Source organism: Mesorhizobium sp. B2-7-3, assembly GCF_006440715.1.
In the GTDB taxonomy this organism is placed as follows: domain Bacteria; phylum Pseudomonadota; class Alphaproteobacteria; order Rhizobiales; family Rhizobiaceae; genus Mesorhizobium; species Mesorhizobium australicum.
Genome location: NZ_VFTY01000001.1, coordinates 220,366 through 276,787, shown reverse-complemented (window position 1 = coordinate 276,787; position 56,422 = coordinate 220,366). Strand labels below are relative to the sequence as shown.

The window sequence follows — 56,422 nt, the reverse complement described above, 5'->3', positions numbered from 1 at the left end:
GACCTTGTCGAACTCGGCCTTCACAGCCTCGTTCTGGTAGGACGCGACCAGCGTCTTCACCCAGGCCTCGTTTTCATTGCCGACCTTGACCGCGATGAAGTTGCGGTACGGATTGTCCGCGATCGGCTCCTGAGCGATGCGGTTCTCCGGCGTCAGGCCGCTCTTCAGCGCCCAGTCGGTGTTGACCACGGCGGCGTCGAGATCCTCGACCGAGCGGCCGACGATGCCGGCATCCAACTCCTTGATCTCGACCTTTTTCGCATTTTCGGCGATGTCGGCGGTGGTGGCGAGAATGCCGGTGCCATCCCTGAGCTTGATCACGCCCTCATTCTGCAGCACGCGCAGCGCCCGGCCTTCGTTGGACGGGTCGTTCGGCACGCCGATCACCGCGCCCTCCGGCAGATCGGCAACCTTGGTGTACTTCTTGGAGTAGAGGCCGATCGGCCACACGCCGGTATAGCCGACACGCACGATGTGGTAGCCCTGCGTCTTGATCTGGTTGTCGAGATAGGGCTGGTGCTGAAAGGCGTTGGCGTCGATCTCGCCGCGCTCCAGCGCCTCGTTGGGCTGGGTGTAGTCGTTGAACACCACGGTCTCGATGCTGAGGCCCTTTTCGGCTGCTTGCGCGACGACGACACGCCAAACATCCTCGTCCTCGCCGCTGATGATGCCGACCTTGATCGCCTTCTTGTCCTCGGCCAAGGACGCATGCGGCGCCATCAGGCTGCCGATCGCGACGGCCGACGCGAACAGCAGAGCGAGGCCGCTGCGGCGGGTGAGGGGTGACCGTGGGGAAGAGGGCAAAGTGTTGTTGGGATCGGACATGATTGATCTCTGCGATTGTGAAGTCATGGCAGCAAGGCGGATTGCCGAGGCTTGTTCACATCGTCAGAAATTCTACTGATTTTATCAAAGAACGTGTTTCGCCGTTCTCGGCAAAGCCGGGAATATTCTCTCAAAAAACTCAGGGATGTGAGCACAGGACGCCGCCAGGTCGACCATGACGGCGCCGCGCCGCCATCCGGAGATGTCGGGAAGGCAGTCAAGTTTTCAACGAGCCCGCCTCTGCCGGCCGGCTGCGCAATATCTCATGCGTTCGATTTGAGCTTCGAGGACGTCGCCCGAAAATGATGGACGGCCCTCGTTGGCTGCCGGGTTCATCCAGGCGAAGTCAAAAAGCTTTGCGGCTTGCTCAGCCACTTTTTCGTGAAGCTGCGCGGGTTGATCCGACCGTCGGCTTGCCTAGGTAGAAAGGGCGGCCGGGCGCCACGCGATCTCAATAATCGGTATGACATTTTCCTGCATTCGAAAGCTTGCCCTTTCTGGCCTCCTCGTCGTCATCCAGTCCTCCTGCGTCGTTCCCGACGACACGTCGCGCATCGCCAAGGTCGATCCAACGGCGGCCGCGGCACGCAAGGAGATGGTCGGCCTCAGCGAAGCCGACGTCCGAATGTGCGCGGGATTTCCGACCGCCACCGCGGAAGTCGGCCAGTCCGGGCAGATCTGGACCTATAAGCGCGTCGTCCAGCGCGGCAATCTCAGCGTCGTCGTTCCTGCCTTGGCCGTGGGGGCGATCCCGACGGTCGGCGGTTCCGTCAATGTCGCTCCCGGCGGTTACTGCGACACGCAGGTTCGCATGGTCGGCGGCCGTGTCGCCGAAGTTGCCTACGCCGGCGACAACAACCTGCCGAACAAGCGCGACGCTCTTTGTGTCAGCACCGTGGATGCCTGCGTGGCCTATGCCCGCCAACACAGGCCGGCGGCCAGATAGCGGCAGCGGATTTCGCGGGAACCAGCGATGGCCGGACACTCGGTGTTTGACGCGGATGGCGTTGAGGGCTTGACTGACCCGCCGGACCGAATACGCTAGGGCAAAATACCGGCTCTGATCGCCGGGCGGCAAATATGCCTCGTATGCCTCGCCCTTGCGGCGCTGGCTGCGGGGCATTGTCATTTTGGGGATCGGTTTGAAACGGCGCATCGAGATCGGCATCCTCTATTCCCGCTCGGGAAGCTATCAGCTCGTCTCCGACGCGTGCCGGATGGGCGCCATGCGCGCCATCGCCGACATCAACGCCGACAGGAGCTCAGGCATCGAACTGGTGCCGGTCGAGCGCGACCCGCAAAGCAATGCCGACCGTTACGCGACGCTGTGCGAAGACATCTTCAGGACCAGCAGTGCACGCCATGTCGTCGGCTGCGTCACTTCCTGGAGCCGCAAGGAGACCATCCCTGTGCTGGAGAAGGCGGGCGGCATGCTCTGGTATGCCTGCCCCTATGAGGGCTTCGAGGCCAACGAGCATGTCGTCTACATGCACGCTTGTCCCAATCAGCATCTGGTGCCGCTTATGGCCCATGTCGTGCCGCGCTTCGGCGCCAACGGTTTCCTGCTCGGGTCGAACTACATCTGGGGCTGGGAGATGAACCGCGTTGCGCGCGACCTCATCGCCGATGCCGGCGGCAAGGTGCTGGGCGAGCGCTATCTGCGCATCGGCGAGACCGACGTGTCGCGGCTGATCGCCGAGATCCGCGCGACGCGGCCGAACTTCATCCTCAACAACCTGATCGGCACCTCGTCCTATGCCTTCCTGGCGGCCTATCGCGATCTGGCGGGCGAGGATGCGGCTTTCAGTCCTGAATCTTGCCCGGTGATCTCCTGCAACCTGACCGAAGGCGAACTGCCGGCGATCGGCGAAACGGGCAAGGGTCATCTGTCGGTCGGACCGTATTTCGCGCCGCGGCCGGCCGCCTTCGCATCGTCCTTCGAAGCCTCCGCCTATGCCTCGGTGCAGGTAATGGCCGACGTGCTGTCGCGCGATCCCGACGCCGGCCCGGCGGAATTTTCCAAGGCCTTCGCCGAGCGGCGCTTCTCCACGCGGCTCGGCCCGATCGCCATCGACGCCCATTCCCAGCACGCCACGCTGCCTGTCATCATCGGCCGGATCGCGGACGGCTATTTCGAAGTTGTCAGCCGGCAGCACGAGGTCGCGCCGGATCCGTATCTGTCGCGCTACGACCCCGCAAAGACATTCGGCCGGCCACGTTTGCGGGTGGTGTCGTGACCAGAACCCCGCGCATCCCCAATCTCGGCGGCGCCAGGGCCTTTGTCCTGCATCGCCCGCACCCGACTGTGCAAGCGATCACCAGGCAGTTGTCGGCCATCGGCCTTGTCACCGTGGGTTGCTGGCCGGAACTGGCACCGGAGGCGCTGGCCGCCGACTTCGTCTTCTTCGACGCCGATCTCGGCTTCGACGAGCAATTCCCCTGGAAGCCGGGCGAGGCGCCAATGCCGCTGGTGGCGCTGATCGGCTCCGAGGCGCCGGGCCGCATCGAATGGGCGCTGTCGCACAAGGCCGACGCCCAGCTCCTGAAGCCGGTCGGCAATGCCGGCGTCTACAGCGCGCTGCTGATTGCGCGCCAGAGTTTCGAGGCGAGAAAACATTTAGCCGGCGAAATTGCCGCATTGCGCCAGCGGGTCGCCGAACGCCAGACCGTCGTGCGGGCTGTCTCGGCTTTGTCGAAAGGCGGCGACGACGACCGCGCCTATGCACAGCTGCGCTCGCTGGCAATGAGCTGGCAGATCAGCGTCGAGGACGCCGCGCGCCGGATCGTGGCGATGATGGAGGAAGCCAAGACCGGGGAAGCCAGGACCGGGGAAGACCACATCGGAGATGAGAGCGGCGATGACCAGCCCCATCGCGCCTGATCTCACAGCAGGGCGCATGCCGGCCAGACCGCGCGCCGGTGTCTGGCGCCGGCTGGTCAAGCGCCGCCTGGCGCTGCTCGGCCTGGTTATCGTCGCCATTGTCGTTGCCGGTGCGATCCTGGCGCCATGGCTGACCGGCTACGATCCCAACGAACAGATGTTCGACGGTCTCACCATCGAGGGCTCGCCTCTGCCGCCGAGCGCGAAATTCTGGCTGGGCACCGACCTGCTCGGGCGTGACCTGTTGACCCGCATTCTCTACGGCGCGCGCACCTCGCTGATCATCGGCATCGTCGCCAACGGCGTGGCGCTCTTCATCGGCACGCTGGTCGGCGTCACCGCCGGCTATTTCCGCGGCTGGATCGGCGGCGCGCTGATGCGCTTCACCGATTTGATGATGGCGTTTCCGGCGCTGCTGCTCGCCATCTGCCTGGCGGCGGTGTTCCAGCCGAGCCTGTGGATCGTCGCCATGGTCATCGCGCTGGTCAACTGGGTGCAGACCGCCCGCGTCGTCTACACCGAGACCTCGTCACTCGCCGAACGCGAGTTCATCGATGCCGAACGCACCATCGGGGCCGGCGCGCCGCGCATCCTGTTTCGCCACATCCTGCCGCATCTCCTGCCGACCATCATCGTCTGGGGCACGCTCGGCATCTCGACCACGGTGCTGCTCGAGGCCACGCTCTCCTTCCTCGGCATCGGCGTGCAGCCGCCGACGGCGTCATGGGGCAATATCATCTTCGAGAACCAGACCTATTTCCAGGCGGCACCCTGGCTGGTGTTCTTCCCCGGCGCCGCGATCCTGGCCCTGGCGCTGGCCTTCAACCTGATCGGCGACGCGCTGCGCGACATTCTCGATCCGACGCAAAGGGGCCGGGCATGATCGCCTATCTCGGCCGCCGGCTGATCCAGTCGCTGCTCATCCTGCTCGGCGTCTCGCTGATCACCTTCGCGCTGCTCTATCTCCTGCCCGCCGATCCGGTGCGCCAGATCGCCGGCCGCAGCGCCACGCCGCAGACGGTCGAGAACATCCGCCAGCAGCTCGGCCTCGACCAGCCCTTCGTCGTCCAGTACTGGCACTATCTGACGAAGCTCGTCAGCGGCGATCTTGGCCGCTCCTACATCCAGCGCTCGGAAGTCACCGAACTCATCGTCTCGCGGCTGCCGGCGAGCCTGCTTCTGATGGTCGGCGCCATCCTGTGCGAGCTGCTGATCGGCCTCTCCATGGGCCTGATCGCCGCCGTCAAGCGCGGCACCGCCACCGACCAGACCCTGATGGTCGCCTCCTTCATCGGCGTCTCGGCGCCGCAATTCGTCGTCGGCCTGCTGCTGCTCTATGTCTTCGCGGTCAGGCTGAGCTGGTTCCCGATCGGCGGCTATGGCACATGGCGCCATCTCGTGCTGCCGTCGCTCACCATGGGCATCCTCGGCGCCGGCTGGTATGCGCGCATGATGCGCTCGTCGATGATCGACGTGCTGCGCCAGGATTACGTCCGCACCGCGCGTGCCAAGGGCCTGGCTCGGGGCGCCATCATCTTCCGCCATGCGCTGCCCAACGCCATCCTGCCGGTCGTCGCCATGATCGGCATCGACATCGGCATCTTCATGGGCGGCATCGTCGTGGTCGAAAGCGTGTTCGGCTGGCCCGGCATCGGCCAGCTCGCCTGGCAAGCCATCCAGCGCGTCGACATCCCCATCATCATGGGCGTCACGCTGGTCTCGGCCTTCGCCATCGTGCTCGGCAATCTCCTGGCCGACATCATCGCGCCCTTCATAGATCCTCGCATCAAGCTCAGATGAACCAGAAAACAAACAGAGAAAGGGAACATGACAATGAAGAAGTTTCTCGCATCGACCGTCGCGGCATCGGCGCTGGCGCTGATGCTCGGCATGATAAGCGCCCGCGCCGAGGACACCGTCGACCCGAACGCCAAGCAGGGCGGCGCCATCACCATCACCTACAAGGACGACGTCGCCACCCTCGACCCGGCCATCGGCTATGACTGGCAGAACTGGTCGATGATCAAGAGCCTGTTCGACGGGCTGATGGATTACGAGCCCGGCACCACCAACCTCAAGCCCGACCTCGCCGAAAGCTACGAGATTTCGCCCGACGGCAAGACCTTCACCTTCAAGCTGCGCCATGGCGTGAAGTTCCACAATGGCCGCGAGATGACCGCCGACGACGTGAAATATTCGCTCGACCGCGTCACCAATCCGAAGACGCAGAGCCCCGGCGCCGGCTTCTTCGGCTCGATCAAGGGCTATGACGATGTCGCCGCCGGTAAGGCCGAGACGCTTTCCGGCGTCACCGTCGTCGACCCCTACACGGTCAAGTTCGAGCTGACCCGCCCGGACGCCACCTTCCTGCATGTCATGGCCATCAACTTTTCCCATGTGGTACCGAAGGAAGAGGTCGAGAAATACGGCGCCGATTTCGGCAAGCATCCGGTCGGCACCGGCGCCTTCAAGCTGGCGGAATGGACGCTTGGCCAGCGCATCGTCTTCGAACGCAACGCGGACTATTGGCACAAGGGCCTGCCGCATCTCGACAAGATCACCTTCGAGATCGGCCAGGAGCCGATCGTGGCGCTTCTGCGCCTGCAGAAGGGCGAGATCGACGTGCCTGGCGACGGCATTCCGCCGGCCAAATTCCAGGAGGTGATGGCCGATCCCGAGCAGAAGGCGCGTGTCGTCGAAGGAGGCCAACTGCACACCGGCTATGTGACCATGAACACAACCATGGCGCCGTTCGACAATGTGAAGGTGCGACAGGCCGTCAACATGGCGCTCAACAAGGCGCGCATCATCCAGATCATCAACGGCCGCGCCGTGCCGGCCAACCAGCCGCTGCCGCCGTCGATGCCCGGCTACGACAAGGCGTACAAGGGCTACCCCTATGACGTCGCCAAGGCCAAGGCGCTGCTGGCCGAGGCCGGTCATCCCGACGGTTTCGACACGCAATTGTTCGCCATGAACACCGACCCCAACCCGCGCATCGCCCAGGCGATCCAGCAGGACCTGGCGGCTATCGGCATCAAGGCCAGCATCCAGTCGCTGGCCCAGGCCAACGTCATCGCCGCCGGCGGCGACAAGGCCGGCGCGCCGATGATCTGGTCGGGCGGCATGGCCTGGATCGCCGACTTCCCGGATCCGTCCAACTTCTACGGCCCGATCCTCGGCTGCGCCGGTGCGGTACCGGGCGGCTGGAACTGGTCGTGGTATTGCAACAAGGATCTCGATGCCAAGGCGGCCGAGGCCGATTCGGTGGTCGACCCGGCCAAGGCCGCCGAGCGCGACAAGATGTGGAGCGCCATCTACGACAAGGTGATGGAGGACGCCCCCTGGGCGCCGGTCTTCAACGAACAGCGCTTCACCATGAAATCGGCGCGCATGGGCGGCGCCGACAACCTCTATGTCGACCCGGTCCATATCCCGATCAACTATGACAATGTGTACGTAAAAGATGTGCAATAACTGCGATTACACCATCCACAGGCGCCATCACCATTTCGGCTGGGACAATTCCTTTGTCCCGGCCGAGCGGGTGGCGCCAGGCTCGACCATCGAGTTCCAGTGCCTCGATTCCTCGGGCGGCCAGTTGCAGCCCGGCAGCACCGTCGCCGACATCGCCAAGCTCGACTTTGGCCAGATCAATCCGGTCACCGGGCCGATCTTCGTCGAAGGCGCCGAGCCGGGTGACGCGCTGAAGGTGAGGATCGAGATGTTCAAACCGTCCGGCTTCGGCTGGACGGCGAACATTCCCGGTTTCGGCCTGCTCGCCGACGATTTCCAGGAGCCGGCGCTCAACATCTGGAAATACGATGCCGCCTCGCTGGAGCCGGCATTGTTCGGCAAAAACGCTCGCGTGCCGCTAAAGCCATTCGCCGGCACCATCGGCAACGCGCCGGCCGAAATGGGCCACCACTCGGTGGTGCCGCCCCGCCGCGTCGGCGGCAATCTCGACATCCGCGATCTCGCCGCCGGCACCACGCTCTATCTGCCGGTGGAGGTGGCGGGCGCGCTGTTCTCGGTTGGCGACACGCATGCCGCGCAAGGCGACGGCGAGGTCTGCGGCACGGCGATCGAAAGCCCGATGAACGTCGTGCTGAAACTCGACCTGGTGAAAGATGCGCGGCTGAAAACGCCGCGCTTCACCACGCCAGGTCCCGTGACACGGCATCTCGACGCCAAGGGCTATGAGGTGACGACGGGGATCGGGCCGGATTTGATGAGTGGCGCAAAAGAGGCCGTGGCGCAGATGATCGACCTGCTCGCCGGCCGCTACCAGATTGACCCGGTCGAAGGCTACATGCTGGCCTCGGTCTGCGGCGACCTGCGCATCAGCGAGATCGTCGACATGCCCAACTGGGTGGTGTCGTTCTACTTCCCGCGCTGCGTGTTTGAATGACAGGTCAGCGTCTAGGCACCCCCCTCTGGCCTGCCGGCCATCTCCCCCGCAAGGGGGGAGATCGGATCGCGCTTGGGCTTTCGCCAATCGTCACCGCTGGAAGAGAGGCGGGGCGTGGGAACTGCCAATCTCCCCCCTTGCGGGGGAGATGCCCGGCAGGGCAGAGGGGGGTGTGCCGGAGTAAATCCCTTTCCGGGCTGCCTCCCCAATGACCTCAACTCCCGAAACCATCCTCACCATCGCCAACCTCTGCGTCTCCGTGCGCGGCGAGGAGGGCTCCCGCGAGGTCGTCTCCAACCTGTCCCTGACGCTCAAGCGTGGCGAGACGCTCTGCATCGCCGGCGAATCCGGCTCCGGCAAATCGATGACCGCGCTGGCCATCATGCAGCTTCTGCCGCAGCCCGCCGCGCGCATCTCCGCCGGCACCATCCACCTTGGCGCCACCGAGCTGACCGCCCTCGACGAACGCCGGATGCGGCATGTCCGCGGCGACCGCATCGCCATGATCTTCCAGGAACCGATGACCTCGCTCAACCCGGTGCTGTCGATCGGCCGGCAGCTCACCGAATCCATCGAGGCGCACACCAGCCTGTCGCGGGACGAGGCCCGCCAGCGCGCCGTCGAGGCGTTGAAGGCGGTGCGCATTTCGGAGGCCGAAAGCCGGCTAAGGCAATTTCCGCACGAGCTCTCCGGCGGCATGCGCCAGCGGGTGATGATCGCCATGGCGCTGGCGCTGGAACCAGACGTGCTGATCGCCGACGAGCCGACCACCGCGCTCGACGTCACCGTGCAGGGCGAGGTGCTGGAACTGCTGCGCGACCTGCAGCAGAAGCACGGCACCAGCGTCATCCTGATCACCCACGACATGGGCGTTGTCGCCGAAATGGCCGATCGCGTCATCATCATGCGGCATGGACGCATGGTCGAGGAAGGCAAGACGTCGGACATTTTCGCCCACCCGCAAGCCGAATACACGCGCGAGCTGCTGGCCGCCGTGCCGCGCATCGGCAGCGGCCGTCAGAAATCTAGGGAAACCGAAGCCGCAACGCCGGCGAAGGTCGCCGAGGTCACCGATCTCCACGTCCGCTTCGACTTGCGCGGCGGCGTCTTCGGCCGGGTCACCCGCCGCGTTCACGCCGTCGAGGGCGTCAGCTTTTCGATCGCGCCCAACGAAACGCTGGCGCTGGTCGGTGAATCCGGCTGCGGCAAGTCGACCACCGCCAAGGCGCTGGCCGGGCTGGTGCCTTATAGCGGCGACATCGTCGTCGGCGGTCGCAATTTGTCCAGCCTCGGCCGCGACGAGCGCAAGGCGGTGCGCCGCGACGTGCAGATGATCTTCCAGGACCCCTACGCCTCGCTCGACCCGCGCATGCGCGTCGGCGACCTTGTCGCCGAGCCGCTGCTGATCCACGGCATCGCCTCGAAGGAAGAGCGCCGCGAGCGCGTCGCCGCGCTGTTCGACCGCGTCGGCCTGTCATCGGACCAGATGGAGCTCTATCCGCACGAATTCTCCGGCGGCCAGCGCCAGCGCGTCTGCATCGCGCGTGCGCTGGCGCTGAGGCCGAAGCTGATCATCGCCGACGAAAGCGTCTCGGCGCTCGACGTCTCGGTGCAGGCGCGCGTGCTCGACCTCCTGAAGGAATTGCAGCGCGAATTCGGCGTCGCCTATCTCTTCATCTCGCACGACATGGCCGTGGTCGAGAATATCTCCGACCGTGTCGCCGTCATGTATCTCGGCCAGATCGTCGAGATGGGCACACGCGACCAGGTCTTTTCCAACCCCCGCCATCCCTACACCAGGCGCCTGATCGAAGCCGTGCCGGTGCCGGATCCGGCGCGGCGCCGAAGCCGTTTCGCCCGCCTCGACCAGGAAATCCCCAGCGCCACCCGCCGGATCGGCGAGGCGCCGCTGAAATTGGCGCTCAGCGATGTCGGCAACGGCCATCTCGTCGCCGCCGAGGGCTGAGGCCATCCGGGCCCAGACAAGCTCGGTCTGCGGCAGGTCGAGCTTCACATAGTCGTGTCGCACGCCATGGGCCGTCTCGCCGTCATGAAATCCGGGGCCGCCCCTTGCCCTTCCGCCTCATTTTCCTAATGTTGCATAGTGCTTGCGGATGACGATCGTAGGGGGCGGGCGGATTCATCCACATTGGGAGGAAGTAAACTCATGAAGCTACGCCATGTCGTTTCCGCCGCGCTTCTCGCGGCCACCACTATCCCCGCCTCGGCCGCCGAGATTTCCGATGGCAAGGTCAAGATCGGCATCCTCAACGATCAATCCGGCGTCTATGCCGATTTCGGCGGCAAATGGTCGGTCGAGGCGGCCAGGATGGCGGTCGAGGATTTCGGCGGCAAGGTGCAGGGAGCGCCGGTCGAGATCATCAGCGCTGACCACCAGAACAAGCCCGATATCGCCTCCAACATCGCCCGCCAGTGGTATGACACCGAGCAGGTCGACGCCATCATGGAGCTGACGACCTCTTCGGTCGCGCTCGCCGTGCAGGGGATTTCCAAGGAAAAGAAGAAGATCGACATCGTCACCGGTGCGGCGACCACCGACCTCACCGGCAAGCAGTGCTCGCCCTACGGCTTCCACTGGGCCTATGACACCCACTCGCAGGCGGTGGGCACCGGCGGCTCGCTGGTGCAGCAGGGCGGCGACAGCTGGTTCTTCGTCACCGTCGACTATGCGTTCGGCTATTCGCTGAAGGAGCAGACCGCCAAGTTCGTCGAGAGCCATGGCGGCAAGGTGCTGGGCGAGGTGCGTTATCCCCTCGGCGCGACCGACTATTCGTCCTTCCTGCTGCAGGCGCAATCTTCGGGCGCCAAGGTCATCGGGCTGGCCAATGCCGGCCTCGACACCTCCAATTCCATCAAGCAGGCGGCCGAATTCGGCATCGTCCAGGGCGGCCAGCGCCTGGCGGCGCTCCTGTTCACGCTGGCCGAGGTGCATGGGCTCGGGCTGCAGGCGGCGCAGGGCGTCGTGCTGACCGAGGGCTATTATTGGGACCGCGACGACAAGAGCCGCGAATTCGGGCAGCGCTTCTTCAAGCGTACCAACCGCATGCCGAACATGATCCAGGCCGCGACCTATTCGGCGGTGACGCAGTATTTGAAGGCGATCGACAAGGCCGGCACGGACGAGACCGAAGCGGTCGCCAAGCAACTCCATTCGCTGCCGGTGGACGACGCCGTCATCACCGGCGGCAAGGTCCAGGCCGATGGCAACATGGTCCACGACATGTATCTCTATCAGGTCAAGGCGCCCAGCGAGAGCAGCAAGGATTGGGACTATTACAAATACCTCGCCACCATCCCCGGCAAGGAGGCGTTCCTGAGCGAGAAGGACAGCGGCTGCGCGACGGCCGCCCAGTGACCGGCGCGGCCACGGTGCCGCCTGATCTGAACGCGGAAGAGCCGCGGGTGGTGCTTTCCGCCCGGGGCCTGCGGCGTGACTTTGCCGGCTTCGTCGCCGTCAGGAATGTCGATCTCGATGTCCGCCATGGCAACATCCATGCGCTGATCGGCCCCAACGGCGCCGGCAAGACGACCGTTTTCAACCTGCTGACCAAATTCCTGGCGCCGACCAGCGGCAGGATCGAGCTGCTCGGCCACGACATCACCCGCACCTCGCCGGCCAAGGTGGCGCGGATGGGGCTGGTGCGCTCGTTCCAGATCTCGGCGATCTTTCCGCATCTCAGCGTGCTCGACAATGTACGCATCGCGCTGCAGCGGCCGGCTGGGCTCGGCATCCAGTTCTGGCGCTCGCTGGCGGCGCTCGACCGGCTGACGCCGCGTGCCATGGAACTGCTGCGGTCCGTCGGCCTCGACGATGCCACGAACAGGCTGGCCGGCGATCTTTCCTATGGCAGGAAACGCGTGCTGGAGATCGCCACGACGCTGGCGTTGGATCCCAAAGTGCTGCTGCTCGACGAGCCGATGGCCGGCATGGGCCATGAGGACGTGGCCACGGTTTCCGCCCTCATCCGCTCGGTGGCGGGCGACCGCGCGGTTCTGATGGTCGAGCACAATCTGACCGTGGTGGCCGATCTCTGCGACTGGATAACCGTCATGCAGCGCGGCGAGGTGCTCGCGGCCGGCGACTACGCCACGGTCAGCCGCGACGAGCGCGTCAAGGTGGCCTATATGGGCACCGCCGATGACTAGCGCTTCGCCCCTGCTCGCGGTCCGCGGCCTCAATGCCTGGTATGGCGAGGGCCATGCGCTGCACGGCGTCGACCTCGAAGTGTTTGCCGGCGAGACGGTCACATTGCTCGGCCGCAACGGCGTCGGCAAGACGACGACGCTGCGCGCCATCATGGGCCTGATCCGCCGACGCACCGGCAAGGTCGTCTTCGACGGCGCCGACCTGATGCGGCTGCCGCTGCACCGCACCGCGCACCAGGGCATCGGCTTCGTGCCGGAGGAACGCGGCATCTTCTCGACGCTGACCGTCGACGAGAACCTGGTGCTGCCGCCGGTCGTCGCCCCGGGCGGCATGAGCGTCGAGGAAATCTTCGATCTGTTCCCCAATCTGAAGGAGCGGCGCAACAGTCCCGGCACGCGGCTGTCGGGCGGCGAACAGCAGATGCTGGCGATCGCGCGCATGCTGCGGACCGGCGTCAAGATGCTGCTCTTGGACGAACCGACCGAGGGCCTCGCGCCTGTCATCGTCCAGCGCATCGGCGAGCTGCTGGCGACGCTGAAGCAGCGCGGCATGACCATCCTGCTGGTCGAGCAGAATTTCCGCTTCGCCAGCCGTGTCGCCGACCGTTTTTACCTGATGGAGCACGGCAAGGTCGTGGCCGAGTTTCCCACCGGCGAACTGGCGGACCGCATGACGCTGCTCCACGAAATCCTGGGTGTATGATGGCGCCATGACGATGATCTTCGGCATCCCCGTCCAGGCATTGCTCGGCCAATTGCTGGTCGGGCTGATCAACGGCTCCTTCTACGCCATGCTGAGCCTTGGTCTGGCCGTGATTTTCGGCCTGCTGCGCGTCATCAACTTCGCCCATGGCGCCCAGTATATGCTGGGCGCCTTCATTGGCTATCTCCTGCTCACCCATCTCGGCATCGGCTATTGGCCGGCGCTGGTCCTGGCGCCGCTGATTGTCGGCATCTTCGGCGTCGTGGTCGAGCGCCTGGCGCTGTCGCGGCTCTACGACACCGATCCGCTCTACGGCCTGCTCTTCACTTTCGGCCTCGCGCTCGTGCTCGAAGGCATCTTCCGCTACTATTACGGCGTGTCGGGAAACCCCTACGCCGTGCCGCCGCTGCTGGCCGGCGGCACCAATCTCGGCTTCATGTTCCTGCCCATTTATCGCGGCTGGGTCGTGGTCGCCTCGCTGATCGTCTGCTTCGGCACCTGGGCGCTGATCGAGAAGACCAGGCTCGGTTCCTATCTGCGCGCCGCGACCGAGAATCCCCGCCTCGTCCAGGCCTTCGGCGTCAACGTGCCGTTGCTTTTGACCCTCACCTACGGCCTCGGCTCGGCGCTGGCCGGGCTCGCCGGCATCCTGGCCGCGCCGATCTACCAGGTCAGCCCGCTGATGGGATCGGATCTCATCATCGTCGTCTTCGCCGTCGTCGTGGTCGGCGGCATGGGCTCGATCCTCGGCGCCATCGTCACCGGCTACATGCTTGGCCTCGCCGACGGCCTGACCAAGGTTTTTTACCCCGAGGCCTCCAACCTGGTGGTCTTCGTCATCATGGCGATCGTGCTTTTGGTCCGGCCGGCCGGCCTGTTCGGAAAGGACGCCTGAGATGGCGGAAGAGACATCCGACATGGCCGGGCTTTCGCTGCGCGAGGCATCGGCCAAACCCTCGCCAAGGCTCGAATGGGTGCTGGTCGGGCTCGGCATAGCGGCGCTGCTGGCGGCCCCGTTCTTCGTCTACCCGATCTTCCTGATGAAGATGCTGTGCTTCGCGCTGTTTGCTTGCGCCTTCAATCTCCTGCTCGGCTACACCGGCCTCTTGTCCTTCGGCCACGCCACCTTCTTCGGCGGCGCCGCCTATTTCACCGCGCACGCCGTCAAGGTCTGGGGCTGGCCGCCGGAAGCCGGCATCCTGCTCGGCATGGCGGGCGCCGCACTGCTCGGCCTCGTCATGGGTTTCTTCGCCATTCGCCGGCAAGGCATCTATTTCGCCATGATCACGCTGGCGCTGTCGCAGATGTTCTTCTTCTTTTGCGTGCAGGCGCCGTTCACGCAAGGCGAGGACGGCATCCAGGGCGTGCCGCGCGGCGTCCTGTTCGGTGTCCTCGACCTCAACGCTCCGATGGACATCTACTATTTCGTGCTTGTCGTGGTCCTGCTCGGCATCTTCGCCATCTGGCGCATCGTCAACTCGCCGTTCGGCATGATCCTGCGCTCGATCCGCGAAAACGAGAACCGCGCCATTTCGCTGGGCTATTCCGTAGCCGGCTACAAGCTCGGCGCCTTCGTCATGTCGGCGGCGCTGGCCGGGCTCGCCGGTTCGCTCAAGGCGATCGTTTTCCAGTTCGCCACACTCACCGACGTCACCTGGCAGATGTCGGGCGAGGTCATCCTGATGACGCTGCTCGGCGGCATCGGCACCATGGTCGGTCCGATCATCGGCGCCAGCCTCGTCGTCGGCCTGGAAAACACGCTCGCCACGTCAGGTTTCCCCGTGACCATCGCCACCGGGCTGATCTTCATGGTCTGCGTGCTGGTGTTTCGGCGCGGGATCGTCGGGGAGGTTTATGCGCGGGTGCTGGGGCGGGCGGGGAAGGGGTGACTTAGGGTTTGCATCGCTACTGGCGATCCTTTACCGCCTGCCTATCACCGAATTGATGATCGCACGATCTCGTCGACATAGGTCTGCAGTGCCTTCTTCACGGTTTCACGCGGGCCGGTCATCGCTGTTTCTACCGGAGTGAGTCTGTTTGATTGGCCGTCTCGTTTGCCTGTTGCCTCACTGCATCCATCAGGTCTCGTGTCGCCTGGGCGACCTTGGCAACGGGTAGTCGATGAACGCAGTACACGCCGCCCGGATTGCCGGGCTTGCACAAATCGGGCGCAATGCACTGGCAAGGCAACGGCGGCTCAACGGTGCGGTGAAGCACCCCAAGAGGTCCCCAGATGTCGGGTGGCGTGAGGCCATAAAGGCCCACAACCGGGGTTCCGACTGACGCAGCCAGGTGCATTGGGCCGCTCTCGTTTCCCAGAAAGATAAATGCATCCGCAAGCAAAGCAGTTAATGTCTCAAGCGAGATCTTACCAACAACGCTCGCCAATGGTGACGCTGCCATGTCCAAGATTGTCTGCGCGGTTGAGCCTTCATTAGGTCCACCAACCAGTAGTGACCGCAGGCCCGTCGCGGCATAAACCTCGTCGATTATTGCAGCGAACCGTTCAGGTTGCCAACACCGCCCTTCGAACCTTGCTCCAGCGTGCACAGCGACGAAAGCTTTTACAGCCAGCTTGCTTTGCGCCAGAACCTGGGTAGACGCGCTTCGCCCAACCGGTGTGGGTTCAAGCCTCGGCGTCACTTCGCGTAATTCTATCCCAAGGGCTTCAAGCGGGGACAAATATCGGTACAAATAGTGCGCGCCTCCATGACCAAAGGGTTTAGCAAATATATTAGCAGGCTGACCTTCCCAAAACTTCAGGGGCTTTTCCGGGGGGTTGTACCCAACGCGCAGCGGAGCGCCGATTGACCTGTGCAATATCCTTGACGTCTTCGAGTCAGTTACATCAATGGTGAGATCGAATTTTCGGCGACGGAGGTCGGCGACCAAGCTTGAATATTCCTTCATCCGCTGAAGCAGACTTCTACCAGCACTTCTACCGTCGAACCCGATGGCCACGTCCGCGATATTCTGGCTGGTTACGAAGTCTCGCAGGCCAGGAGCGCAGAGCATGACTATCGCAGCGTTTGGGTAAGCGAGGCGCAGATTTCGCACGAGCACCGAAGTTAGAATGATGTCCCCGATGTACTTCGTCTGAATAACGAGAATGGACTTGATAGTCTGCCGATCAACCATCGAGATATTCAGCACACCAACCTCCTGAAGGGCGGGTAATGTTGGTCGTTGGTCGGTTCGCAGCTCCGAGAAATGGATAACTCATCGGAGCTAGATCATCTTTGCTATAGCGTTCGGGACAGCCCATGTTGCAAGCTCCCCTAAGAAGCACTCGTCATGGCATCTGTCCCTGCCACAAGGGCAATCCAGTTTCCGCGGCGAAGTCCCTATCCTCTGCGTAGATTGGCTCGCCTCTACTCACTACCAGCCGAAGCAAATCCGCATCTTCGTCGGCATGATATCGAAAGGCATTTCGGGTGTCGTATCCATGCCCAGCCTGGGACAGGGAAAACCCGCTGACTACAACAGGGGCGAAACCCGCGAAACGCGTCAACATGATCGCGAAGGCTCCGGTGGAGATTTTCCGGTGCCAGCCGCGGGACACATGATATTTGCCGCTAAGCCGCCAGACGATGTTGGCAAGTTGCCATTTGGTGAGCGCCTGCAAGGTATCAAAACCATAATTGAAGGTGCGACAACCAGCTTTCAGCTTGCCTTCAACGTCCGGCCAAACCGGTACGATCAGATGTTTCGCCTGCCGTCCCTTTAACAAATCGCGCTTGTAGAAGTCCTGTTCGCTCGCGCCGACCAAAATGCCGCGGCGGATGACTGCGATATCAGGAAGGCGGAGGCCGAACGTTTCCGCCAAAAGCTGGGAAGCATTGACGGTCACAAGTGCCCAATCGACACCATGTCCCTCCGGGAGGCGAAAATTCGGCGCTGACCCCATCACCAAGGCGGGACCCGTGACCCTGGGCAACCGAAGAGTTGGCTTTGAGAAGATTGGCAAGAAATCCAAAAGCGGAGTTTTCATGCGGGAACCTGAACGGCATGTTCCTCAAACGCGCGCAGAATGCTCTCTTCTCGCCTCCACAATTCGTCCCATTGCGTGGTGCCGGACCAACCCGCAAACCAAGGGCCGCCGAGCGTGTAGTGCGCCAGCGAGACATCGGCGGGATCGAGTTCGGAAGCCGAAGCTCCTACGAGGTAGTTCCATGCCAGAGGCAATTCCCCGATCTCGTGGTCCTCAAGCCATTTGAAGGCGTGGAGGTCACGTCCAGGCCACGTATTGAGCATCTCGCTGGTCAGCCGTTTGTTGGAGGGATGATCTAGATTCCACAAAACGACCGACGACCAGTTTTTGCGGCGATAGAATGTCTGCATTTGTCCGTCCATCTTGACCGCTTCGGATTCGCGTTGCTGGTGCTTAACCGCCATAATAGCGTAGGAAGGATCAACTAGATCGAGCAGCTTGGCTGGATCCTTCAGAAACAGGACATCACAATCGCAGAACATGGCCCAGCCGCCTTGCCTTATAAACGGAACGGCAAAGCGCGATATGGCAAACTCTGTCGCCATCGGTGCCTCGGAAATCGGGCACCAGAGCTTACCATCCCGTACCACCATCGGTCGCTTCATAATTCCTTGGGCTTCAAGGTCTTTGAGCACCAATGGTAGTATCTGCAACGGCGTGCTTGTCCGCCGATAAGCGCTCCATCGCGCTACGTCTAGAACGCGGGATTCCCGTGGATCATAGCCGATGTAGATTGGTATCATGCCGCAACCTTATAATTGTGCAAATTTCCTCGAATTAAGCAGGGAAGCACTGCAAGCGGAAGACCGAAGTACAGCGGATCACTTGGTCACGGTGGCGAGCGTGCACGGTGATCGGCACCAAATGCGCTATTGGAAAAGATCTCGGGAGAAGCGGGCCACGGCCTCTTCCCCGTCCTTGGCGTACCAAGGGTAAATCGTAGTCTTCGGCATTGCGCGTTCCTTTCAATCTGAAGTCAGCGTTCGTTCCTACCTTCTGAAGTAGGTCGCCAACTGTTTTTCTCCACCTTGCGGAAAAAAGTCGGCAGAAGCAGCTATCCACTCCGCGTCGGAGCGCAAATATCTTGACAGAACCCGGCCGCGGCTTGGCCGAGCCCGATTGTGTCTACCGGCTGTGGAACCTTGGCCCTGCAACGCTTTACGAGCGGGAACTAAGGACAAGTCGACATCACACATGGGTCACGGCTAGGTACGGTCCTGGCGCACCCGTCACGTCTGATGCGTCGTCACCAACGCCCGCTTTTCGGCGGCGGCACAGCTGACTTCGATAATCGAGATGAGGCGCAAAGCGGCCGTCCAACCGTAGAGTTACGGACGTCTCTCTCCGGTCATTCGGGACGGCAGGCACTAACCGATGTCGGTTTCCTATTCACCCATAACACCCCCGCTCCACCGCCAGCCTCTTCACCAACGCCAGCACCCCATCGATCGCCGGCGTCGGCTTGCCCGTCAGCCGTCCCAGCTCCTGCACCGCGCCCACCAGCGCGTCGATCTCCATCGGGCGGCCGCGTTCCAGGTCCTGCAGCATCGAGGTCTTGTGGTCGCCGACATCGCCGGCGCCCTTGATGCGGCGGTCGACGTCTATGGGGAAGCGCACGCCGAGGCTTTCGCCGATCGCCTGCGCTTCCAGCATCATGGCGCGGGCGAGCATGCGGGTGCCCTCGTCGGCGACGATCGCGGCAAGCGTCGAGCCGGTCAGCGCCGAGATCGGGTTGAAGGAGAGGTTGCCCCACAATTTTATCCATATCTCTGCGCGTATGTCCTCGCGCACCGGCGCCTGCAAGCCGGCCTTGACCATCTCGCCGGCCAGGAGCGTGACCCTTTCGCTCTTCTCGCCCGAGGGTTCGCCGAGCGAGAAGCGTTTTCCTTCGACATGGCGGATCAGGCCGGGCGCATCGACCTCGACGGCGGGGTAGACCACCGAGCCGATGACACGACGCGGGCCGAGCCGGTCCCAGATAGTGCCGCCGGGATCGACCTGCTGCAGCCTCGTGCCTTCGAGCGCGCCGAGGGTTTTATGGAAATACCACCAGGGAACGCCGTTCTGCATGGTGACGACCGCTGTGTGGTCCCCAAGCAGCGGGGCGATCTGGTCGAGCGCGGGCGCGACAGAATGCGCCTTCAGCGCCAGCACGACATAGTCCTGTTCGCCAAGCTCTTCAGCCTTGGCGGCGGCCCTGACCGGGGCGGTCGTTTCCTTGCCGTCCTCGATCAGGCGCAGGCCGCTGGCCTTGATCGCGTCGAGATGCGCGCCGCGGGCGACGATCGACAGCTCGGTGCGGCCGGCAATCGCCAGCTTGGCCGCGAGGTAGCCGCCGATGGCGCCGGCGCCGAAGATGGTGATCTTCATGATCAGAGCCCGAGCTTGGCGGCGAGCCCAATGCGTTGCAGCTTGCCGGTCGCGCCCTTGGGGATCTCGTCCAGGATCAGCACCTTGCGCGGCACCTTGAAGTCGGCGAGCCGCATCGCCGCGTGGGCGCGAATATCGCCCTCGCTGGCGCTCATGCCTTCGCGCAGCACCACGGCCGCTGCCACGTCCTCGCCGAGCTTGTCATGCGGCATGGCGAAGGTGACGACCTGCGCCACCGCCGGGTGGTCCATCAGCACATTGTCGACCTCGAGCGGCGAGATCTTCTCGCCGCCGCGGTTTATGATCTCCTTCAGCCGGCCGGTGACCCTGAGATAGCCGTCATCGTCGAGCACGCCCTGGTCGCCGGTGTGGAACCAGCCATGCGCGAAGGCCGTGGCGTTGGCGTCCGGGTTCTTCTCGTAGCCTGAGGTGACATTGGGGCCGCGAATGACGATCTCGCCCGTTTCGCCGGCCTGCATCAGCCGGCCGTCCGGCGCCATCACCGCAACCTCGGGTCCGCCGGCCGCACCGACGCTGCCCGGCTTGCGCAGGCCGGGCGGCAGCCGGTTCGACGCCATCTGGTGCGCGGCCTCGGTCATCCCGTAGGACTCGATGACTGGGCAGCCGAAGGTCGCCTCGAGCTCGGCCATCACCTGCGCCGGCAGCGAGGCCGAGGACGAGCGGATGAAGCGCAGGCGTGCCGCCGCCAATGCTTCGGCGTTGCGCGCCGCGCGCGCCAGGATCGCCTGGTGCATGGTCGGCACCGCCGTGTACCAGCTCGGCCCGGCGTCGCTCAGCCACTGGAAGAAGCGCAGCGCGTTGAAGCCCGGCGTGCAATAGATGCTGCCGCCGGATGCCAGCGACGACAGCACCGCCGCGATCAGCCCATGGATGTGGAACAGCGGCATGATGTTGAGGCAGCGGTCATCCGCCGTCAGGCCGAGCGTGGCGCCGATATGGCGGGCGGAGGCCGCGACATTGGCATGGCTGAGCGGCACCAGCTTGGGGCGTGACGTCGTGCCGGAGGTGTGCAGCAGAAGCGCGATGTCGCCGTCCCCGGCCTTGGCGGGCGCCGCTTGCGGTCCGATCGCCGCGCCTTCGATGGTGAAGCTGCCGGCCGGCGCGTCTGGCGGCACGACAAGCCGCAGCACGCCAATGCCGAGGCGCTCGGCCACAGTCACGGCAGGGCCAGTCTCGGTCTCGGCGACCAGGATCGCCTTGGCGCCGATGTCGGTCAGGTAGAAATCGAGCTCGTCCGCCCGGTAGGCGGGGTTGAGCGGCGCCGTCGAGGCTGTGGCGGCGACAGCGATGAAAGCCGTCGCCATCTCCGGCCCGTTGGGCAGCACGATCGCCACCCGGTCGCCTCGGCCGATGCCGCGTGCATGGAGCTGCGTGGCGGTGGTGGCGATCAGCGCGCGCAGCCTGCCATGGGTCAGCGTCGGGCTGTCGGGCGCCAGGATCGCCGGCGCGTCGTCGGCGCCGGCGACGAGGCGGTGGGAAAGGTCTGTGTGGATTTGGGTCATGGTCACCAGCTATGTTTCAAGACTATGGCTTGCGAAAGTCCATCTGATGTCAGCGCCGCCCCTAATTGCCCTGCCGGGCATTTCTCCCCGTATAGGGACGGGGAGAAAGGGGCAGTTTCGGTCTCGGCGCCTGTTCAGCGTGGGCGATTGGCGAAACCGTCGATGACAGTGTCCCCTCTCCCCGTCACTATACGGGGAGAGGATGCCGGCAGGCAGGTGAGGGGCAGCGCCAGCGCCCGGTAGTTCCTCAATACCCCAGCGCCATCCCGTCCTTGCGCGGATCGGATGCCCCCGTCAGCGTTCCCTTTTCCCAGTCGATCAGCACCGCCTGGCCGCCGCCGAGCGGATGGTGCGGCTCGGTGATGGCGTGGCCGCGCCGCCGCAGGCCTTCGACGGCCTCGGCGGGCACGTTGCGCTCCGCCTCCACCATACCGTCATTGTAGAACACGCGCGGCGCATCGAGCGCCTGCTGCGGGTCCATGCCGAAATCGATCATGCTGGTCAGAAGATGGACATGGCCGAAGGGCTGGTAGCCGCCGCCCATGACGCCGAACGGCATGACCACGCGGCCGTTTTTCGTCGCCATGCCGGGCATGATCGTGTGCATCGGCCGCTTGCTGGGCGCGATGGCGTTGGGGTGGGCCGGATCGAGGCGGAAGCTCGAGCCGCGGTTCTGCAGCACGACGCCGGTCTTGGGACCGACGACGCCGCTGCCGAACGAATAATAGGTCGAGTTGATGAAGGAGACCGCGTTGCGGTCGCGGTCGACGATCGAGATATAGACCGTGTCGCTGCAAGGCAGCTGCACGTCGGGCAAATGGGTCATGGCGCGCTCGCGGTCGATCTCGGCGCGCAGCCGGTCGGCATAGGCGGCCGAGAGAAGCTGCCTCACCGGCACCGGGACATGGTCCTGGTCGCCGACGAAACGGTCGCGGTCGCGATAGGCCAGCCGCCCGGCCTCGATCTCCAGGTGCAGGCGCTCGGCGCCGTTAGGGTCGAGCCCACCGAGCTTGAAGCCCGACAGCACGTTCAGCATCAAAAGCGCCGTCAGCCCCTGGTTGTTCGGCGGCATCTGGTGGATCTCGTGGCCGCCATAGCTGACGCTCACCGGCGCCACATAGTCGCCCCTGGTCGCGGCGAAATCGTCCGCCGTGTGCAGCCCGCCCAGCTCCTTGAGCCGGCGCACCATGTCGTCGGCGACCGCGCCTTCGTAGAACCCGGCGCGGCCCTGTTTGGCGATCACCCGGAGAGTGGCGGCCAACGCGGGCTGCTTGTGCACGTCGCCGGCCTTCGGCGCCATGCCGCCCGGCAGGAAGATGCGCGCGGCATGCTCGTCGGCGGAAAGATCGGTTTCGGGTTCGGCCCAGTCGAAGGCGACGCGGTCGTGCACGACATAGCCGTTCTCGGCGTAGTGGATCGCCGGCGCCAGCACCTCGGCCAGGCTCTTGCTGCCATGGTCCTCCAGCAGCCGGCACCAGGCGTCGATGGCGCCCGGCACGGTCACCGCATGCGGCCCCTGTTTGGGAAGCTCGCTAAACCCCTTGTCGCGATACCAGTCGACGGTCGCGGCCGCCGGTGCACGCCCCGAGCCGTTGAAAGCCAGCACTTCGCTCCGTCCCTTGGGGCAGTAGAGGACAAAGCAATCGCCTCCTATCCCCGTCGATTGCGGCTCGACCACGCCCTGCACGGCGGCGGCGCAGATGGCGGCATCCATGGCATTGCCGCCGGCGCGCAGCATCTCGATGGCCGCAAGCGTCGAAAGCGGATGCGATGTCGCGGCAATCGCTTCCGTGGCACGAACCGGCGAGCGGCCGGGAAACTGGAAATCACGCATCTGGTCTGGGTATCCCCCGGTGTCTTGAAGCGAATGGGCACTTGAAGCGAATGGGTCCGATGAAATCAATGCCGGCGGCCGAAGATCTGCGCCAGTGACAACAGCGCGACAGACAGCACGATCAGGCAGGTTGAGATGGCGGCGATGGTCGGGTCGATCTGGTCGCGCAGCGCGTTGAACATGCGGCGCGTCAGTGTCGTGGTCTCCCCGCCCGAGATGAACAGCGAGACGACAACTTCGTCGAAGGAGGTGATGAAGGCAAACAGCGCGCCCGAGACGATCGAGAAGCGGATCTGCGGCATCGTCACCTGCCAGAAGGCAGCGACGCGTCCCGCGCCCAGGCTGCGCGCCACCCGCTCCTGGTTCATGTCGTAGGAGCGCAGGCCCGACAGCACCGTCAGCACCACCAGCGGCAGCGCCTGTACCGTATGCGCGATGACCAGGCCGGTCAGCGTGTTGTTGAGGCCGATGCGCGCATAGAGGAAGAAGGTGCCGATGCCGACCAGGATCACCGGGATGATCAGCGACGCCGTGAGCAGCGCGTTGATCGCGCCGTTGAAGCGCAGCGTGCCCCGGTTGATCGCATAGGCGGCGGCAGTGCCGAGCGGCGTCGCCACCAGCGCGGTCATGACCGCGACCTTCACCGACACGATGGTGGCGTCGCGCCATTCCAGCGACTGGAAATAGCTCTGGTACCAACGAAGCGACCATTGCCGCGGCGGAAATTGCAGCAGCGTCGAATCCGAGAACGACATGATGACGATGATGACCGACGGCGCGATCAGGAACAGCAGCACGAGGCCGCCGAAGGCGTAGAGCCACAGCCGTTGCCGATGCGAGATCGGCAATCCGATATCTTCACTCATCGCGAACTCCATACGCCGGTGGCCCGCGCGCCGAGCAGCCACTGGAACAGGCCGAGAAGCGCCAGCGTGACCACCAGCAGCACCACGCCGAGTGCCGCACCGGCGCCCCAGTTGGAATAGAGGCTGGTGGTCTGCTCCATGCGCATCGCCCACATCACCACCTTGCCGCCACCCATCAGCGCCGGCGTCACGAAGAAACCGAGGCACAGCACGAAGACGATGACCACGCCGGAGGCGAGGCCCGGCACCGACAGCGGAAAGAAGATCTGCCGGAAGGTGGCGGCCGGGCCGGCGCCGAGGTTCATGCCGGCGCGCAGGCAGTCGGTGTCGATCGTCTTCATCGAGGCATAGAGCGGCAAAACCAGAAACGGCAGCAATATGTGCGTCATGCCGATGACGACGCCCGAAAAATTGTTGGCCAGCGACAGCGGCTGGCTGATCACGCCGAGATCGATGAGCCAGCTGTTGATCAGGCCCTTGCGCTGCAGGATCACCAGCCAGGCATAGGTGCGCACCAGCACCGACGTCCAGAACGGCAGGATGACGAAGATCAGGCAGATCGATGCGGCCCGGCGCGGCAGCTGCGACAACATGTAGGCCAGGGGATAGCCTGTTAGCACGCAGGCGCCGGTGACGATGAAGGCGACCTCGAAGGTGGTGATGAAGGTCCTGATGTAGGAGGCCTGCTCGAAGAAACGCGCATAGTTGGCGGCGCTCAAGGCGCCGGTCTCGTCGAACAGCGACAGCCAGAACAGCCAGCCGATCGGCACGATGATGATCGCGCAGACAAGGAACAGGCTCGGCGCCAGCAGCGCCAGCAGCCGCAATGACTCGCGCCGCGCATCGGCGCGCAGGGCCTGCGCGTTCAGGTCCTGCCCTGCCGGGCGGGCGGTCTCCGTCACGAAGGCGGACTGCGCGCTCATCCCTCGGCCGCCACCAGGATCGTGTCCTTGGCATCGAGGCCGAGCGTGATCGGCTGGCCCGGCGCCGGCAGCCTTGCCAGCACGTCGCTGCGGCAATAGTCGCGCAGCGTCAGCTGGCGGCCGTCGCGCAGGCTGGCATAGCAGACAAAACTGTCGCCCTGGTAGATGATGTCGCTGACCGTCGCATCGAGCACATTGACGCCGGTCGACGGGTCGGATGCCGTGACCAGCCGCAGCTTCTCCGGTCGCACCACCATCAGATGCGGACCGGCCGGCGGCGTCGGTGCGCCGGTCTGGATCAGCCTGTCCTCATACCAGACCGAGCCATTGCGGCTTTCGACCGGGATGAAGTTCGATTCGCCGATGAAGCCGGCTACGAATTGCGTCTTCGGCGCGGCATAAAGCGTTTCGGGCCTGTCGAGCTGTTCGATGCGGCCACCGTTCATCACCGCGATACGGTCCGACATGGTGATGGCTTCGCGCTGGTCGTGCGTGACATAGACCGTGGTCATGCCGAGACGGCGATGAAGCGCACGCAATTCGATCTGCATATGCTCGCGCAGGCCCTTGTCGAGCGCCGACAGCGGTTCGTCCATCAAGACGATGCGCGGCTCGAAGACGATGGCGCGCGCCAGGGCCACGCGCTGGCGCTGGCCGCCGGAAAGCTGGTCCACCCGGCGCTCGCCCAGGCCATGCAGCTTCACCAGCTCCAGCGCCTTCTCCACCCGCTGCGCTGTCTCTGTCACACCGACGCCGCGCTGCTTCAGCGGAAAGGCGATGTTGTGGAAGACGTTCATATGCGGAAACAGCGCATAGTTCTGGAACACCATGCCGATATTGCGCCGGTGCGGCGGCGTGGTGATGATCTCGTCGCCGCCGACCTTGATCGATCCGCCATTGGCTCGCACGAAACCGGCCAGGATCATCAGCAGCGTCGTCTTCCCCGAGCCCGAAGGCCCAAGCAGCGTCAGGAACTCGCCAGCCTCGACATCGAGGTTCAGGTCGCGCAGCACCGGCACGCTGCCAAATCGTTTCTCGATCGCGCGCATGCCGATCGGCAGCGCGGATGGTGCAATGGACAAGATCGTTATCTCCGAGGCAGAGACTGAAGGAGCGGGGCGGCGCTGCTGCCGTCCCGCAATGTCAGGATTCCGGCCTATTGCTGGATCAGGTTGTTGAACTTTTCCGTCGCCTCGACGAGGTTGTCGCGCCAGAACTCGGCATCCTGCAATACCTGCTTCTTGACGTTTTCGGGCGCCGAATTGATGTCCTTGATCCGCTCCGGCGGGATCTTGCCGGTCTCGAAGGCCTTCTCGTTCACCGGTCCATTGTCGACATAGAGCGGCAGGTTGGCCTGCAATTGCGGGCTGACGAACATGGCCAGCGCCTTCATCGCCGCGTCCTTGTTCTTGGCGCCCTTGGGGATGACCATGCAATCGGCGGTGAGCACGCCCTGGTCGAAGGAGAAGCTGACCGGCGCGCCCTCCTTCTTCAAAGTGCCGGCGCGGCCGTTCCAGATGCTCGCCATGTCGACTTCGCCATCCTTCACCAGTTGCATGGCCTGGGCGCCGGAGGTCCACCAGGCATCGACATGGCCTCGGATTTTGTCGACCGATTTCAGCGCGCCGTCGATATCGACGGGATAGACCTTGTCGATCGGCAGGCCGGAGGCGAGTGCTGCGACGCTCAGCGTCTCCGTCGCCTGGCTGCTGCTCAGCGCGCGCCGTCCCGGAAACTTTTCCACGTTCCAGAAGTCGGCCCATGTCTTCGGGCCCTTGTCGCCGAAGACATCGGTCCGGTAGATCAGCACGACGGACGTGTAGGAAATGCCGACCCAATCGTCATGCACCAGCTTGGGGTTGATGCCGCTCTTGTCGATGATGCCGTAATCCAGCTTTTCGAACAGCCCCTCCTTCGAGCCGCGCGCGCATTCGTCGGCGCCGAGTTCGGTGATGTCCCATTTCACCGCATTGCCGGTCACCTGCAGGCGTACATCATCGAGGCCGTTGGTCGTGTCTTCCTTGATGGTGATGCCGAGCGCATCGGCGGTCGGCTTGAAGAAGGCCTTGGTCTGCGCCTCCTGATAGGTGCCGCCCCATGAGGCGACGGTGATCGTGTCGGCGGCGACGGCGGGCACTGCCACGGAGGCAATGAGCCCGGCTATCGCTAGAGTTCTAAAGCTGGTGGTCCTGTTCATTTCGGTTCTCCGACCGGTGTTCCCATTTGTTTTTTGATTTGGCATGCGATTTTGTATACAATTTAGAATGTAGCCGAGAGATCGGTGTTGTCAACTGCGACGGGCGCGATCGGTTGGACGGCGGGAACGGCGCCGCGGGGCGTGGCAAATTACGCCGACTGCGACTACAAACGAGGCGATGTCCGGCTAAAGCGGCCGGAGAACTGGAAACGGAACTTGGCCAAGGAACCAAAAAACACGCTGCGCGACTCGGTCTATTCCGCGCTCAAGGCGATGATCGTGACCGGCCAGATTCCGCCGGGTTCACGCGTCACCGAAAGCGACATCGCGGCGAAACTCAATGTCAGCCGCACCCCCGTGCGCGAAGCCTTCAATCGCCTTGAGCGCGACGGGCTGGTCACCGGCCGGCCGCGCCAGGGCTATGCCGTCACCGAGTTCGACATCAACATGTTCCGCGAGGCCTTCGCCATCCGCGAACTGCTCGACGGTCACGCGACCGAACTGGCGGCGGCCGCTGCGACCGAGAAGGACAAGGCGCGGCTGCGCGCCATGCTGGCCGAGTGCGAGCGGCTGGCCGCCATTCCAGATCGCACGACGCGGGAAAAATTCCAGGAACTGGAGGTCGGCATCGATCTCCACCGCGTCATTGCCGAGATCAGCGGCAATGTCATGCTGCATGGCATGCTGTGCGGCATCCTCGACAAGTGCCAGCATTATGTCTGGACCGAACTCTTGTGGCTCGATGAATGGAAGATCGCCCGCGACGAACACGCCGAGATCGTCGAGGCGATCTGCGCAAACGATGTCAGCCGCGCCGGCGCCCTGGCCCGCGCGCATGTGCGCGGTTCGCGCGAGAACGTGCTGCGCCTGCTGCAGGCGAAATCGGATTATCAGAGCTTCCTGGCCAAGGCGTCCTGAGCGGACAGCCATTCGTCCTACTAGGTTAAGCCGCCCTTTCCGAGCGTGGCCACCGCGTCGACGATCCGGGTGAAGCTCGCGCGGGCGCGGCCAACGGCATGCCGAGCCCTGAGATAGCCGTGCACCAGGCCGGGCTCCTCGAACCAGGCGGCGCGCCCGCCCGCCGCGACGATGCGGTCGCGATAAGCCTCGCCATCGGATGACAGCGGGTCGCACTGGGCGGTAATCAGCACGGTCGGCGGCAGATTGGCGAAATCGGCATCGGCCAGCGGATACAGCGTGATGTCACCGGTCTGGTCCACACCTCCGGTACGGATGTTCTTGTAGAATTCAAGGTCGCGCACCGTCAGCATCGGCGCTTCGGCATGCGTCACATAGGAGCCGCGCGCGCGATCGCCGCCGAGACCGGGATAGATCAGCACCTGGCCGATCGGCTTTTTCGCGTGGCCACGTGTCGCGTGCGCAACGGCGGCGCAAAGATTGCCGCCGGCGCTGTCGCCGCACAGCAAGACCGGGCGGTCGTAGGTCCCGGCGGCCCATTCGATGGCGCTCATCGCATCGTCGAAAGCGGCCGGATGCAGATGCTCCGGCGCCAGCCGGTAGTCGACCGAGACCACCTCATAACCGGTGCGGCCGCAAAGCTCGGCGCAGACGTCGTCATGGCTGTCCAGCCCGCCGAGGATGAAGCCCCCGCCATGGAGGTAGAGCACCATGGCGGCACGATCCGGCTTTGCGTTGCGGTAGATGCGGATTGGGATATCGCATGCCGGCCCGGCAATAGCGGTGGTCTCCGCATTCACCCCCTCGGGATAGCCGGCAAAGAACTCGCGGCACATGCGATCGTAGATCTCGCGCTGCTGCGCGATCGTGTAATCGATCGTGTCGGGCGGATAATAGGAATTCGTCCGCTCGATGAAAGCCCAGGTCTCGGCGTCGATGAGTTTGCTGTAGTCGGTCATGCTGCTTGGACCGAATGTGGAGGTTGAGGCCAGAGGGGGGTGTGACGGAACATCATCGTCGGCGAGCTATCTCCCCTTCCATACCGGTTCGCGCTTTTCGGCGAAGGCGCGGAAACCTTCCATGCCGTCCTCCGACCCATAGAGCGCATCGACCGTCGGCAGTTGCCGGCGCGTCACCTTGTTCATCGCCTCCTGGAAGGTCAGCGATTCCGCCACCCGCGCGGTCTCCTTGATCGCTGCGAACACCAGCGGCGGGCCGCTGGCGAGCAGCCGGGCGATCTCCCAGACGCGGTCCTCGAGCTTTTCCTTGGGCAGCACCTCGTTGACCAGGCCCCAGCGATGCGCCTCGGCGACATCCATCCAGCGGCCGGTGAGCAAAAGGTCCATGGCGACATGATAGGGGATGCGCTTCGGCAGCTTGATCGTCGCCGCGTCGGCCAGCGTGCCGGCGCGGATTTCGGGCAGCGCGAAGGAGGAGTGGTCGGAGGCGTAGATGAGGTCGCAGGACAGCGCCAGCTCGAAGCCGCCGCCCACCGCCATGCCGTTGACGCAGGCGATGACCGGCTTGTTCAGGTCGCGCAATTCCTGCAGCCCGGCAAAACCGCCGACGCCATAGTCGCCGTCGACCGCGTCGCCGCTCGCGGCGGCCTTGAGGTCCCAGCCGGCGCTGAAGAACTTGTCGCCGGCGGTCTTGACGATGGCGACGCGCAGGTCGGGATCGTCGCGGAACGCCTTGAAGGTTTCGCCCATCAGCCGCGATGTTTTCAGGTCGATGGCATTGGCCTTGGGGCGGTCGAGCGTGACCTCGAGGATCAAGCCTTCGCGGCGGGTCGAAATGACGTCAGACATTCTTGTTTTCTCCCAGCACCAGCAATGCATCGGCGATCCAGGCGCCCTTGCCCTCAGAGCAGACGATCAGTGGATTGATGTCGAGTTCCTCGATCTCGCCGGCATTGTCCTGCACGAAGCCGGCAATGCCCGCGATGGCGTCGATGGCGGCCTGGACATCGGCCTTCGGCCGGCCGCGATAGCCCTCGAGCAGCGGGAACAGTTTCAGGCCGCGCAGTGCGGCCTCGATGTCGTCGCGCGTTGCCGGCAGCATCAGCGTGACGCTGTCGCGCAGCAATTCGACCAGCACGCCGCCAGTGCCCAGCGTCATCACGGCGCCGAACATCGGATCGCGGGTGAAGCCGACGATCAGTTCGGCGACGCCGTCGCGCACCATGCGCTCGACATAGAGCCCGGTGCCGAGCGGCAACAGGTCATGCGCCGCCGTGCTGACCGATTCGGCGTCCTTGAGGTTCAGCCTGACGGCGCCCACCTCGGACTTGTGGGTGACGCCAAGCGCCTTCAGGGCGACGGGGAAGCCGAGCGCCATGGACGAGATCACCGCTTCGACCGCATTGCCGGCGCGTTCGCCTTTTGGCACTGGAAGCCCGGCCTTGATCAGCCGCGCCTTGGCTTGCGCCTCGTCGGGCGTAACATGATCGCCACCGGCAGCACCGGACGCCGATGTATCCACCGGCTGCGCCTGCGGCTCGCGCCAGGCCCAGCCGATGAAGGCCGCCGCCTGGGCGGCGTCCATCGCTTCGGAAATGCCGAAAAGCGGCACCATGCCGCGCGCCATCAGCTCGGCGGTGTATTCTTCCGGCAGGTTCTCCGGCAGCGAGGAGACGATGGCGCCATGCGCCTTGTTGGTCTTCAGCGCCGATTCGAAGGCGCGCAGCGTCGCCCACCAGTCGGTCACCGAGCAGCGATCGGGACGCGGGAAGTCGAGCACCAGCATGTTGAGGTCGAAGCCGCCCGACACCATGGCGGTGAAGGTGGCGGTCATCGCCGGCTCGTTGTTCCAGATGAAGGTGTGATAGTCCAGGGGATTGGCCACCGCGACCAGCGGCCCGAGCGTTGATTTGACATGGGCGCGATGGGTGTCGTTCAGGACCGGGAAGTTGACCCATCGGCCTTCGGCGCTGTCGGCCATGACCGATGCCTCGCCGCCCGAACAGCTCATCGACGACAAGGTATAGCCAGGCAGCGGGCCGGTGATGTGAAGCAGCTTCAGCGCCTCGATGAAGGAGGGGATGGAATCGACGCGAGCGATGCCAAGCCGCTTCAGGAAGGCGCCGGAAGCAGCGTCCGAGCCGGCGAGTGACGCCGTGTGCGAGACAGTTGCCTGCCGCGCTTGTTCGGAGCGGCCGACCTTCATGGCGATGATCGGCTTCTTGAGCTCACGTGCCCTTGCCGCCAGGCGCTCGAAGCCGGCTACCGAATCGAACGCCTCGATGTGCAGGCCAAGCGAGGTGACGCGCTCGTCCTCGATCAGGCCGAGCGCCATTTCGGACAGGCCGGTCTGCGCCTGGTTGCCTGCGGTCATCAGGAAGGCGATCGGTAGGCCGCGCTTCTGCATCGTCATGTTGATGGCGATGTTGGACGACTGGGTGATGATGGCGACACCCTTGCCGCCGCCTTCCAGCCTGATGCCGCCATGCTGGTCTGGCCACAAAAGCGCGCCGTCCGCATAATTGATCAGGCCGTAGCAGTTCGGTCCGATGATCGGCATCTGGCCGGCGGCGGCCACCAGTTCGGCCTGCAGCCTTTCGCCGTCCTCGTCATAGGCCTCGGTCTCGAGGAAGCCGGCGGCAAAGCAGACGGCGCCGCCGGCGCCGCGTTCGGCCAGCGCCTTGACCACCTCGATGGTGAGGTGCCGGTTGACGCCGACAAAGGCGGCGTCCGGCGCGCCGGGCAAATCGGCGACGGATCGGTAGGCCTTGCGTCCGGCCACTTCGTCCTTGGTTGGGTGCACCGGCCAGATCTCGCCGGCAAAGCCCATCTTGATCGATTGCGCCACGACGGCGGCGGCCTGCACGCCGCCGAACACGGCGATCGATTTGGGGCGCAGGAGGCGTTCAAGTTTATGCATCGATCAAGCCCCGAACGGACGCAGCAGCGCCCGCGAAATAATATGTCGCTGAATCTCCGACGTGCCTTCCCAGATGCGCTCGACGCGGGCGTCGCGCCAGATGCGCTCCAGCGGCAGGTCATCCATCAGCCCCATGCCGCCATGGATCTGGATGGCCTCGTCGGCAACGAAGGCGAGCATTTCGGTGGCCTTCAGCTTGGCCATGGCCATGTCCTGATCGGTGACGGTGCCCTGATCGTACTTCCAGCCCGCTTCGAACACCATCAGGTCGGCGGCCTTGAGTTCCGTCGCCATGTCGGCGAGCTTGAACGACACGCCCTGGAACTTGCCGATCTGCTGGCCGAACTGCTGGCGCTGCGCGGCATATTCGACCGCATGGCCGAGCGCTCGCTCGGCACGGCCGAGGCAGGTGGCGCCGACCTGCAGCCGCGTGGCGCCGAGCCAGGAATTGGCGACGTCGAAGCCCTTGTGCACCTCGCCCAGAACCTGGGATGCCGGCAGGCGGCAATCGTCGAATTCGAGGATGGCGTTGGTGTAGCCGCGATGCGAGACATTGCGATAGCCGTCGCGCACCGTGAATCCCTTGGTGCCCTTGTCGACGAAGAAGGCGGTGATCTTCTTGCGCTTTCCGCGCGGTGAATCCTCTTCGCCCGAGGCCATGAAGACGATGGCGAAATCGGCGAGATCGGCGTGGGAGATAAAATGCTTGGTGCCGTTCAGCACCCAGTCGTCGCCGTCCTGCACGGCGGTCGCCTTCATGCCGCGCAGGTCGGAGCCGGCGCCCGGCTCGGTCATCGCCAGGCAGTCCCATTTCTCGCCGCGGATGCAGGGGAAAAGATATTTTTCGCGCTGCTCCGGCGTGCCGGCGAGCAGGATGTTGGAGGGGCGCGCCACGCAGGTCCAATGCAGTGCGTAATTGGCGCGGCCCAGTTCCTTCTCGTAGAGCAGCCAGGTCACCGTATCGAGCCCCGCGCCGCCGACATCGGCAGGCATGTTAGCGGCATAGAGGCCCGCCTCGATCGCCTTCGCCTTGATCTCCTCGATCAGCTCGCGGCGCAGCACGCCGGTGCGCTCGACCTCGCGCTCGTGCGGATAAAGCTCGTTCTCGACGAAGGCGCGCGTCGTCTCGACAATGAGTTTCTGCTCTTCCGAAAGACCGAAATCCATGGTCTCAGCCCTTCTTCTTTTTCTTCGGCTTTTCGGCTTTCTTCACTGGCTTGGCGGCCCTGGCCCTTTCCGCTGCCTTTGAGGCCACGGGCTTCTTCGCCGCCAGCTTGGCGAGCTGTCTTGTGTAATCCTTGTGCAGCGCGCCGGCGCCCCAGCCCTTGCCCTTGTTCTGCTTCGACAGCGCATCCATGATCGCGACCAGATTGTCGTCGCGGATCTTTTCCAGTTCGCGGATCGACAGGCCGTGCGCCTGGTCGTCAGACTGGGTGGCGATCAGGTCGACCAGCTCATCGTTGAACTCCGGCACGTCCATCAGCTTGGTCCACGGCCATTTCAGGCAGGGCCCGAACTGCGCCATGAAGTGGCGCATGCCGGCCTCGCCGCCGGCAACGCGATAGACCTGGAACATGCCCATCTGCGCCCAGCGCAGGCCGAAGCCGTAGCGCATGATGTCGTCGAGTTCCTCGACCGTGCAGATGCCGTCCTTGATCAGCCACAGCGCCTCGCGCCAGGCGGCTTCGAGCAGGCGGTCGCCGACGAAAGCCTCGATCTCCTTGCGGATGACGACCGGCTTCATGCCGATCGAGGCATAGATTTCCTTGGCGACTTCGATGGCTTCCGGGAAAGTCTGGTCGCCGCCGACGATCTCGACCAGCGGCAGCAGATAGACCGGATTGAACGGATGGCCGACGACCAGCCGTTCCGGGTGCTTCTTCATCGCCACCTGCATGTCGGTCGGCTTGATGCCCGAGGTCGAGGAGCCGACGATGGCGTTGGCCGGCGCGTGGGTGTCGATCTCGGCCAGCACCTTGTGCTTTAGGTCGAGCCGTTCCGGCACGCTTTCCTGGACGAAGTCGGCATCCGCGACCGCCTCCGCGATCGTCTTGGCGAAGGTCAGCTTGCCCTCTTTCGGCAGGCCGCCCGGCACCATCTGCCTATAGGCGCGGCGCGCGCCCTTCATCACTTCCGAAACCTTGCGCGAAGCTTCGGGATCGGGATCGAAGATCGACACGTCGATGCCGTTGAGCAGGAGCCGCGCCACCCAGCCGGCGCCGATGACCCCGCCGCCGATGGCGGCCGCCTTGTTGATGATGCTCATTGAGAGGCTCCGGTTCTTGTCCTGGCGGTTTCGGGATCGGTGAGAGGCACGCGCTCGCCGGCGCGGATGACCGATGGGTCGTAGGCTTTGCGGGCGAAGACTTCGAGCACGAACGGCCGGAAGAATTCGATCGGCAGCGTCTCATAATCAGGGTCGAAGCTCGACTGGTCCCAGCGTTCGCAAAACTGGTCGCAATCGTCGAAATAGGCATGGCCGGCGAAGCGGTCGCGCGCATGGCGATTGCCGCCGAGATGGTGGGCGTAGTAGAGGCGCTGGAAGTCGCCATGCTTCTCCACCACCCAGGTGCATTGCTCGCGCACGAAAGGTTTCAGGATCGAAGCGGCGTATTCGTCGTGATTGTAGGGCGCGTAGATGTCGCCGATGTCGTGCAGCACGGCGCAGGCGATCCAGTCGGTGTCGGCGCCGTCGCGCCAGGCCCGCGTCGCCGCCTGCAGAGAATGGCCGAGCCGGGTGATCTTGTAGCCGGACAGGCCTTCGTCGAGCCGCACCAGCGCGTCGAGCAGCCGCTCGCCGGTCCTGGCCGCGTAGTCGATCTCGTGGGCGGTCAGGAACTCGTAATCCTGCCTGTCGCCATCCTTCATGGCGGTGAATTTTACAGTAGCCATATCGACCCTCCCTGCGAATAATTTATGCCGCGATCGGCGCTCGCTTGGTCAGGTTGAGCTTCTTGCGCACTTCTTCCGGCCCCAGGATCCGGGCGCCGAGATTGGTGACGATCGAGGCGGCACGCTCGACCAATTGCGCATTGGTCGCCAGCACGCCCTTGTCGAGCCACAGATTGTCCTCGAGGCCGACGCGGACATTGCCACCGGCGAGCACGGCGGCAGCGGCATAGGCCATCTGGTTGCGGCCGATGGCGAAAGCCGACCAGTTCCATGTCGACGGCACGTTGTTGACCATCGCCATGAAGGTGTTGAGGTCGTCGGGCGCCCCCCACGGCACGCCCATGCAGAGCTGCACCAGCGCGTCCGGATCGAGCACCTTTTCCTCGACCAGTTGCTTGGCGAACCAGAGATGTCCGGTGTCGAAGGCCTCGATTTCCGGCTTGACGCCGAGCGCCGTCATCATGCCGCCCATGGCGCGCAGCATGCCGGGCGTGTTGGTCATGACATAGTCGGCCTCGGCGAAATTCATGGTGCCGCAGTCGAGCGTGCAGATTTCCGGCAGGCACTGGCGCACATGTTCCATGCGGTTGGTGGCGCCGCCCATGTCGGTGCCTTTTTCGTTGAGCGGCAGCGGCGCTTCGGGCGAGCCGAACACCATGTCTCCGCCCATGCCGGCGGTAAGGTTCAGGATGACGTCGACATCCGCCGCGCGGATGCGCTCGGTTACCTCGCGGTAGAGATGCACGTCGCGCCTGGGCTTGCCGGTTTCGGGGTCGCGCACATGGCAATGGACGATGGCAGCGCCGGCCTTGGCCGCGTCGATCGCCGAATCGGCGACCTGCTTGGGCGAGCGCGGTACGTGGGGTGAGCGATCCTGCGAGCCGCCGGACCCGGTCACGGCACAGGTAATGAAGACCTCACGGTTCATCGCGAGCGGCATCGAAACTCTCCTCCCATTCGAAACAGCCACTACCATCGCTCGACTTGATCAAAGCTGCTTTGCGTTTTACGAAGGCCACATGATCAAAAGCGAAAAATCTGTCTTTCGCGCCGAACGTGAGACCCTCAAGGTAACGTTCCTGGTGTTTTCCGGCTCCTCGATCATGTGCGTCGCCTCCGCCGTCGACCCGCTGCGGGCCGCCAATCGCATTTCCGGCGAGACCCTGTTCGACTTCAAGCTGGTCTCGGTGACAGGCGAGGCGCCGGTTACCACCTGCGGCCTGCCGGTGGCGGTCAGCGGCCGTTTCGACGCCAAGGAGACAACCGACGTTCTCGTCGTCGTCGCCGGTTTCGGCACCCAGAATTACGCGACGTCGGCTCTGCTTTCAGGCTTGCGGAGGGCGGCGCGGGCGGCCCGCGCGTGCGGCGGCGTCGAGGCCGGCACCTGGCTGGTGGCGCGCGCCGGCCTGCTGGAGGGCCGCAGCGCCACCACCCATTGGGAAGACATGGAGGATTTTTCGTCGGCTTTTCCCGGCGTCGATGTCCGGCCGGACCGCTATGTCATCGACGGGCCGGTGTTCACCTCGGGCGGCGCCTCGCCGACCTTCGACCTGATGCTGCACTTGATTCGCACGCGGCTCGGCATGGCGGTGGCGCTCGATGTCGCCAGCGTCTTCATCTACGACCAGGCGCGTGCCGCGACCGATGCCCAGCCGCTGGTCTCGCTCGGCCGGCTCGACGGCTACGATCCGCGCCTGGCGCAAGCGATCCGCTTGATGGAAGCGCATGTCGACCAGCCGCTGACCATCGACGCGGTGGCCAGGCGCGCCGGGGTGACGGCGCGGACCCTGGAAAGCATCTTTCGCAAGTCGATCGGCGAGACGCCGGGCGCCTACTATCTCAGGCTGCGCCTGGGTGCCGCGCGCCGGCTCGTTGTCGACACGCGGATCGCCATGGCGGACATCGCCGGGCGGACGGGGTTCTCGTCTGCCGCGGCCTTTTCGAGAGCATTTTCAAGGGCTTTTGGCGAAGCCCCTGTCAGGCTTCGCCGAGGTTGAATCCAGGCGGCTCAGGCGGCGTTTTGCCGGTCGCTGCCGCCATCGATCTGCGAGCGCATCTGTCTGGCCAGATGGGTCTCGAAACGGCTGGCAACAGCACGATCCCATTCGTTGGACCGGCGCGCGCCATCCCTGGGATGCGGCATTGCCATCAGCCGGTCGATGATCGATCCGGCCTCGCCAGGTGAGAGCAGGGCGTCGATTTCACGTTCGTTCTGCATATCGGTTCGCCTCCTTCTTCCTCTCCCGCCACGAGCCATATCTATACGAGATTCGTGACGGCAGTTTGAAGGCAAGAGCGAGGTCATTGAGAGGCGGCAAGGGGCAAAACCTTGTCGTCGATTTCAGCATGGCGCGCAGAAAGTTTCCGCGCGCCAAGCTTTCGAATCGCATAGTGCGCCGGCTTGGATTGCCGACGGTCAGGCAGCGTCAGACGTAGCGGTTGACGATGTTTTCAAGCAATTCCTGGCGGCCGGAGCGCGGTTGCGGCTCGATCTTCTTCTTCACCACGCGCTCGGCGATCTCTTCCAGCGTCCGCTTGCCCGACAGCATCGCCTTGGCCTCGGCGCTGTTCCAGCCGGCATAGCGCTCGGCGAGCGGACCCGACAGCGCCTTGTCCTCTACCATCTTCGCCGCCGCCTTGAGGCCGCGCGCGCAGGAATCCATGCCGCCGATATGGCCGATCAGCAGGTCCTGCGGGTCGAGCGACTGGCGGCGCAGCTTGGCGTCGAAATTGGTGCCGCCGGTCTTGAAACCGCCGGCCTGGAGCACCTGGTAATATGCCAGCGCCATTTCCGGCACGTTGTTAGGGAACTGGTCGGTGTCCCAGCCCGACTGGTAGTCGTTGCGGTTCATGTCGATCGAGCCGAAGACGCCGAGCGCGTTGGCCAGCGCCAGCTCGTGCTCGAAGGAGTGGCCGGCCAGGATGGCGTGGCCCTGCTCGATGTTGAGCTTGACCTCCTTCTCCAGGCCGAAGCGCTTGAGGAAGCCGTAGACGGTCGCGACGTCGTAGTCATACTGGTGTTTTGTCGGCTCCTGCGGCTTCGGCTCGATCAGGATCGTGCCCTTGAAGCCGATCTTGTGCTTGTAGTCGACGACGAGGTTCAGGAAACGGCCGGCCTGTTCCTGCTCGCGGGCAAGGTCGGTGTTGAGCAGCGTCTCATAACCCTCGCGCCCGCCCCACAGCACGTAGTTCTCGCCCTTAAGCCGCTTGGTGACGTCGATGCAGCTCTTCACCGTCGCGGCCGCGTAGGCGAACACATCCGGATCGGGATTGGTCGCCGCGCCCGACATGAAGCGGCGGTTGGAGAACAGGTTCGCCGTGCCCCACAAAAGCTTGACGCCGGTCTGCTTCATCTTGCCGGCGAAATAATCGGCGATCTCATCGAGGCGTGCCGCACTTTCGGAAAAATCCTTGCCCTCGGGCCGCACATCGGCGTCGTGGAAGCAGAAATAGGGAGCGCCGAGCAGCGAGAACATCTCGAAGGCGACATCGGCTTTGAGTTTCGCCAGTTCCATCGTGTCGATCCCGCCGGCCTTGGGGAACCAGGGACGGTCGAAGGTCTGGCCGCCGAACGGGTCGCCGCCCGGCCAGGCGAAGGAATGCCAGTAGGCGACGGCAAAGCGCAGATGGTCTTCCAGCCGCTTGCCGGCCACCACTTCGTCGGGATTGTAGAAACGGTAGGCCAGCGGATTGGTCGAATCCGGTCCTTCATATTTGATTGTCTGGATATCGCCGAAAAAGCCGCTGCTCATGGTTCTCTTCCTCTCCAAGATAGGTTTGCCCGATTACCTCAGGCGTAATTGGTTTCACACCGAGGCTGGTCGAAAACGGTCCTGTCAAAACCGTCAAACGAAGGAGACAGACCATGACCGACCTCAACACGATCGCCCTGAACTACATCACCGCCTGGAACGAAAGCGATGCCGACCGCCGGGCGGCCTTGCTCAAGGCTGTCTTCACCGAGGACGTCAGCTATCGCGATCCGCTCATGCAGGGCGACGGCCATGAAGGCGTCGCGGCGCTGATCGGCGGCGTCCAGCAGCGCTTTGCCGGCTTCCGCTTCTCGCTGAAGGGCACGCCGGACGGCTTTGCCGACAAGATCCGCTTCTCCTGGAATCTCGGGCCCGAGGGCACTGCTTCCGTCATCGAAGGCACCGATATCGGCATCATCGAGAACGGCCGCCTGAAGAGCGTCACCGGCTTCCTCGACAAGGTGCCGGCGCAGTGAGGTCTTGCTGGCAAGTTGAGTGGCTCCCACGCTTACAGTAGTTGCTTGTCCAATCTGTAGAGGGGACCGCTTGGCGAAGTCGGCGCCGCCCCTCATCGCCCTGCCGGGCACTTCTCCCCGTATAGTGACGGGGAGAAGCGGGCCGGCGGCAATCTCGACGCCTTTCCTGCGACGTTGGTGATTGGCGAAACCAGCAATGACAGCGCCCCTCTCCCCGTCTCTATACGGGGAGAGGATGCCGGCAGGCAGGTGAGGGGCAGCGCCAGCGCCCGGACGAAAGGAATGGGACAAGCGCCAACTCACGCGGTTACGGCCTTAATGGCCGGATAGAGCGCGCGGTAGCGGTGATAAGCATCGGCGAAGGCGCCGCCAAGAGCTGCATCCGGCTCGATCGTCGCATCTGTCCTCGGCGCGGAGCACACGGCCAGCGGATCGGCGCCGGTCGCTGCGATCAGGCCAAGTCTGGCCGCTCCAAACGCAGCGCCGAAATCGCCATCAGCCGGAATATCCACCGGCAATTGCAGCGCGGTGGCGATCGCCTTCAGCCAATAGCGCGAGCGCGAGCCGCCGCCGATCGCGGTCACGCGCGTCAAGGTCGTGCCGGCGGTTTTCAATGCCTCCAGGCTGTCGCGGAAGGCAAAGGCAACCCCTTCGAGCACGGCCTGGGTCAACACCGGGCGGCCCGATTCATGCGCCAGGCCTGTGAATGAGCCGCGAATGGCGGAATCATTGTGTGGCGTCCGCTCGCCCGAGAGATAGGGCAGGAAGGACACGCCGGTCGGCGCCTTCAGCGTCTCGCCGAGTTCCGATGTCAGTTCGCCCGCGCCCTTGCCTGTGATCTCCGACAGCCAGTTGAGCGAATCGGTTGCCGACAGGATGACGCCCATCTGGTGCCAGGTATTGGGCAGAGCATGACAGAAGGTGTGCACCGCGCTGGCCGGGTTGGGCAGATAGGCGGCGTTGGCGGCAAACAGCACACCCGATGTGCCGAGCGAGACAAAAGCGTGGCCGGCGCCGACCGTGCCCATGCCGCAGGCGGAAGCCGCATTGTCGCCGGCCCCGCCAGCCACCGGAGTGCCGGCCGCGATGCCCCATTGCGACGCGAGTTCGGCGCGCAGGGCACCGGCTTTTTCCGTGCCCTCGACCAGCGACGGCATCTGCTTTTCCTCAAGCGAGGTCGCCGCAAGCAACTCGGAAGACCAGCGCCGCTTGCCGACATCGAGCCAGGATGTGCCGGCCGAATCCGACATTTCCGAAATGTAGTCGCCGGTCAGCCAGAGCCGCAGGAAATCCTTGGGCAAAAGCACCTTTGCCACCTTGGCGAAGACAGCGGGTTCGTTGTTCTTCACCCAGGCGAGCTTGGGCGCGGTGAAGCCGGGAAAGACGATGTTGCCGGTGAGCGCGCGGAAGCGCGGATCGGCGTCCAGTGCCGCCGCCTCGACATGGCTGCGCGTATCGTTCCAAAGGATGCAGGGGCGCAACACCTGATCGGCGGCATCGAGCAAGGTCGCGCCATGCATCTGGCCCGACAGGCCGATGCCCTCGATCGCCGCGAACTGCCCGGGATGTGCCGCCTTCAGGTCGGCGATCGCATCTTCGCAGGCGCGTATCCAGTGCAGGGGATCCTGCTCGGACCAGCCCGGATGAGGCCGAGAAACATCAAGCGTACCATGGCCGGAGCCGATGACGCCCTGTCCGGCATCGATCAGCAGCGCCTTGACGCCCGATGTGCCCAGGTCGAGGCCGAGATACATGGTTTCCTCCCACGTTCTTATTTTTTTCGGAACCCGAAAAATATGTTTGAGCCAGTTTTTAAGGCAAGATCCGCTCCGGGTCAATTCTCTGACAAATCGGCGGCACGTCTCGAAAACAGCGCCGACAGCGGACTGTCCGGGCGTGCGGCCGAACGCTCCGTCGTCAGCGCCCTGGCCAGTGCACCGTCGCCGGCGCGCAGGGCGGCTTCTATCAGCGTCAGATCGATGACGTCGCGCTGCGCGTGGCTGCCGCCAAAGCGATGGGCGATGGCCCGGATCGGCCGGATCAGTCGGATGGTTTCGGCGTAGTTGCCCTCTCCGAACGCCTTGATCGCAAGCGTCAGGGGATGGCCGACATCCCGCGTGAAAGCGGCATTGTCGTCACCGCCCCGCATCGCTTCGCGCTGTGCCTCGAGCAAGGTCCGGGCCGGAGCATCGAGCCCGGCGCCGACAAAGGCCATCATCGCATGGGCGTCGTTGAAGGCATAGTTGGAGGCAGCGGCCTTGGGCACCCAATTGGCGGCAAGCGCCGTCCAGCGGTCGCCGACGTCGACGCCGCCGAGGTGAAGCCGCCACAGGATCGCCGATGCATCGACCATGTTGAGCGCCAGCGTCGATCTGCTGCCATAGATCGGCCCGTCATAGAGCGCCAGCACCTCGCCGGTCTCGCCGAGATCGTAGTGGAACAGCGCCAGGTGCCACCAATTGTGGACCTGGAAGAAGCTGTCCTTGGTCCAGGCTTCGGGATCGGTACGCATCCAGGCGATGCCGTCCCTTTGCCGGCTTTGCATCTCCATCACATGCGCGACCGCATGTTGCGCCCAGCCATCGCGCGGTTCGATCTCGACCGCCGTACGGCCGAGCCTTTCGGCCTGCGCATACTCAGCCATCTCTTCGAGCCCGAAGGCCTGCATGCCGAGAATGGCGTGATACCCCGGCATGTCCGCCTGCCATGACGGCAGGGCGCGGGCGATGCGGTCGCGCAGCATGCGGGCGTTGCCAGTGAAGAAATCGACCTGGTGTCCGACCTGGAGCGCCACGGCGTCGAGCGGAAAATCGATCGCCATGTCCCGCAGAATGCCGGAGGCCTGATGCCAGCGCCCGTTGGCGAGGTGGCCGAGGGCCGAGACATGCGCCCGCTCACGCGTTGTCGCGGCAAGCGGCAGCGCCGCCTCGTGGCAGATCCTGGCCACGGCCGTCGCCTCCGGTTCGGTGGCAAGGCCGAAAAGGTAGCCCTTGAAGACATGCGCCATGACAAAACCGGGGTCCTGCGCGATGGCGCGATCGACGGATTTCACGGGATCGCCAATGAAACACTGCAATTCGCGCACGGCCTGGCCGTAGGGCGCGAATCCGGCTTCCGTCGCGCCCGAAAATGCCAGGCCAAATGCGTCCCTGATGGCCATGCGAGAGTCCCTGGTCGAGGCCGGATGGGCATGATGCCCTCGGTCCAGCATGATCTTAAAGCATAGGCCACGGCTACGCCATTTCACGAGTCGCGCCGCGGCATGTCAGACATTTTGCAGTTCATCAACCATGGGAGACAGAATAGGTTTTGTAAAACCGTACGAATTGTGGCTTGATTGCGGCGCGGGTAAGGGGCTTGAAATCGCGATCTGAGAGGGGGACGCGATGCGGCATTTTGAAATACAGGTTCCGAACAGCGGTTCGGAGCACATTGGCAGGGCTGTTTCTTTGCTGCAGCGAAAGCCCAGGCGGATCAATGCTGGGTTTATTAGCTTACTTGCAACTACGACCCTTATGTTGCTGCCGAACTCCGCGGCCCTGGCGGCATGCCTGCTGGTTCCGTCTCCGGGCAATGACGTCTTCACTTGCGATAGTGGCGATTCGGGCGGCAGCCTCAACGACACCATCGGCAACAACACGCTGAACTTTCCCGCCGGCGGCACCGGCCAGGTGAGCGGTAACGTCACCTTCGGCCCGGGCACGGACCGCATCAACATGCAGTCAGGCACCATCACCGGCACGGTCGATCAGGGCGACGGCACGGATTTCTTCACCATCGGCGGCGGCACCGTCGCCGGCAATGTCCAGCAGGGCGCCGGCATCGACGACTTCAACATGAGCGGCGGCCAGGTCGGTTCGCTGAACCAGGGCGACGGGCTGGACACCTTCACCATGACCGGCGGGCGCATCGTCGATTTCTTCGACGACGGCGACCGTGCCGTGATGACCGACGGCCGCATCGGCCGCGTCAACATGAAGCTCGACAGGAACTATTTCAACATGTCGGGCGGCATCATCGACCGCAACCTGGTCACCGGCTTCGACCAGGACACCATCATTCTCTCCGGCGGCACGATCGGCGGCAACATCAGCGTCAGCGGCGGCAACGACAGCGTGACGATCACGGGCGGCACCGTCGGCGGCGATGTGCTGATGAGCTTCGGAGCCGACAATTTCGTGTGGAATGGCGGCGGCATCATCTACGGCGCCGTCGATCTCGGCGGCGACAACGATACGGCAAAGCTGAGCAACCTGACCAAAGCCAATCTCGGCGGCGCCGACGCGCTGAATGGCGGTCTCGGCACCGATACGCTGGCCTTCGATAACGTCAAGCTCGACGGCATCAGCCGGATCCAGAACTGGGAGACCGTCGACGCCACCAACGACACCCAGCTCACGCTGGACGGCAATCTCGTGCTTGGAGACAGCGGCACCGGCACGGGATCGCTCAATGTCGATGCCGCGAGCACGCTCTATGGCGGCGGCTTCAACGCGTCGATCCAGGCCTTTACGTCGGGCCAGCTTGCGGACGTCGTCAATGCAGGCCGCATCGACCTGACCAACGGCAGTACCGGCGCGACGGACCGGCTGACGATTTCGGGCAATTACACCGGGCTCGGCGGCCTGCTGCTCATCCAGACCGAGCTCGGCGATGATTCGTCGGCGTCGGACAGGCTGGTGCTTTCGGGCGGCACGGCTTCCGGCTCGACCGGCATCGCGGTGGTCAATGTCGGCGGCGCGGGGGCCGAAACGATGCAGGACGGCATCATGGTCGTCCAGGCGGTCAACGGCGCCACCTCCACCTCAAGCGCCTTCGCGCTCGACGCACCCGTCGCGGCAGGCGCCTTCGAATATTATCTGTTCAAGGGTGGCGTCACCGCAGGCAGCGCGGAGAACTGGTATCTGCGCTCGTCGCTGATAACGCCGACATCGCCGGCCGCGGCGCCGCCGGCGGCAGAACCAACACCCGCGCCGGAACCGGTGCCGCCCGAGACCGAACCTCCGCCGCCGCCATCCCTGCTGCCGCCGGTGCCGACGCCGACCGAGGGCGACATCAACACTCCGCCGGCCGACCCGACGCCGCCCGTGCAGGCTAGCGATCCGGTGCCCGTGCCGCCGCCGCCGCCGCCGCCGGCGCCGGCGGCTGATCCACCGCCACCGCCCCCGCCGGTCCCGACCGCCGTGCCCGATCTTCCGATGCCCGCGGCAGGGGAGGAAATCCTGCTCTATCGCGTCGAGGTGCCGGTCTATTCCGCGGTGCCGCCTGTGGCCGAGCATCTGGCGATGACGACACTTGGCACCTTCCATGAGCGGCGCGGCGAACAGAGCCTGTTGTCGAACACGGAGCTGTCGCCGGTCTGGGGCCGCATCTACGGCCAGGACGCCAAGGTGGGCTGGTCGGGAACGGTGTCGCCGTCCTTCGACGGCACCTTGTTCGGCCTGCAGGCGGGCTTCGACGTCTTCGGACGCGAAACCGCGTCGGGCGGGATCGATCGCGCCGGCCTGTTCGTCGCCTATGCCAGCATGAAGGGCGATGTGCGCGGCCAGGCGCTGGGGCAGAATGATCTGTCCGTCGGCGGCATCGATGTCAGCGGCACCAGCGTCGGCGGTTACTGGACCCGCATCGGCCAAGGCGGCTGGTACCTCGACGGCGTCCTCATGGCCACCTTCTTCGGCGGCGACGCGACGTCGTCGCGCAACGTCGGCATCGACATTGGCGGAACAGGTGTCACCGCCTCGCTGGAGGGCGGCCATCCCATTGCGCTGGCGCAGGGCTGGACGCTCGAACCGCAGGCGCAACTGATCTGGCAGCATCTGTCGCTCGACGATGCCAAGGATCGTTTCTCGTCGGTTTCCTTCGATAGCGAGGGCAGCGTCACCGGCCGGATCGGGGCTCGGCTGCAGGGCGAGTCCGTTGTCAATGGAATAGCGCTGCAGCCCTACCTCAAGGCCAATATCTGGCATGATTTTGGCGGCACCGATCGTGTCAGTTTCGACACCACCGACATCTCGACGGAGGGCAGGTCGACCTCGTTCGAGTTCGGCGGCGGTATCGTCGCCAAGGTGACGGACAAGGTCAGCATCTTTGCCACCGGCGACTACACCACCAATCTCGGCGGCGACAAACGCCGCATCCTCGAGGGCAATCTGGGCTTCAGCGTAAAATGGTGAGGCCCTCCGGGCCTCACCCGCGTCGGGACATCAATTGCCGGAACGCATCGCCACCGTGGCGATGCCGGCGCCGACCAGGAGCGTGCCGCCGGTACGGTTGAAGATGCGGATCGCCTTGGGATTGCGGACCACGTTGCGGGCGCGTGCCGCGATCAGCGCGTAACCGAAAGCGTTGGCGAAGGCGAGCGCCAGGAAGGTCGTCTCGAAGATCAGCATCTGCGTCCGGAAGTCGGCGTGCCGGTCGAGGAACTGCGGCAGGAAGGCGACGAAGAAGGTGATGCTTTTCGGGTTGAGCGCGGTGACCAGCCAGGCATGCGCCATCATCTTGGCCGACGACACCGCGTCGGTGCGGGGTTCGGCCTTCAGCGCGCCGCCGGCGCGGAACAGTTTCACGCCGAGATAAATCAGATAGCCGGCGCCGATCAGTTTCAGGATGGTGAAGACACCAGCCGAAGCGGCAAGCAGCGCGCCGATGCCCAGCATCGACAAGGTCATGGCGGTGAAGTCGCCGAGCGCCACGCCGACCGCCATCGGCAAAGCGGTGCGCCAGCCCTGGCCCAGCGCATAGGAGACGACCAGAAGGATCGTCGGGCCCGGGATGATGAGGAGGATGGTCGACGCGGCAGCGAAGGCGGCCCAGTTTTCGAAGGACATGCTCGTCTCCTTTGAGCTCAAAGAAGAGGATAAATCCTTGGCTCCCGAAGAATGTAAAGGGACCGAATCCTTGTTTTTGCGTATTCCGGCCGGGCAACCGGCACGACTCTTACGGGACCGCGACGTCAATTGCGCCAGCGGCAAAAAGCTTGATGACGGTTTCAACGTCTTGCAGATGTTTAATGGCGACCGCGCGGGAGGGCGGAGCGGCGCCTCGGCAAGGCGCAAACGCAAGCAGCGCAAGGCATTCACGCTTTATCAACCATGAATGATGAAAATGCCCACTATCCGGCCGGACCGTGCTTCCCGCCGACAGCGTAGGATTTGGGTATATGCGTGAGTTGCCGCAAGGTCCGACGCCGCCACGAAACGGCGACGCAGTCGAAACCGATCTTCTTCTTTCCCGCCGCGCCGTCCTGTCCGGGGCGGGCGCTTTGGCATTGCTCGGCGTCGCCGGCTGCTCGACCTCGGGTGGTGTCGATCTGCCGGCGCTGCAGCTCGACGATACGGTCACCGGTTCGGTGCCGATCCGGCCCTCGATCAGCGTCGACAAGAACATCACCAGCCCCGACGTCATGTATGCCTCCTTGACGGATAACGGCTTCAACGTGCCCGAGGTGCCCTATCTCAAGGTCAAGCCGGAGTTCCGTCGCCAGATCGTCGTCGATACGACCGGCGAGGCGCCCGGCACCATCGTCGTGCATCTCAAGGAACGCATGCTCTATCTCGTCCAGCCGGGTGGCGACGCCATCCGCTACGGCGTCGGCATCGGCAAGGACGGTTTCCGCTGGTCCGGCCGCGCCAACATCCAGTACGGCAGGGAGTGGCCGACCTGGACGCCGCCGCCCGAAATGATCCAGCGCAAGCCGGAACTGGTGAAGTGGCAGGGCGGCCAGCCCGGCGGCCTGACCAATCCCCTCGGGGCGCGTGCGCTCTACATCTACCAGGACGGCAAGGACACCGGCTACCGCATCCATGGCTCGCCGGAATGGTGGAGCATCGGCCAGGCGATGTCGTCGGGCTGCGTGCGCTTGATCAACCAGGACATTATCGACCTCTACAGCCGGGTTTCGAAGAAAAACCCCGTCGTCGTCATGTGATCGTCCAGCCCTCCGTTTCTCCCGTTGCGCGATGCGGCAAGACAGGCCAAGGTGACCTGAAAACCATCGCCTAGAGCCGGATGATTTCAGGTCCGTTCAACCTGAAATCCGGATCCGTCTCTTTCGGCGTCATGCCCTAGGGAGACATCAAGCATGGCTGGAACTTTCGTCATCGCGCAGGGCGGCGGCCCGACCGCCGTCATCAACCAGACGGTCGTGGGCGCCGCGCTGGAGATCCGCAGGCGCCATCCCGGTGCCAAGGTGCTGGGCTCCCTGCACGGCGTGCGCGGCATCCGTGACGGCAACTATGTCGACCTCTCCGCCATCCCCGAGGACCGGCTGCGGCTGATCGCCGGGACGCCGAGCGCCGCTCTCGGGTCGACGCGCGACAAGCCGGATGCCGCCTATTGCGAGGTCATCTTGAAGGGCCTGCAGAAGGCGGGCGCCGACGCCTTCATCTATATCGGCGGCAACGACACCTCGGGCACGCAGCAGATCCTGACCGATGCCGCCGGCGGCAAGATCGCTTTCGTCCATGCGCCGAAGACCATCGACAACGATCTCGAGGAAAACGACCATACGCCGGGCTTCATGTCCGCGGCCGAATTCGTCGCTGGCGCCTTCCTGTCCGTCGATCTCGATTTTCGCGCCCTTCCCGGCATCTATGTCGGCATCGTCATGGGCCGCCATGCCGGCTTCCTGACCGCGGCGTCGGCGGCCTGGCAGCTCGATTCCGACAGCGGCCCGCATCTGGTCTACGTCCCGGAGCGGCCGTTCTCCGCCGCCGGCTTCATCGACGACGTGCGCGCCACGCTCGACCGCCACAAGCGCTGCATCGTCGCCGTGTCGGAAGGCGTCAGCACCGCCGACGGCAAGGCACTGGTCGAAAGCCTGGTGCCGGCGGACAAGCTCGAGCGCGACCAGCACGGCAACGTCAAACTCTCGGGCAGCGACCTGCCGGCGGCGCTCGAACGGGCATTGGCCGAGGGGCTGCCGGGCAAGCGTGCCCGCGTCGACGCACTCGGCTACATGCCGCGCGGCTATGTCGGCTCCATCAGCCCGGTCGATGCGCAGGAGGCCTTCGATGCCGGCGCTTTTGCCGTCGGCGTCGCCGAACAGGGCGGCGGCTCGGTGGCGCTGCAATATGATGGCAGCAAGATAGTGCTGAAGAAGGTGCCGCTGAAGAACGTCGCCGGCAAGACCCGCCACATGCCCGACGATTTCATGAAGCCCGACGCCAACCAGCTGTCCGAGGCCGGAATGGCCTATCTCAAGCGGCTGGTGCCGGAAAAATACAAGGTCGGAAAGCCGTTCGTCTGATGCCGGGTCCGCTTGATGCCCGGCTCACACCCGATGCCCGGCTCACACTTGATGCCCAGGCTCACACCTGATGAATAGCTGGTTCTCCAGGCGCATCGTCGACGGCAGGACGACGATGCTGACCGAGCCGTTCGTGCACGACTATGTGCGCGCCAATATCTGGCATTTCACCGGCCGCGACGCCGACCTTCTGGTCGACACCGGGATGGGCATCTGTCCGCTGGCGCCGGAGATAAGGACGCCCGAAGGCAAGCCGCTTCTGGTCGTCGCCACCCATATCCACCTCGACCATGTCGGCTCGCTGCACGAATTTCCGCTGCGGGCCGGGCCAAGGATGAGCGCAGCGCAATTCGAGAGCATGGATGAGGCCGCGACTTACGCCTACATGTTCCACGATCTCGAGGGCGCCGTTTCGAAATTGCCGGCGCCTGGCTGGAAGTCGGCCGACTATGCGATAGCGCCGGCACCGTTGACGCGTATGCTCGACGAAGGCGACGTGGTCGATCTAGGAGACCGCCGGTTTCGGGTGCTGCATCTCCCCGGACATTCGCCGGATTCGATCGCGCTTTTCGATGAGGCCGACGGCCTGTTTTTCAGCGGCGACGCCATCTATGACGACACGCTGATCGACGATTTGCCGGATTCCGACCGGGAGGCCTATCGCAACACGATGCGCCGGCTGCTCGACCTGCCGATCAGGATCGGCCATGGCGGCCACGGCCCGAGCTTCGACGGCGGGCGCATGCGCGAAATCGCGTCGGCCTATCTGCGATCCGTAAGCGCACTCTGAATTAAATCTTCGTAAGGTCGGGCTAAAACCCTAAATCGCGCAGATCGGCGCCCTAGATAGTTGTTGTCGATCCGGCCGGCTGCCATGCGTGGCGAGGCAGGCAACCCGGGCCGTCGGCACGCTGACGGGCACTTCTCCCAGGAAGACCCGCGGCGCGGATCAACCCCTCGCCCGGACAGAACGACCATGTCAAACCTGAGCATTCTTCGTAGGCATCGCGTCGCCGCCCTGCTGGGCGCCGCGCTGCTGGTTTCTCCCTTTGTCGTCTCATTCGCCGACAGCGCGAACGGCGTCGGCACGGGCAACACGGTTGCAACGACGCAGACCCCCGTTGCCGGGACCTCGGCCCCGAGGGGTTCGTTGGCGCCGATCGTGGCCACGACCAAGCCGGCCGTCGTGACCGTGACCACGGTCATGAAAGGACAGCCGGAAGCAATGAACGAAGCGTCGCCCTTCGATGGCGCCTCGCCCTTCGACGACTATTTCCGCCAGTTCTTCGGCGATCAGGGCATGCCCGCTCCCAAGACGCCTCCGCAACAGCGGTTGCCGCGGGCCGAAGCGCTCGGTTCGGGCTTCATCGTCGGTGCCGACGGCACCATCGTCACCAACAACCATGTCGTCGACGGCGCTTCCTCGATAAAGGTCACGCTCGACGACGGCACGGAGCTCCCGGCCAAGCTGGTCGGTCACGATGCCAAGAACGACCTCGCCGTGCTGAAGATCAACGCCGGCAAGTCGTTGCCAACCGTGAAATGGGGCGACTCCGACAAGCTCATGACAGGCGACCAGGTGCTGGCGATCGGCAATCCGTTCGGCATCGGCACCACGGTAACGGCCGGTATCGTCTCGGCGCGTGGCCGCGACCTGCATAGCGGGCCCTTCGACGATTTCATCCAGATAGACGCGCCGATCAATCACGGCAATTCCGGCGGCCCGCTGGTGGACGTCAACGGGAATGTCGTCGGCATCAACACGGCGATCTATTCGCCCAATGGCGGCAGCGTCGGTGTCGGTTTCGCCATTCCGTCGGACCAGGCCGAGAAGGTGGTCGCCAAACTGATGAAGGGCGGCAACATCGAATACGGCTATCTCGGCGTCGAGATCCAGCCCGTCACCCCGGATGTGGCAAGCGCCATCGGGCTGGACCGTCCCAGCGGTGCCTTGGTCTCGCAGGTCAATGACGGCTCGCCCGCGGCCAAGGCCGGCGTCGAGACCGGCGACGTCATCACCGGCTTCGCCGGGCAGGATGTCAAGGATCCCAAGGACCTGTCACGAGCCGTCGCCGACGTCGCGCCGGGTGCCAAGGAGAGACTGGATGTCTGGCGCAAGGGCAAGGCCATGCAGATCTCGGTGGAGGTCGGACGCAACAGCGACGATGTGAAAACGGCGTCTACGGATGACTCCAGCGCGCCGGGCACCGAACAGGGTTCCCGCGTGCCGGCCGTCGGCCTCGGCTTGATGGATATCACGCCGGACATCCGCCAGCAGATGAACCTGCCCGAGAACCAGCACGGCGCGGTGGTTGCGAGCGTCAATCCCGACAAGCCGGCAGCGACTGCCGGCATCCAGCCGGGCGATGTCATCGTCGCCGTCAACCAGGCTCCGGTGAAGAGCGCCAGGCAGGTGACCCAAGCGATTGCCCAAGCCGGCAAATCCGGACGCAAATCGGTGCTGCTTCTGGTCGAGCGTGGTGACACCCAGATCTATGTCGCCGTGCCGTTCGCCAATGGCTGACACATAAACAGCGGCGTGGCGGGCTTGTGGAGCGCCCGCTACGCCCAGTCTATCGGCTACAACTTGCGCAGCGCCACTTCCTCGATCAGGTGGTCGGCGCCCTTGCGCAGGATCAAGTCGGCGCGGGCACGCGTCGGCAGGATGTTTTCGCGCAGGTTCTTCAGGTTGATGTTGGTCCACAGGCCCTCGGCGATCGCCTTGGCCGCATCCTCCGACAGCTGCGAATAGCGGTGGAAGAAGGAGTCCGGATCGCGGAAGGCGGTTTCGCGCAGCCGCATGAAGCGGGAAATATACCAATTGTGGATCAGCTTCTCGTCGGCGTCGATATAGATGGCGAAGTCGAAGAAGTCCGACAGGAAGGGCACGATCTTGCCGTCCTGCGGCAGCTTGCCCGGCTGCAGCACGTTGATGCCTTCGAAGATCAGGATGTCGGGCCGGTCGATGGTGACGAACTCGCCGGGGATGACGTCATAGGTAAGGTGCGAATAGACCGGCGCGCGGACATCGGGCAACGCCGACTTGATACCCGAGAGGAAACGCAGCAGCGCGCCGACATCGTAGCTGTCGGGGAAACCCTTGCGCTCCATCAGGTTTTCGCGGCGCAGCACCTCGTTGGGCAGCAGGAAGCCGTCCGTGGTGATGAGGTCCACCTTAGGGCTCGACGGCCATCGCGCCAGCAATTCCTTCAGCACGCGCGCCGTGGTCGATTTGCCGACCGCGACAGAACCGGCAATGCCGATGATGAACGGCGTCTTGGCCACGTCGGCGGCGTTGAAGAAAGCCTGGCGCTGCCGGAACAGAAGCTGGCTCGCCTCGACATGCGCCGACAAAAGCCGCGACAAGGACAAATAGATGCGCTTGACCTCTTCGAGGTCGACCGGGTCATTGAGCGAACGCAGGCGGCGGAACTCGTCCTCGCTCAGCGTCAGCGGCGTATCGGCGCGGAACCGCGACCACTGCTCGGCCGAGAAGAAGCGAAACGGAGAGTATTTCTCGGTTGGCGCGAGCTGATCCATCGAGATACCTGCCCTTCCTCCCGATCAGCCCTTGGGCCGCGACGCCTTCTCGGCGATGCCCGAACGCCCGGTACGGGCTTCGAGCTCCTTGAGCACGTCGTTCAACGGGACACCCGAGATGCCGAGAACGACAAGCCAATGATATATAAGATCGGCGCTTTCGGAAACGAGGCCCTGTTTGTCGCCCTTGACGGCGGCGATCACGGTCTCGACCGCCTCCTCGCCGAGTTTCTGCGCCGCCTTGTCGATGCCCCGGGCGTAAAGCTTGGCCGTCCACGAATCCGGATCGCCGGAATGGGCGCGGTCGCTGACGATTTTTTCCAGGTCGGAGAGCGAAAACTCGGCCATGTTCGATCTATCTTCTTGTTAAAGCCGGGTTTTTCCCGAAAGCCGGCTTCGGGAGCATGCTCTAGGACCTGTTGCCCAGCGAGTCCAGCCGCATCGGCAGGCCGGCCTTGGCCATATGCGCCTTGGCTTCGGCGATGGTGTAGGTGCCGAAATGGAAGATGGAGGCCGCCAGCACAGCACCCGCATGGCCGTCGCGGATGCCTTCGACCATGTGGTCGAGCGTGCCGACGCCACCCGAAGCGATGACCGGCGCGCGCACCGCGTCCGACACCGCGCGGGTCAGCGCGATGTCGTAGCCGGCCTTGGTGCCGTCGCGGTTCATCGAGGTCAACAGGATCTCGCCGGCGCCGCGATCGACCATTTTCCGCGCGAATTCCACGGCGTCGATGCCGGTCTTCTCGCGCCCGCCATGGGTGAAGATCTCCCAGCGGTCGGCCTCGCCGGGGCCGGAGACTTTCTTGGCGTCGATGGCGACGACGATGCATTGGTTGCCGAACTTGTCGGCCGCTTCGGCGACGAAATCCGGGTTCTTCACCGCCGCCGTGTTGATCGAGACCTTGTCGGCCCCGGCCAGCAGCAATTTTCGGATGTCGGCCACCTGGCGCACGCCGCCGCCGACGGTCAGCGGCATGAAGCATTGTTCCGCGGTGCGGGCGATGACGTCGAAGATGGTCTCGCGATTGTCCGACGAGGCGGTGATGTCGAGAAAGCAGAGTTCGTCGGCGCCGGCGGCATCATAGGCCTTGGCGGCCTCCACCGGATCGCCGGCGTCGATGAGGTCGACGAAATTGACGCCCTTGACGACACGGCCGTCCTTGACGTCGAGGCAAGGGATGACGCGGGCTTTCAGCATCAGCGGCCCTCTATCGTGGCAAGCAGATCGTTGAGCAGCTGACCGACCAACGGCGGCACATCGGCTTGGGCATCGAAGGCCGGATCGTAAGCGGAAACGGTGATGCCGACGACCGGTACCGCAAGCGCCATGGCGCAGGCCGCGTCGCGCAGCTGCTCCGGGTTCGGTCCGCCTGATGTGACGTAACGGTTGGCCTGCAGCGCCTTGGGGTCGTGCACGTCGAGATCGAGATGCATGTGCACGCTGTTGGCCCCGGCGGCCTTCAGTTTTTCCGTCGCTTGCGCCACGCCTGGACATTCCGTCCGGATGACAGGCAATGTTTCGAGAAGGTTTTCCTCCGCCGGATCGAGATCGCGGGCGTTGAGGAGCACGCAGCGCGCGGGATCGATCGGCCTGAAGCCGGGAATGGCGGCCGCCATCGGACGCCAGCACAGGCCGAGCACCGTCGACAGCGCCATGCCGTCGAGAAAGCCGTAGACGGACGTCTCCGGCGTGTTGAGGTCGCCGTGCTGGTCTGCCCAGATGATGGCGTCGGCGCCTTCGCCGGCGACCGCGCCGGCTGACGTCAGGCAGTTTCCGGCCAGCACGATGGGGAACCGCCCCCTGTCGCGGGCCATGCGGACCTCGCCCGAGACGGCGTTGCAGACGGCAAAACCCGTGGCGATCTCGCGCTCCTGGCCGTCGCCGACCCTGCCGATATCCTCGACCGTGACGTCGTGGCCGGCAAGGGTGAGGGCATCGACGAGCCCGCCCGATATCAGCGCGTCGGGCCCCTGGCCCATGCCGCCATGATAGTGGCCGCTGTCATAGGAGGCCAGGATGAGCGAAACTTTCACGACCGCGCCTCCATCGCCGGCCGGCCCCGCAGGATGGCCAGCGCCTCTGTGGGATCGATGCGGCCGTCATAGAGGGCACGGCCCGAGATTGCGCCTTCGAGTTTTTTCGCATCGGGCATGGTCATGCGCACGATGTCGGCGATCGAAGCCAGTCCGCCCGAGGCGATGACCGGGATCGACACGGCGTCGGCAAGGTCGATGGTGGCGTCCCAGTTGATGCCGGTCAGCACGCCGTCGCGGTCGATGTCGGTATAGATGATGGCGGCGACGCCGGCGCCCTCGAATTTCCTGGCCAGTTCGATGACTCCGAGGCTCGAGGCTTCGGCCCAGCCTTCGACCGCTACCTTGCCGCCCTTGGCATCGATGCCGACCGCGACCTTGCCCGGAAATGCCTTGCAGGCCTGCCTGACCAGATCGGGATCGCGCACCGCCACCGTGCCGAGGATGACGCGGGCCAGCCCACGGTCGAGCCAGTCCTCGATCTGCTCCAGCGTGCGAATGCCGCCGCCGAGCTGCACCGGGTTCTTCGTCGCCTTCAGGATGGCCCCTACCGCGGCACTGTTGACGCTCTGGCCCTGGAAGGCGCCGTTGAGGTCGACGACATGCAGCCACTCGAAGCCCTGCCCTTCAAAGGCTTTTGCCTGCGCGGCGGGGTCGTCATTGTAGATCGTCGCGGTCGCCATATCGCCGTGCTTCAGCCGCACGCATTGGCCGTCCTTGAGGTCGATGGCTGGAAACAGGATCACTCAGGCACCCTCGACGATCGCGAAATGTCCGGTCGAAGCCGCCAGCCTGTTCTGCAACGCTGTCTGGTAGGCTGGCGATCGATAGCAGCTGAGCGCGGTTTCATAAGAGTCGAACTCGACCACCACCTGCCTGCCAAATTCCGACCCTTCGGGATTGGTCACTTGTCCGCCGCGCACGAGATAGCGGCCTCCGAAAGACGAAACCGCGTCGCCGATGGCGTCGCGGTAACGCTGATATCCTTCCGGGTCTGTCACCGTCAGCATTACCAGCCAATAGCCCTTCTTGCCCATGGTTCAGGGCCTCCAGCGCAGGAAATTGGTGATCAGCGCCAGGCCCAGCGCCTGGCTCTTCTCAGGATGGAACTGCGTGCCAGCGAGATTGTCACGGGCGACCGTGGCCGTCACCGGACCCCCATAGTCGGCGACCGCGAGGATCTCGTCCGGTTTTTTTGCGTCGAGATGGTAGGAGTGGACGAAATAGGCATGCAGTCCCGCCGCGCCGGTCGGAATGCCGGAGAACAATGGGTGCTTATGCCTCAATTCGATCGTGTTCCAGCCGATCTGCGGGATCTTCAGCGCCGGATCGGAAGGCGTGATCTCCTTGACGTCGCCCGATATCCAGCCGAAGCCGTTGGTGACGGTCTTTTCGAGGCCGCGCTCGGACATCAGCTGCATGCCGACGCAAATTCCCAGGAAAGGCCGGCCCTTGGCGATGGCGACGTCCTCGACCGCCTCCCACATGCCGTCCACGGCACGCAGGCCGGCCGCGCAATCGGCGTAAGCGCCGACGCCGGGCAGGACGATGCGGTCCGCGGTGCGCACCCGGTCGGCATCGGCCGTCAGGTCGATCTCGGCCGCGATGCCGGCCTCGCGCGCGGCGCGCTCGAAGGCCTTGGTGGCCGAGCGCAGATTGCCCGAACCGTAATCGATGATCGCAACCCGCATCTCAGCGCCGTCCCGGAATGTGGGTCAGCCCCAGCGCCATGCCGGGCTGCGCCGGGCGCGCCAAAGCGGCATCGGGAATGATGCGCGGCGCGGGTGCTGCTTCATCCGAAAGCCCTTCCACCTCAAGGGCATAGCGCATGTCGGCATCGGCGAGCCAGCCGGCCTCGACGACGCCCCACTCATGCCAGCCGCGGCGGCGCAGTGCCGCGATGCGCAGGCCCTGTCCTTCCAGTCCGACATAGAGCGAGACGAGCAGCGACAAAAGCGAGCCGGCCACACCGAGGCCAAGTCCCTGGCCAAGCATTGAAAGCACGCCCATGACGACAAAGGCGAGCGCCGCTTCGACCCACATCCGGTGCCAGGCAAGCCACAGCGGCGGCACAAGCAGGCCGAGCCAGGTGAAGCCGTCGCGGACTAAGGTCGTCGTGTCGACTTTCTCGCTGCGGCCAGGTGGCTCCATCACGACATAGGCGGTCATGAGGCTATCCCTTCAAAGAACCCTTGGTGGAGGGAACCGCGTCAGGCTGGCGCGGATCGCGCTCGAGCGCGGCGCGCAGCGCGCGCGCCACCGCCTTGAAGCAGGTCTCGGCGATATGATGGTTGTTGGCGCCATAATGGTTGGTGACATGCAGCGTGATGCCGGCGTTCTGCGCCAGCGCCTGGAAGAATTCGCGCACCAGTTCGGTGTCGAAGGTGCCGATCTTGGGCGACGAGAACGACACGTTCCAGACCAGGAAGGGGCGGCCCGACACGTCGATCGCCGCGCGCGTCAGCGTCTCGTCCATGGCAAGGTCGATCGAGGCGTAGCGCATGATGCCGCGCCGCTCGCCCAGCGCCTTGGTCAGGGCCTGCCCGAGCGCGATACCGGTGTCCTCGACCGTGTGGTGGTCGTCTATGTGCAGGTCGCCCGTTCCCCTGACGGTCATGTCGATCAGGGAATGGCGGGAAAGCTGGTCCAGCATATGGTCGAAGAAGCCGACGCCGGTGGCGATGTCCGATTTGCCGGAGCCGTCGACATGGACCGACACGGAGATGTCGGTTTCCCCAGTCTTGCGGCTTACATCGGCGGAACGAGGCGCCATCACTCTATCCTTGTGCCAGTGGTTCAGATCGTGACCGGTTCACGGGTCTCAAGCGCTCGCTGGCTTGAAAACGAGAGCCTTCTAGCAGCATGATCCGGCGATTGCCAGTTGCGATCCCGGCCGCTATCGAGCGGTTTGCAATCATTGGCCCCATGCATACATATGGCCGATCAAAGTCACTCGTACCGCGCCAAATCGCCTTTTGAAGGGATGGTGC

54 protein-coding genes (1 of these 54 cut by a window edge) are annotated in these 56,422 nt (G+C 64.4%); 22 read left to right on the top strand and 32 right to left on the bottom strand.

All coding sequences use genetic code 11. The annotated features are described in order from the left end of the window. Nucleotides 1-825 carry the 5' portion of a MetQ/NlpA family lipoprotein gene (locus tag FJW04_RS01435; RefSeq protein ID WP_140711903.1) on the bottom strand. The gene continues 30 nt to the left of window position 1, outside the view, so only the first 825 of its 855 coding nucleotides appear in the window; its start codon is at nt 823-825; the stop codon falls past the left edge of the window. A 463-nt stretch (nt 826-1,288) separates the two neighbouring features. Here FJW04_RS01435 and FJW04_RS01430 point away from each other — a divergent pair, with 463 nt between their 5' ends. From FJW04_RS01430 to FJW04_RS01365, 13 genes are all read left to right on the top strand, one after another. Beyond that, nucleotides 1,289-1,771: a hypothetical protein gene (locus FJW04_RS01430; RefSeq protein ID WP_140711901.1), complete on the top strand. Its 483-nt coding sequence runs from the start codon at nt 1,289-1,291 to the stop codon at nt 1,769-1,771. 196 nt (nt 1,772-1,967) lie between these two features. After that, the gene (locus FJW04_RS01425; protein WP_015314631.1) at nt 1,968-3,062 is read left to right on the top strand and encodes a transporter substrate-binding protein; all 1,095 of its coding nucleotides are present in this window, start codon (nt 1,968-1,970) and stop codon (nt 3,060-3,062) included. Further along, complete coding sequence (locus tag FJW04_RS01420) at nt 3,059-3,706, top strand: ANTAR domain-containing protein (protein WP_140711899.1); 648 nt, start codon at nt 3,059-3,061, stop codon at nt 3,704-3,706. Before FJW04_RS01425 ends, FJW04_RS01420 begins: the two co-directional genes overlap by 4 nt. Then, nucleotides 3,684-4,589, top strand: a complete 906-nt coding sequence (locus FJW04_RS01415; RefSeq protein WP_140711897.1) for an ABC transporter permease — start codon at nt 3,684-3,686, stop codon at nt 4,587-4,589. Before FJW04_RS01420 ends, FJW04_RS01415 begins: the two co-directional genes overlap by 23 nt. Next, on the top strand, nt 4,586-5,506 hold the full coding sequence (locus FJW04_RS01410) for an ABC transporter permease (protein WP_015314628.1): 921 nt from the start codon (nt 4,586-4,588) through the stop codon (nt 5,504-5,506). The genes FJW04_RS01415 and FJW04_RS01410 overlap by 4 nt, the downstream gene beginning before the upstream one ends. Before the next feature lie 33 nt (nt 5,507-5,539). Further along, a complete protein-coding gene (locus tag FJW04_RS01405; protein WP_140711895.1) occupies nt 5,540-7,183 on the top strand; it encodes an ABC transporter substrate-binding protein in 1,644 nt (547 codons plus the stop codon). Beyond that, nucleotides 7,173-8,117 (top strand): acetamidase/formamidase family protein, encoded by a 945-nt coding sequence (locus tag FJW04_RS01400; RefSeq protein ID WP_140711894.1) that lies wholly within the window; start codon nt 7,173-7,175, stop codon nt 8,115-8,117. The genes FJW04_RS01405 and FJW04_RS01400 overlap by 11 nt, the downstream gene beginning before the upstream one ends. Before the next feature lie 208 nt (nt 8,118-8,325). Further along, entirely contained in the window at nt 8,326-10,083 is a 1,758-nt protein-coding gene (locus FJW04_RS01390; RefSeq protein WP_140711893.1) for an ABC transporter ATP-binding protein, read from the top strand. A gap of 201 nt (nt 10,084-10,284) precedes the next feature. After that, nucleotides 10,285-11,493, top strand: coding sequence for an ABC transporter substrate-binding protein (locus tag FJW04_RS01385; protein WP_140711892.1), 1,209 nt, complete (start codon nt 10,285-10,287; stop codon nt 11,491-11,493). Further along, complete coding sequence (locus FJW04_RS01380) at nt 11,490-12,284, top strand: ABC transporter ATP-binding protein (RefSeq protein WP_181172846.1); 795 nt, start codon at nt 11,490-11,492, stop codon at nt 12,282-12,284. Before FJW04_RS01385 ends, FJW04_RS01380 begins: the two co-directional genes overlap by 4 nt. After that, nucleotides 12,277-12,987 (top strand): ABC transporter ATP-binding protein, encoded by a 711-nt coding sequence (locus FJW04_RS01375; RefSeq protein ID WP_140711890.1) that lies wholly within the window; start codon nt 12,277-12,279, stop codon nt 12,985-12,987. Before FJW04_RS01380 ends, FJW04_RS01375 begins: the two co-directional genes overlap by 8 nt. 7 nt (nt 12,988-12,994) lie before the next feature. Then, nucleotides 12,995-13,882, top strand: coding sequence for a branched-chain amino acid ABC transporter permease (locus FJW04_RS01370; RefSeq protein ID WP_140711888.1), 888 nt, complete (start codon nt 12,995-12,997; stop codon nt 13,880-13,882). Nucleotide 13,883: 1 nt separating this feature from the next. After that, nucleotides 13,884-14,876, top strand: coding sequence for a branched-chain amino acid ABC transporter permease (locus FJW04_RS01365; RefSeq protein WP_181172845.1), 993 nt, complete (start codon nt 13,884-13,886; stop codon nt 14,874-14,876). A 130-nt stretch (nt 14,877-15,006) separates the two neighbouring features. Here the strand turns inward: FJW04_RS01365 and FJW04_RS01360 are convergent, their stop codons facing one another. The 10 genes from FJW04_RS01360 to FJW04_RS01310 form a co-directional block, all read right to left on the bottom strand. Further along, nucleotides 15,007-16,140 (bottom strand): glycosyltransferase family 9 protein, encoded by a 1,134-nt coding sequence (locus FJW04_RS01360; protein ID WP_224622817.1) that lies wholly within the window; start codon nt 16,138-16,140, stop codon nt 15,007-15,009. Nucleotides 16,141-16,279: 139 nt separating this feature from the next. Then, nucleotides 16,280-16,978: a hypothetical protein gene (locus tag FJW04_RS01355; RefSeq protein ID WP_140711886.1), complete on the bottom strand. Its 699-nt coding sequence runs from the start codon at nt 16,976-16,978 to the stop codon at nt 16,280-16,282. Continuing rightward, nucleotides 16,975-17,613, bottom strand: coding sequence for a hypothetical protein (locus tag FJW04_RS01350; protein WP_246673707.1), 639 nt, complete (start codon nt 17,611-17,613; stop codon nt 16,975-16,977). The genes FJW04_RS01355 and FJW04_RS01350 overlap by 4 nt, the downstream gene beginning before the upstream one ends. Nucleotides 17,614-18,367: 754 nt before the next feature. Further along, nucleotides 18,368-19,348, bottom strand: coding sequence for a 2-dehydropantoate 2-reductase (locus tag FJW04_RS01345; protein WP_140711882.1), 981 nt, complete (start codon nt 19,346-19,348; stop codon nt 18,368-18,370). Nucleotides 19,349-19,350: 2 nt separating this feature from the next. Beyond that, a complete protein-coding gene (locus FJW04_RS01340) occupies nt 19,351-20,871 on the bottom strand; it encodes an acyl--CoA ligase (protein ID WP_181172872.1) in 1,521 nt (506 codons plus the stop codon). A 247-nt stretch (nt 20,872-21,118) separates the two neighbouring features. After that, nucleotides 21,119-22,705 carry a gamma-glutamyltransferase gene (gene ggt / locus FJW04_RS01330; RefSeq protein ID WP_140711878.1) on the bottom strand — a complete coding sequence of 529 codons (1,587 nt, stop codon included), beginning with the start codon at nt 22,703-22,705 and terminating at the stop codon, nt 21,119-21,121. A gap of 65 nt (nt 22,706-22,770) precedes the next feature. After that, nucleotides 22,771-23,571, bottom strand: coding sequence for an ABC transporter permease (locus tag FJW04_RS01325; protein ID WP_140711876.1), 801 nt, complete (start codon nt 23,569-23,571; stop codon nt 22,771-22,773). Further along, nucleotides 23,568-24,494, bottom strand: coding sequence for an ABC transporter permease (locus tag FJW04_RS01320; RefSeq protein WP_140620554.1), 927 nt, complete (start codon nt 24,492-24,494; stop codon nt 23,568-23,570). Before FJW04_RS01320 ends, FJW04_RS01325 begins: the two co-directional genes overlap by 4 nt. Beyond that, nucleotides 24,491-25,576: an ABC transporter ATP-binding protein gene (locus FJW04_RS01315; protein ID WP_140620556.1), complete on the bottom strand. Its 1,086-nt coding sequence runs from the start codon at nt 25,574-25,576 to the stop codon at nt 24,491-24,493. Before FJW04_RS01315 ends, FJW04_RS01320 begins: the two co-directional genes overlap by 4 nt. Before the next feature lie 74 nt (nt 25,577-25,650). Continuing rightward, nucleotides 25,651-26,691, bottom strand: coding sequence for an ABC transporter substrate-binding protein (locus FJW04_RS01310; protein ID WP_023772116.1), 1,041 nt, complete (start codon nt 26,689-26,691; stop codon nt 25,651-25,653). A gap of 216 nt (nt 26,692-26,907) precedes the next feature. On the opposite strand from FJW04_RS01310, the gene FJW04_RS01305 reads away from it, so the two are divergent. Next, entirely contained in the window at nt 26,908-27,609 is a 702-nt protein-coding gene (locus FJW04_RS01305; RefSeq protein ID WP_181171410.1) for a GntR family transcriptional regulator, read from the top strand. A gap of 20 nt (nt 27,610-27,629) precedes the next feature. Here the strand turns inward: FJW04_RS01305 and FJW04_RS01300 are convergent, their stop codons facing one another. The 7 genes from FJW04_RS01300 to FJW04_RS01270 all read right to left on the bottom strand — a co-directional run bounded on the left by FJW04_RS01300 (nt 27,630) and on the right by FJW04_RS01270 (nt 35,320). Then, a complete protein-coding gene (locus FJW04_RS01300) occupies nt 27,630-28,568 on the bottom strand; it encodes an alpha/beta hydrolase (protein ID WP_140711874.1) in 939 nt (312 codons plus the stop codon). Between the two features lie 66 nt (nt 28,569-28,634). Next, on the bottom strand, nt 28,635-29,417 hold the full coding sequence (locus tag FJW04_RS01295; RefSeq protein WP_140620564.1) for a carnitinyl-CoA dehydratase: 783 nt from the start codon (nt 29,415-29,417) through the stop codon (nt 28,635-28,637). Further along, nucleotides 29,410-31,488 carry an acetate--CoA ligase family protein gene (locus FJW04_RS01290; protein WP_140711872.1) on the bottom strand — a complete coding sequence of 693 codons (2,079 nt, stop codon included), beginning with the start codon at nt 31,486-31,488 and terminating at the stop codon, nt 29,410-29,412. Before FJW04_RS01290 ends, FJW04_RS01295 begins: the two co-directional genes overlap by 8 nt. Nucleotides 31,489-31,491: 3 nt before the next feature. After that, complete coding sequence (locus tag FJW04_RS01285; RefSeq protein WP_023772121.1) at nt 31,492-32,655, bottom strand: acyl-CoA dehydrogenase; 1,164 nt, start codon at nt 32,653-32,655, stop codon at nt 31,492-31,494. Nucleotides 32,656-32,659: 4 nt separating this feature from the next. Further along, nucleotides 32,660-33,754: a carnitine 3-dehydrogenase gene (locus FJW04_RS01280; RefSeq protein ID WP_140620568.1), complete on the bottom strand. Its 1,095-nt coding sequence runs from the start codon at nt 33,752-33,754 to the stop codon at nt 32,660-32,662. Continuing rightward, the gene (locus FJW04_RS01275) at nt 33,751-34,380 is read right to left on the bottom strand and encodes an HD domain-containing protein (protein WP_140711870.1); all 630 of its coding nucleotides are present in this window, start codon (nt 34,378-34,380) and stop codon (nt 33,751-33,753) included. The genes FJW04_RS01280 and FJW04_RS01275 overlap by 4 nt, the downstream gene beginning before the upstream one ends. Before the next feature lie 22 nt (nt 34,381-34,402). Beyond that, nucleotides 34,403-35,320 carry a 3-keto-5-aminohexanoate cleavage protein gene (locus FJW04_RS01270; RefSeq protein WP_140711868.1) on the bottom strand — a complete coding sequence of 306 codons (918 nt, stop codon included), beginning with the start codon at nt 35,318-35,320 and terminating at the stop codon, nt 34,403-34,405. 79 nt (nt 35,321-35,399) lie between these two features. Between FJW04_RS01270 and FJW04_RS01265 the strand changes: the two genes are divergently transcribed. Then, nucleotides 35,400-36,377, top strand: coding sequence for a GlxA family transcriptional regulator (locus FJW04_RS01265; protein WP_015314601.1), 978 nt, complete (start codon nt 35,400-35,402; stop codon nt 36,375-36,377). An 11-nt stretch (nt 36,378-36,388) separates the two neighbouring features. Here FJW04_RS01265 and FJW04_RS01260 read toward each other — a convergent pair whose 3' ends face one another. Both FJW04_RS01260 and xylA read right to left on the bottom strand, forming a co-directional pair. After that, entirely contained in the window at nt 36,389-36,598 is a 210-nt protein-coding gene (locus tag FJW04_RS01260) for a hypothetical protein (protein WP_015314600.1), read from the bottom strand. A 208-nt stretch (nt 36,599-36,806) separates the two neighbouring features. Next, nucleotides 36,807-38,132 carry a xylose isomerase gene (gene xylA / locus FJW04_RS01255; protein WP_015314599.1) on the bottom strand — a complete coding sequence of 442 codons (1,326 nt, stop codon included), beginning with the start codon at nt 38,130-38,132 and terminating at the stop codon, nt 36,807-36,809. Nucleotides 38,133-38,245: 113 nt separating this feature from the next. Here xylA and FJW04_RS01250 point away from each other — a divergent pair, with 113 nt between their 5' ends. Beyond that, nucleotides 38,246-38,608: a nuclear transport factor 2 family protein gene (locus tag FJW04_RS01250; protein WP_140620574.1), complete on the top strand. Its 363-nt coding sequence runs from the start codon at nt 38,246-38,248 to the stop codon at nt 38,606-38,608. Nucleotides 38,609-38,907: 299 nt separating this feature from the next. Here the strand turns inward: FJW04_RS01250 and xylB are convergent, their stop codons facing one another. Both xylB and FJW04_RS01235 read right to left on the bottom strand, forming a co-directional pair. Then, on the bottom strand, nt 38,908-40,362 hold the full coding sequence (gene xylB, locus FJW04_RS01240) for a xylulokinase (protein ID WP_140711866.1): 1,455 nt from the start codon (nt 40,360-40,362) through the stop codon (nt 38,908-38,910). An 80-nt stretch (nt 40,363-40,442) separates the two neighbouring features. Then, nucleotides 40,443-41,768, bottom strand: coding sequence for a tetratricopeptide repeat protein (locus FJW04_RS01235; RefSeq protein ID WP_140711864.1), 1,326 nt, complete (start codon nt 41,766-41,768; stop codon nt 40,443-40,445). Nucleotides 41,769-41,994: 226 nt separating this feature from the next. Here FJW04_RS01235 and FJW04_RS01230 point away from each other — a divergent pair, with 226 nt between their 5' ends. After that, complete coding sequence (locus FJW04_RS01230; protein ID WP_140711862.1) at nt 41,995-44,781, top strand: autotransporter outer membrane beta-barrel domain-containing protein; 2,787 nt, start codon at nt 41,995-41,997, stop codon at nt 44,779-44,781. 30 nt (nt 44,782-44,811) lie between these two features. Here FJW04_RS01230 and FJW04_RS01225 read toward each other — a convergent pair whose 3' ends face one another. Next, complete coding sequence (locus FJW04_RS01225) at nt 44,812-45,435, bottom strand: LysE family translocator (protein ID WP_015314594.1); 624 nt, start codon at nt 45,433-45,435, stop codon at nt 44,812-44,814. Between FJW04_RS01225 and FJW04_RS01220 the strand changes: the two genes are divergently transcribed. From FJW04_RS01220 to FJW04_RS01200, 5 genes are all read left to right on the top strand, one after another. Then, the gene (locus tag FJW04_RS01220) at nt 45,434-45,703 is read left to right on the top strand and encodes a hypothetical protein (protein WP_140660229.1); all 270 of its coding nucleotides are present in this window, start codon (nt 45,434-45,436) and stop codon (nt 45,701-45,703) included. The two genes, FJW04_RS01225 and FJW04_RS01220, sit on opposite strands and share 2 nt — an antisense overlap. 64 nt (nt 45,704-45,767) lie before the next feature. Further along, the gene (locus tag FJW04_RS01215; protein WP_015314593.1) at nt 45,768-46,535 is read left to right on the top strand and encodes a L,D-transpeptidase; all 768 of its coding nucleotides are present in this window, start codon (nt 45,768-45,770) and stop codon (nt 46,533-46,535) included. A 153-nt stretch (nt 46,536-46,688) separates the two neighbouring features. Next, nucleotides 46,689-47,855 carry a diphosphate--fructose-6-phosphate 1-phosphotransferase gene (locus tag FJW04_RS01210; RefSeq protein WP_015314592.1) on the top strand — a complete coding sequence of 389 codons (1,167 nt, stop codon included), beginning with the start codon at nt 46,689-46,691 and terminating at the stop codon, nt 47,853-47,855. A 70-nt stretch (nt 47,856-47,925) separates the two neighbouring features. After that, nucleotides 47,926-48,645, top strand: a complete 720-nt coding sequence (locus tag FJW04_RS01205; RefSeq protein WP_140711860.1) for an MBL fold metallo-hydrolase — start codon at nt 47,926-47,928, stop codon at nt 48,643-48,645. Nucleotides 48,646-48,831: 186 nt separating this feature from the next. Then, nucleotides 48,832-50,379: a DegQ family serine endoprotease gene (locus FJW04_RS01200; protein WP_140711858.1), complete on the top strand. Its 1,548-nt coding sequence runs from the start codon at nt 48,832-48,834 to the stop codon at nt 50,377-50,379. Between the two features lie 56 nt (nt 50,380-50,435). On the opposite strand, the gene coaA is transcribed toward FJW04_RS01200, so the two are convergent. The 9 genes from coaA to hisB form a co-directional block, all read right to left on the bottom strand. Further along, the gene (gene coaA / locus FJW04_RS01195) at nt 50,436-51,395 is read right to left on the bottom strand and encodes a type I pantothenate kinase (protein ID WP_140660227.1); all 960 of its coding nucleotides are present in this window, start codon (nt 51,393-51,395) and stop codon (nt 50,436-50,438) included. Nucleotides 51,396-51,419: 24 nt separating this feature from the next. Next, nucleotides 51,420-51,743, bottom strand: a complete 324-nt coding sequence (locus tag FJW04_RS01190) for a phosphoribosyl-ATP diphosphatase (RefSeq protein ID WP_015314588.1) — start codon at nt 51,741-51,743, stop codon at nt 51,420-51,422. Nucleotides 51,744-51,804: 61 nt separating this feature from the next. Further along, on the bottom strand, nt 51,805-52,599 hold the full coding sequence (gene hisF / locus FJW04_RS01185; protein WP_041163598.1) for an imidazole glycerol phosphate synthase subunit HisF: 795 nt from the start codon (nt 52,597-52,599) through the stop codon (nt 51,805-51,807). Then, a complete protein-coding gene (locus tag FJW04_RS01180; protein WP_140711856.1) occupies nt 52,596-53,432 on the bottom strand; it encodes an arginase family protein in 837 nt (278 codons plus the stop codon). The genes hisF and FJW04_RS01180 overlap by 4 nt, the downstream gene beginning before the upstream one ends. Further along, nucleotides 53,429-54,178: a 1-(5-phosphoribosyl)-5-[(5-phosphoribosylamino)methylideneamino]imidazole-4-carboxamide isomerase gene (hisA, locus tag FJW04_RS01175; RefSeq protein WP_140711854.1), complete on the bottom strand. Its 750-nt coding sequence runs from the start codon at nt 54,176-54,178 to the stop codon at nt 53,429-53,431. The genes FJW04_RS01180 and hisA overlap by 4 nt, the downstream gene beginning before the upstream one ends. Then, nucleotides 54,179-54,469 (bottom strand): DUF1330 domain-containing protein, encoded by a 291-nt coding sequence (locus tag FJW04_RS01170; protein WP_140711852.1) that lies wholly within the window; start codon nt 54,467-54,469, stop codon nt 54,179-54,181. It lies immediately after the preceding gene. Nucleotides 54,470-54,472: 3 nt separating this feature from the next. Continuing rightward, a complete protein-coding gene (gene hisH, locus FJW04_RS01165; protein ID WP_015314583.1) occupies nt 54,473-55,123 on the bottom strand; it encodes an imidazole glycerol phosphate synthase subunit HisH in 651 nt (216 codons plus the stop codon). A gap of 1 nt (nt 55,124) precedes the next feature. Next, nucleotides 55,125-55,601, bottom strand: a complete 477-nt coding sequence (locus tag FJW04_RS01160) for a DUF2628 domain-containing protein (protein WP_140711850.1) — start codon at nt 55,599-55,601, stop codon at nt 55,125-55,127. A 4-nt stretch (nt 55,602-55,605) separates the two neighbouring features. Next, nucleotides 55,606-56,205 carry an imidazoleglycerol-phosphate dehydratase HisB gene (gene hisB / locus FJW04_RS01155; protein WP_140711848.1) on the bottom strand — a complete coding sequence of 200 codons (600 nt, stop codon included), beginning with the start codon at nt 56,203-56,205 and terminating at the stop codon, nt 55,606-55,608. Nucleotides 56,206-56,422 lie beyond the last annotated feature (217 nt).

What these genes read in the sequence shown, in the direction of transcription:
- FJW04_RS01430 (WP_140711901.1), top strand. Translation starts at nt 1,289, where the DNA reads ATGACATTTTCCTGCATTCGAAAGCTTGCCCTTTCTGGCCTCCTCGTC.
- FJW04_RS01415 (WP_140711897.1), top strand. Translation starts at nt 3,684, where the DNA reads ATGACCAGCCCCATCGCGCCTGATCTCACAGCAGGGCGCATGCCGGCC.
- FJW04_RS01410 (WP_015314628.1), top strand. Translation starts at nt 4,586, where the DNA reads ATGATCGCCTATCTCGGCCGCCGGCTGATCCAGTCGCTGCTCATCCTG.
- FJW04_RS01405 (WP_140711895.1), top strand. Translation starts at nt 5,540, where the DNA reads ATGAAGAAGTTTCTCGCATCGACCGTCGCGGCATCGGCGCTGGCGCTG.
- FJW04_RS01400 (WP_140711894.1), top strand. Translation starts at nt 7,173, where the DNA reads ATGTGCAATAACTGCGATTACACCATCCACAGGCGCCATCACCATTTC.
- FJW04_RS01390 (WP_140711893.1), top strand. Translation starts at nt 8,326, where the DNA reads ATGACCTCAACTCCCGAAACCATCCTCACCATCGCCAACCTCTGCGTC.
- FJW04_RS01385 (WP_140711892.1), top strand. Translation starts at nt 10,285, where the DNA reads ATGAAGCTACGCCATGTCGTTTCCGCCGCGCTTCTCGCGGCCACCACT.
- FJW04_RS01375 (WP_140711890.1), top strand. Translation starts at nt 12,277, where the DNA reads ATGACTAGCGCTTCGCCCCTGCTCGCGGTCCGCGGCCTCAATGCCTGG.
- FJW04_RS01370 (WP_140711888.1), top strand. Translation starts at nt 12,995, where the DNA reads ATGACGATGATCTTCGGCATCCCCGTCCAGGCATTGCTCGGCCAATTG.
- FJW04_RS01365 (WP_181172845.1), top strand. Translation starts at nt 13,884, where the DNA reads ATGGCGGAAGAGACATCCGACATGGCCGGGCTTTCGCTGCGCGAGGCA.
- FJW04_RS01355 (WP_140711886.1), bottom strand. Translation starts at nt 16,978, where the DNA reads ATGAAAACTCCGCTTTTGGATTTCTTGCCAATCTTCTCAAAGCCAACT.
- FJW04_RS01345 (WP_140711882.1), bottom strand. Translation starts at nt 19,348, where the DNA reads ATGAAGATCACCATCTTCGGCGCCGGCGCCATCGGCGGCTACCTCGCG.
- FJW04_RS01340 (WP_181172872.1), bottom strand. Translation starts at nt 20,871, where the DNA reads ATGACCCAAATCCACACAGACCTTTCCCACCGCCTCGTCGCCGGCGCC.
- ggt (WP_140711878.1), bottom strand. Translation starts at nt 22,705, where the DNA reads ATGCGTGATTTCCAGTTTCCCGGCCGCTCGCCGGTTCGTGCCACGGAA.
- FJW04_RS01325 (WP_140711876.1), bottom strand. Translation starts at nt 23,571, where the DNA reads ATGAGTGAAGATATCGGATTGCCGATCTCGCATCGGCAACGGCTGTGG.
- FJW04_RS01320 (WP_140620554.1), bottom strand. Translation starts at nt 24,494, where the DNA reads ATGAGCGCGCAGTCCGCCTTCGTGACGGAGACCGCCCGCCCGGCAGGG.
- FJW04_RS01310 (WP_023772116.1), bottom strand. Translation starts at nt 26,691, where the DNA reads ATGAACAGGACCACCAGCTTTAGAACTCTAGCGATAGCCGGGCTCATT.
- FJW04_RS01300 (WP_140711874.1), bottom strand. Translation starts at nt 28,568, where the DNA reads ATGACCGACTACAGCAAACTCATCGACGCCGAGACCTGGGCTTTCATC.
- FJW04_RS01295 (WP_140620564.1), bottom strand. Translation starts at nt 29,417, where the DNA reads ATGTCTGACGTCATTTCGACCCGCCGCGAAGGCTTGATCCTCGAGGTC.
- FJW04_RS01290 (WP_140711872.1), bottom strand. Translation starts at nt 31,488, where the DNA reads ATGCATAAACTTGAACGCCTCCTGCGCCCCAAATCGATCGCCGTGTTC.
- FJW04_RS01285 (WP_023772121.1), bottom strand. Translation starts at nt 32,655, where the DNA reads ATGGATTTCGGTCTTTCGGAAGAGCAGAAACTCATTGTCGAGACGACG.
- FJW04_RS01280 (WP_140620568.1), bottom strand. Translation starts at nt 33,754, where the DNA reads ATGAGCATCATCAACAAGGCGGCCGCCATCGGCGGCGGGGTCATCGGC.
- FJW04_RS01275 (WP_140711870.1), bottom strand. Translation starts at nt 34,380, where the DNA reads ATGGCTACTGTAAAATTCACCGCCATGAAGGATGGCGACAGGCAGGAT.
- FJW04_RS01270 (WP_140711868.1), bottom strand. Translation starts at nt 35,320, where the DNA reads ATGCCGCTCGCGATGAACCGTGAGGTCTTCATTACCTGTGCCGTGACC.
- FJW04_RS01265 (WP_015314601.1), top strand. Translation starts at nt 35,400, where the DNA reads ATGATCAAAAGCGAAAAATCTGTCTTTCGCGCCGAACGTGAGACCCTC.
- FJW04_RS01260 (WP_015314600.1), bottom strand. Translation starts at nt 36,598, where the DNA reads ATGCAGAACGAACGTGAAATCGACGCCCTGCTCTCACCTGGCGAGGCC.
- xylA (WP_015314599.1), bottom strand. Translation starts at nt 38,132, where the DNA reads ATGAGCAGCGGCTTTTTCGGCGATATCCAGACAATCAAATATGAAGGA.
- FJW04_RS01250 (WP_140620574.1), top strand. Translation starts at nt 38,246, where the DNA reads ATGACCGACCTCAACACGATCGCCCTGAACTACATCACCGCCTGGAAC.
- xylB (WP_140711866.1), bottom strand. Translation starts at nt 40,362, where the DNA reads ATGTATCTCGGCCTCGACCTGGGCACATCGGGCGTCAAGGCGCTGCTG.
- FJW04_RS01235 (WP_140711864.1), bottom strand. Translation starts at nt 41,768, where the DNA reads ATGGCCATCAGGGACGCATTTGGCCTGGCATTTTCGGGCGCGACGGAA.
- FJW04_RS01230 (WP_140711862.1), top strand. Translation starts at nt 41,995, where the DNA reads ATGCGGCATTTTGAAATACAGGTTCCGAACAGCGGTTCGGAGCACATT.
- FJW04_RS01220 (WP_140660229.1), top strand. Translation starts at nt 45,434, where the DNA reads ATGCTCGTCTCCTTTGAGCTCAAAGAAGAGGATAAATCCTTGGCTCCC.
- FJW04_RS01225 (WP_015314594.1), bottom strand. Translation starts at nt 45,435, where the DNA reads ATGTCCTTCGAAAACTGGGCCGCCTTCGCTGCCGCGTCGACCATCCTC.
- FJW04_RS01215 (WP_015314593.1), top strand. Translation starts at nt 45,768, where the DNA reads ATGCGTGAGTTGCCGCAAGGTCCGACGCCGCCACGAAACGGCGACGCA.
- FJW04_RS01210 (WP_015314592.1), top strand. Translation starts at nt 46,689, where the DNA reads ATGGCTGGAACTTTCGTCATCGCGCAGGGCGGCGGCCCGACCGCCGTC.
- FJW04_RS01205 (WP_140711860.1), top strand. Translation starts at nt 47,926, where the DNA reads ATGAATAGCTGGTTCTCCAGGCGCATCGTCGACGGCAGGACGACGATG.
- FJW04_RS01200 (WP_140711858.1), top strand. Translation starts at nt 48,832, where the DNA reads ATGTCAAACCTGAGCATTCTTCGTAGGCATCGCGTCGCCGCCCTGCTG.
- coaA (WP_140660227.1), bottom strand. Translation starts at nt 51,395, where the DNA reads ATGGATCAGCTCGCGCCAACCGAGAAATACTCTCCGTTTCGCTTCTTC.
- FJW04_RS01190 (WP_015314588.1), bottom strand. Translation starts at nt 51,743, where the DNA reads ATGGCCGAGTTTTCGCTCTCCGACCTGGAAAAAATCGTCAGCGACCGC.
- FJW04_RS01170 (WP_140711852.1), bottom strand. Translation starts at nt 54,469, where the DNA reads ATGGGCAAGAAGGGCTATTGGCTGGTAATGCTGACGGTGACAGACCCG.
- hisH (WP_015314583.1), bottom strand. Translation starts at nt 55,123, where the DNA reads ATGCGGGTTGCGATCATCGATTACGGTTCGGGCAATCTGCGCTCGGCC.
- FJW04_RS01160 (WP_140711850.1), bottom strand. Translation starts at nt 55,601, where the DNA reads ATGACCGCCTATGTCGTGATGGAGCCACCTGGCCGCAGCGAGAAAGTC.
- hisB (WP_140711848.1), bottom strand. Translation starts at nt 56,205, where the DNA reads ATGGCGCCTCGTTCCGCCGATGTAAGCCGCAAGACTGGGGAAACCGAC.